The sequence below is a fragment of the Aromatoleum evansii genome, from assembly GCF_045689615.1.
In the GTDB taxonomy this organism is placed as follows: domain Bacteria; phylum Pseudomonadota; class Gammaproteobacteria; order Burkholderiales; family Rhodocyclaceae; genus Aromatoleum; species Aromatoleum evansii.
The window spans coordinates 2,551,464-2,609,134 of sequence record NZ_CP141259.1 but is presented as its reverse complement, the minus strand read 5'-3'; the positions used below and the strand labels follow the sequence as shown (position 1 = coordinate 2,609,134).

Genomic DNA, 57,671 nt, shown 5'->3' with positions numbered 1-57,671 from the left:
GCGCCTGGTTGTTGAGGTTTGAGACGACGAAGCCGTATGAGCGCACCGCGCTCTTATCTTCGCTCGCGAGCTGCTCGAAGAGCTCCGTGATCGCACAAGACATCCAGGGACAACAGTGAGGAGTGGGGGCGGCAAGGCACGCATCTGCACTCGCGCCATTGCGACCATCAAGATGTCATCAGGGGGTTAATGTCAACTGATGCAGAGTAGGGGAGCCGTCCCTACTTCCGGTCGTCGGCCCTTTGCGGAACGACGGCTCGTGAGTTCGTCGATGCGTACTGGCTCAAGGGTCACGCCGTGACCTGCCGCGCAGCGCTAGCCGTGTGGATCGAAATCATGGCGTGCGCAGGCGGGGGACGGCAGGCGCGGTAGGATGATGCGTCCGCCGTATTTCATCGACACTGATCGCCATGCCGCCTGCCCGTTCCGCCTCCGCTGCCGAGCCTGTTGACCTTCGCACGCTGACCGGCCGCTTCGCCCACGCCGGCCGGCTCGAGGCGATTCTGTTGCGCCCGGCGCGACGGGCCGCAGCGCAGCCGGTGGGCGAGGCGCACGCGCTGGCCGGCCGCGGGCTTGTCGGGGATCACTGCGCCGCCTCCGGCCGTGGCGGCGGCAAGCGCCAGCTGAGCCTGATCCAGGCTGAGCATCTGGCGGCGATCGCGGCGCTGGCTCGCCGCGACGAGGTCGATCCGGCGCTGCTGCGGCGCAATCTGGTGGTTTCCGGCCTGAACCTGCTCGCCGCGCGGACGCTGTTCCGCGACCAGCCGATGGTGCTACGCATTGGCGCCGAGGTCGTGCTTGAACTCACCGGCGTCTGCGAGCCCTGCTCGCGTATGGAGGACGTGCTCGGCCCCGGCGGCTACAACGCGATGCGTGGCCATGGCGGCGTCGTCGCGCGCGTCCTTATTGGCGGCGTGCTGCGCATCGGCGACGCAGTCGTCTGCGAAGCGGCGCCGCCTGCGGCCGCGACGCCCGGCGCCCACGCGCTCCTTACAACCCGCACGGAGAATCCCGCATGACCGCCCTGATCCTCGGACTGCTGCTGTTCTTTAGCACCCATTCGGCGCGCATCTTCGCCGAGGACAACCGCGCCCAGTACATCACCCACTTTGGCTTGGCGAAGTGGAAGCTGGCCTACTCGCTCGCCTCCGCGATCGGCCTCGGCCTGATTGTGTGGGGCTACGGCGCGGTGCGGCTCGACCCGATCGTGTTGTGGGCACCGCCGCTGTGGACGCGGCACCTGGCCGCGGTGCTGACGCTGCCCGCCTTCGTCCTGATCGCCGCCGCCTACGTGCCCGGCACGCGGCTGCGCGCGAAGCTCGGCCACCCGATGGTGCTCGGCGTGCAGCTGTGGGCGCTCGCGCACCTGCTCGCCAACGGCACGCTCGCCGACCTGCTGCTGTTCGGCTGCTTCCTGGTGTGGGCGATCGCGAGCTTCGCCGCCGCGCACCGGCGCGATCGGGCGCAGCGGGTGGTGCGGGGGGAAGGGGCGCTGGATTGGGATGCGGTGGCGGCTGGGGTCGGGGTGGGAGCATGGTTCGTGTTTGCGCGCCACCTGCACGGGGTGTTGTTCGGGGTCGTGCCATTCGGGTGAGGGGGCGGGTTTCGGCTGACTGTAGTCGCGGCACTGTCGCGACGCAGGTCCGCCGATGAGGAGGCCGTCCCGATGGGCGAGCAGGCCGCGCGAGATGGCCGACCTCCTGGACGCCAGGGATCGTCCTGATCTGCGGCCACTAGTGCGCAATCCGCCTCGGCTCACGTTGATGGCCAGTTACACGCACTGCGAAAGGAACGTCGAAAGCTGCCGCTCGTCGTCGCGGCGGCCCTAGCAACGTCGGCTTTGGGGCGGCACGGTCGGACTGGCACTATCGGCCACAAGCGGCCAGTCAGAGCTCGCAGCCGTAAGGAGACATTCGCCATCCGGATGCGGTACGCTGGGCGCGTTTCATGGCCGCTGGATTTGCCGCTCTGTTATTTAGAGCAGACGAGACTCCACATGGCGATAAATCGCTAATTTAGTTAATCTCTGCAGGCGTTTGAGGTCCGGTGTTCCGGAGCACCCCGATGTTACGCAGCAGTGCAGTCGCCCGAAAACAAAGTTAGGCAAAATCAGAGCGAGCACCAATGAACGAACACGATGACATGCGACGTATTCATCAACATATGCCGGCCGGTCAAGACTTGACCCTAATTACGTTGAAAGCACATTTACTGGCAGAAGAGCTACTAGATGACATCATTGAGGCGCACTGCAAAAGCAAATCAGTTCTTGAGGATGTCCAGATCAGTTTCTCAATAAAACTGAAATTGGCTGCAGCTTTGTCAGGTCGCGACGATTTGTCGTACGGATGGACTATGGGCGAGAAGCTGAATTCCCTACGCAATTCTCTCGCGCACAGGTTAGAACATCCAACTGCACAACAACGTCTCAATAGCTTTCTCGCTCTTTATTACGACCACCCTGGCAAAACATCGAGGGTTAACAAGGCTGAGGATCTCAGATCAGCAATTTACCTAATGTTTACTTACATTCTCGGCGTCCGCAGTTCATCATTACAGTCAGATGAGGGCAGCCAAATTGCCTAACAAACACTTCGAGTGGGACGCTCCGCCAGCAAGCTTTGCTTGCTATCTCCGCGCCCCTCAAGCGCAACGTTAGCCTTTTCAAACATGGACTCCTCGGATCGAAAAAAGGTCGCCGTAATCACGAAGTACGCTGCGGATACTTTTTCCGAGAGCGACTGGGTAGCGCTCGGTCAGATTACGGGGAGCCTGAAGAAGATTACGGGCCACCCTCGGTTGCTGCGTTCACTCAGTTTCGGAGACGACGACTATCCGTACTGTGTCGCCGAGGTCCTAGCATCCATCTTCGACTCGGATAACAGCTTGATCGCTGAAGTTGTTGATCACTTCGACATAGACCTCTGGTATCAGCAACAGGAGCCTGCGAAGTACTTGCGGATTTTCACTCCAGCCACGCTGAAGTCTGCCGATTTTTGGAAGCATGACTATTTGAGGGCATTCGTCAGCCATCTTTCCTCGAATCGCGGGCGCATGTCTGCCCTGAAGGCTAACTTGGCCAACTGGGGAATTTCGGCATTTATCGCTCATGAAGACATAAAGGCATCGCGTGAGTGGCGAGACGAGGTCGAGGCTGGATTGGAAACGATGGATGTTCTTGTTGCTGTCGTCGAGCCTGGGTTCAAGGAGTCTGACTGGTGTGTCCAAGAGGTCGGTTATGCCTTGGGGCGCAAAGTGGACATACTTCCGCTCCGTGCTGGGGTTGACCCCTTCGGGTTCTTCGGAAAGTATCAAGGCATACAAGTCAAGGGGAAGCTGCCTGACCGAGTTGCGAATGAAGTTGTACAGGCGCTGCTAAACAAACCCCATCTTCGGGCGCGGCTACTTCAGTGCATCGCCAAGGCCTTTGCGACGCTCCCATCGAAAAAGAAAATTGACCTAATAGGCATTCTCGATTCTTGGTCCATTGCTACAGACCAACAACTCCAAGTCCTTCTCGAACAGGCATCCCTTTCCGATTTTGAACGAAAGCATTTGGAAGGGGTGATTGTCCGCGTTGGCGCATTTAAGCATCCGGAGCCCGCAACACAGACTGTTGATTTTGACGATGAAATTCCGTTTTAAGTGGCTAACCTTTCATATATGGACTCCCCCGGAAGGCAAGGAAACTGAGCGATTTTTCTGGCCGTAGGGAAACGCATGCAGTCGTATATCCGGCATCTGGTGTGGACTCTGAGTGGTCCGTGCCGACATGGAATCTGCCCACGGTGCGCCAATCGATGCAAGCGGCACGCGTGAAGCTGCCGGCAGAGTTATCGGCGTCAATCCGTGTGGGTGCGACCCAGTTTGCCATGATGGGCGATCAGTCTCGGTGCAAGCGTGGGACGGGAACAGCGGGAACAACAACGGCAGCAGACTTATCCACGGTGGCGCGCGCGTGGCGCCTCTCACGCAGGCGCGCGTGCCGCGGTGGATAAGTCGTGTTCATGGCGCGGTCCTCAGGCCGCCACGGCGAACGCGGTGCGTTCGAGTTTCTTCATCGGGCGCGGTTGCGGCTCGCCGAATGGCGTGCCGTCGCGCAGGCAGGCGTAGCAGATGCGCGCGAGTTTGTTGGCCAGCGCGCAGGCGGCCTTGTTGTGATTGCTGCGCGCTTCGACGTTCGTGATCCAGGCACGCAGGCCGTCGAGTTGGCGGCCGGCCTGGCGCGCCAGTGTCGCGCTTCGGAGTACTGCCCGTGCCCCGTGCGTGAGCAGCATCCGCAGATAGCGGTCGCCACGCTTCGAGATGCGCCCAAGCCGGCGCGTGCTGCCCGACGAGTATTCCTTCGGCGTCAGCCCGAACCAGCTCGCGAAATGCCGCGCGTCCTTAAAGTGCGTGACCTTGCCGCTGGTGGCCGCGACCATCGCCGTCGCGGTCAAGAGGCCGATCCCGGGAATCGACAACAGCAGCTTGCAGGCGGCGCTTTCGCGTGCGAGCGCCGTCAATTCTTTCTCCAGATCGGCGATGCGCTGCTCGAGCAGGCGGATCTCCTCGACGAGCAAGCGCATCGCGCCGCGCACGAGCATCGGGACCGGCGAGTGCGGATCGGCGAGCACGCGGCTGATCGCCTCGATGCCCGTGCGCGCGCCCTGCGGAATCATCAGCCCGAACTCGCGGCAGAAGCCCCGCAGCGCGTTGATACGCGAGGTCCGTGTGGCCATCCACAACGAACGGATGCGGTGCAAGCCCTGCAGCGCCTGTTGTTCGACGGATTTGATGCGCACCGGTTCGATGTCGGCGCAGCGCGCCGCTTCGAGCAACGCGCAGGCGTCGGCGGCATCGGTCTTATTGCGCTTCACATAGGCCCGGATGTAGCCCGCCGGCAACAGGCGCGCCTCGATGCCGAGCCCCGCCAGCCAGCGTGCCCAGTGGTGCGCCGAGCCGCAAGCTTCCATGATCACCAGATCCACCTGGCGGTTCTGGAACCAGCGTTCAAACTGCAATCGGGTCAGCCGATGCTGCTCGACGACTTTCCACTTGTCATCGGCAACGGCAATCTGGAATACACTCTTGGCCAGATCAACGGCAACGGTAGTAGCATGCATTTCGGACTCCTCTCGTCGATGACCGATCCCCATCCCCATGAGCACCGGTGGCGCCTATTCGGCGCCGAAAAGACGGGGGAGTCCATCCCATCAGTCGAGCGGACAGTCAAAAGCTACGCTTTTGGTTCCCTCTGCGCTACGCGCTCCGGCTGCCCCTCACTTTGAACGTTGAGCGGCAGCTTTCCTTGCGTTCCAGTGACTGCTGTGGGTCGCTATGTAAACCTCTACATAGCGACCCCTATGCACAGTTTGAAACTATGCACGGTGCTGGCGGGATTCCCTGCACCGGCCGCTGTTGAGGCCGACGCAGGTGCACATAGTTACAGCGCTTCGAGGAATTGCATCAGCGAGTCCGTCGCCTTGAATCGATGCAAAGTGGTGTCGGGTGCCTCCAACCGCGCGAGCGCTTTTTCCTTCATGGCAAGGTCGGCTTCGACATAGCGATGGGTCGTTGTCGGGCTCTCGTGCCCGAGCCAGAGCGCAATCACGTTGAACGGAACGCCCGATTGCAGCAAGTGCATGGCGGTCGTGTGCCTCAATGTGTGAGGAGAAACCCGCTTGTTGAGGATGCCAGGCACATGAGCCGCTGCCCGAGCAACGGCAAGCGCAAGGCGCTGAACGACATTGGATCGCGACATTGGCTGTTGTCCATCGCGGTTGGGCAGCAAGGGCGCCTCGCCCCGCAACGTCGGATTCAGTCGAAGCCAGGCACGGACCTCTGCGACCGTGGTGTGCCAGAGAGGAACGGATCGCTGCTTGCGTCCCTTGCCGTGCAAATGCACGCAAGCACCACCGTCGAGAACGACATCGGCAACATGGACGCCGATGATCTCGGAGACCCGCGCACCGGTGTTGTAGAGCATGGCCAAGAGCAAGTGATCGCGCTGCGAGGTCCATGTATCACCGGGTTGGCCGAGGACCGCAAGCATTTCCTCCCGTGTGAGGAATCCAAGCATGGGTCGCTCGAACCGCTTCATCGGTACCGCCAGTGCGCGTTCGACGACGTGGAGGGAGGCGACGTCGCGCCGACCGGCGAATTTCAGAAACGCCCGCAATGCGGTGAGTCGAAGATTCCGGCTGCGTACCGCATTGTGTCGCTCGCGTTCGAGATGATCCAGAAACGCCAAGATGAGATCAGGCTGAATGTCATTGAGTTGCAGACTCGTTGGCGCCTTCTTCAGCCGCCGGCTGGAGAAGTCCAGGAACAACATCAGTGCGTCGCGATAGCAGGCTACCGTGCGCGGGCTGACGGCGCGTTGCGCAACCAGATACTCGGTGAAGAATTGCTGGACCAAGGAAGCGAAGGAGGGAGGTTTCGGTGCGATCGCTTCACGCATCGTGCACCTCCGGTTGCTCCATGTAGGACTCGAAACGCCGGCCAGCCAGCGACATTAATTCCGGCACGGCCGAGAGATACCAGTAGGTATTGGTCACCATCGCGTGGCCGACATACGTCGACAGCGACAGCATCGCCTGGTCAACATCGACCCCCTGCGATTGCCACAACAGGATGCGTCGCACGACAAATGTATGGCGCAGGTCGTGGATGCGAGGGGCATGATGCGCCCCGCGGTTGTGCCAGCCCAACTCCTCACGCAACGAGGTAAAGACGCGATGGACCTGATGGCTATCCATGGGGAGACCGCGTCGTCGCCCGCGAGTGCCGATGAAGAGCGGACCATCGTCCTGTGCGAAGTCGCCAGCGAGATCGCGAATCCATAGGTACCGGCGCAATGCTTCAACTGCGCTGGGATGCAAGGGGACCTGGCGCGACTTGCCGAACTTGGTTTGATGGATGGTGAGCAAGCTGTACTTCAGATCGACATCTTCGTTGCGTAGTGCCAGGGCCTCGGAGATCCGCATACCGGTACTCGCGATCAGACCGAACAGCGTTTCATAAACGGCGCCTCGCAGACCGGGCGTTGGCCCGAGCCGCCGGGCGGCAGCCAACAGATCGATGATTTCCTGCTCGCTGTAGATGTGAGGGGACAGCCGCTCGGGGAGGCGGCCGAAGATGGAATCGTCAGGAATCTCAGTGCGTGGCTCGAATTGCTGTAACCATCGCAGGAAAGTGCGCAGCTTCTTGAGTCGACGACCCCAGGTGAGCGGGTTATTGCTGCCGTGACTGTCGCGCCGTGCCCATTCGGCCATGACCTCGATCGTCAGCGCTCCATGATGGCCGATCGTCTGAACATGCTTTGCGAAACTACGTAACGGATACCGCTCCGAGCGGCCGGAGAAACCAAGCCGGCGTCGCTCAACCGAATATTGCTCGACCCGGCCTTCCAGTGAGATCGTGCTCATGGCTTGCTCCCTGGCCATGGCAGGGCAACTTCGACGAGGTTGCGACTGTCGAGTTTGGCGTAAATCATGGTGGTGTTCAGGGAGCGATGGCGCAGAACGTCAGCCACTTCCTTGAGGGACGATCCTCCGGCGAGCAGGCGGTTGGCCATCGTATGGCGCAGCAGGTGCGAGCGTGTATAGGGCAGTCCTGCGCGGGCAAAGGCTTGGCGAATCGTTTTACGCACGAGGTCGGGACCAACGGGCACATCCCGAGGGGCTACGTGCCGAACGAAGACTGCGCGGTTGGTGGTCTTCGGGCGTTCGTGTCGTAGGTACGCCGCTATCGCCTTGCCGGTCGTGACCGGCAGTGGCAGCACATCCTCGCGACGGCCCTTGGTGTGACGTAGCGTGATCGTGCCAGCGCGCCAGTTGATGTCATCGAGGCCGATGCGGGCAACCTCGCCGCTGCGAAGACCAAGATCGAGCGCACAACGCACAATCGCATCGGCACGTCGCATGGATCGACCGGACTGGCCAAGCGCCCCAATCAGCTGCCCTACTTCTTCCGTCGTCAATGTCTTGGGGAGCGAGGACAGCTGCCAGTTGGCAGGATAGGACAGCGCGCCAATCAATCCGTGCACCGCGTCGCCAAGAGAAGCGCGATAGCGGAAATATCCGCGGAGTGTCGCGACCACCGATCCGGCATTGGCTGGCTTGCTGTAAAGCTCGGCCTGTTTCGCGAAGAACCGCCGAACATGGTCGGGCTTGATGGTGTTGAAAGCGAGGGGGCCGTCGCCAAAGCGCGAGGCCAGAAGTCGCCTCACGATCCGCAGAGCGGTGCTTCTGGTCTTGGGCGCCAGACCTCGCACGTGATCCATGTACTCGTCGTAGCGGAGCAACTCCTCGTCCACCGGCGCCGTCGTCACCGCCGGCGAGGGAACGACTCCACGATCACGAAGCACCACCAGAAGATGGCCGAGTGCAGCACTCAGATTGCCACGATCATGACGCGGTTGGCCGGTGCAGCCGCCTTCCGGAAGAGAGCCATCAAGGAATTCGGAAACAACGGTTTCGTCAATGCATCGCAAGCACCGACGCCGATCGTGAATCCATTGCGCGAAATGGGCTATGCCGCGCATGCAGTTCTTGAACGTCGATGCAGCGTAGCCGCGGTCGGTCAGGTACTGCTTGTAGGCCTCAACGAAAGGCGCCAACGGACCCTTGGCGAGCCAGTCGATGCGGTTGGGTCGAGATGTTCGTTTCTGTGCCATGGCGGTCTCCTTGGATGGGACCACCACTGCATCTGCCGGCGAAAACTATGTCGAGATCTACCTCGCCCTACTTCGTCAAATCCCCCGTCGCACCAGCGTCGCTGGAATTCTCGTCGAACCAACTGTGCATAGTTTCAAACTGTGCATAGGGGTCGATACCACCCCGTCGATGAACCGGAGACCTGCCGTTCGACTGCACTAGGTACGGTGCGGCAGCTTTCCGCAACATTGTTGCCGCTCAGTCCGCGCAAGCTCGTCGACGAGCGGAAGGGTTGGAAGCCAGCCGCTTGCCCGTCGGCCGAGACGTTGCGCGGTAATGTCACCTCTTGTTATGCGCTGAGCGGCGTTTTTAGCGCTGCAGACTCAAGGCGTTCGCGCCAGCCGAACCCGCGGGAGTTGTCGACGAAATACAAGACGCTCGTTCGGAGCCGATACCACGCGATCTTACTCATCGCCATCGAAATCACCTCTTCAGCGCGGCGCTCGGCGGTAAAGGGGAATTTGCGCATGAAGAGGCCAGCCGCCCTCACGCTATCTGCAATGTTCAGCCGCGTCACCTCACCTTCTAATTGAATCCCCTTGATTTGTCGCCAATCGGAATAGTCTTCCTGCACGGTAGCCGCAACGCGTCCGTCCGCTGCCAGGTTGCGGGCATGCCGCGTTGAGGGCGCGGACAGAAAATACACGTCGGGACCTTCGTTCACGTAGAACACCGCCGCCGCCCAAGGGCCGTCCGGCCCCTGCGTTGCGAGGGTCATGACGTGGTGCTCCTGAAGATAGAGGAGGAGTTCTTCGCGCGGGTTAGCTGGCATGACGGTTCACATTGCTTGCGGCGGTCGGGGGACTTCGGCGTTCTGGGCGCGGTCGCGCAGTGCGTGATCGAGGAGTACGAGGGCCACCATGGCCTCCGCGATCGGTACCGCCCGAATGCCGACGCAGGGGTCATGTCGTCCGTACGTCTCGATCGTGGCCGGCTTTCCATCGACGTCGATGGTTTTGCCGGGAATACGGATGCTCGATGTGGGCTTGAGGGCGATGCTGGCAAGAATGTCCTGGCCGGAGGAGATGCCGCCGAGGGTTCCACCGGCGCGGTTGCTTCGAAAGCTCGTCTGCTCGATCTCGTCCCGGTGCTGGCTGCCTGTTTGTTCGACGCAGGCAAAGCCGTCCCCGAGCTCGACGCCTCTGACGGCATTGATACTCATCAGCGCATGCGCGATGTCGGCGTCCAGCCGGTCGAACACCGGTTCACCGAGTCCCGCGGGCACGCCGCGGGCGACGACGTTTACGCGCGCCCCGACCGAATCGCCCGCTATGCGCAAGGAATCGAGATAACGCTCGAGCTCCGGAATCTTGCTCGCGTCGGGAAAGAAGAACGGGTTCCGGCCGATCTCGTCCCAATCGATGTGATCGGCGGAAATCGGCCCCAGTTTCGCTACATATCCGGCGATTTGCACCCCGAAACGTTGCTTCAGGTATTTCCTGGCGATGGCGCCGGCGGCCACGCGTGCCGCGGTTTCGCGCGACGAAGAACGTCCGCCTCCCCGATAGTCCCGGATCCCGTACTTGCGCTGATACGTGAAATCGGCGTGACCCGGGCGAAACAAGTTCTTGATGCGCGAGTAGTCCCTGGAGCGCTGGTCGGTGTTGCGGATCAGTAGTGCAATCGGGGTTCCAGTGGTGCGACCTTCGAATACCCCGGAAAGTATCTCGACCTTGTCGTCCTCGGACCGCGCGGTCGTGAAGCGCGACTGCCCTGGTCTGCGACGATCGAGGTCCGGCTGTATGTCGGCTTTGTCCAACTGGAGGCCGGGGGGGCAGCCATCGACGACGCAGCCAATTGCCATGCCGTGGCTTTCGCCGAAAGTCGTCACCACGAAGAGCTTGCCGATCGAGTTGCCTGACATAAAAGGTCCTCCGTCCGCTTTCCGGTATCGAGCTCGCCAGCTGATGACGCGATAAAGAGTCCAACGTATGGACTTTTATGCAGGAGTGTATTGCCCGTTTGATAAAAACATAATGCGGGGGCGAGCACATTGGCAAGGCTGTATCTGAGAATGCAATTCCATCTAATGGAACACTATTGGAGTCCACCTCCGGACGGGGTGTATCGATCGCACCGCGCGCCAGCCCCATTGCCAGTCGCGTCCTGCAATCGCGGCTGAAGGTGAAGGTGTATCCAGAATGTGGAACTTAAAGTCCACAAAATGGATTGTTTGTGCGGGTGAACATCACTAAAGTCGTATTCAAGCCGCAGACGTTGCGGTTTATCGACATAAGCAGGTTCGTAACATAGTCCGCATCGTGGACTCACGGCGGCGGTCGGCGGTCCGCGATCATTCCTGGAGTGGGGGACGTATGAAAAGACTGATAGTCGGCATTACTGGCGCAACAGGCGTGATCTACGGCATTCGCTTGCTCGAGGCGCTGAAGGACACGGACGTCGAAACCCATCTCGTGCTGAGCAAATGGGCGATCCAGACGATCGAACACGAGACGCCCTATACCGCGAAGCAGGTTCGCGCGCTCGCCGCTGTCGATCACGTCGAGGGGAACATGGGCGCGTCGATCTCGTCGGGCTCCTTCATGACCGAAGGTATGGTCATCGCGCCGTGCTCGATGCGCAGCCTAGCGGCGATCGCTCATGGCACCGGCGACCACCTGGTGCACCGCGCGGCAGACGTGATCCTGAAGGAGCGCCGCAAGCTAGTGCTGGTCACGCGCGAGATGCCGCTGAGCGACATCCATCTAGAGAACATGCTGAAGTTGTCGAAGACGGGCGTGACGATCATGCCGCCGATGCCGGCGTTCTACAACCATCCGGAGACCGTCGATGACATCGTCGATCACGTCGTGGCCCGGATTCTCGATCAGTTCGGCCTGCCGGCCGAATTCGCGCGGCGCTGGGAAGGGGAGATGCGCAATCGCAAGGTGGCGAATCTGCAGCCGCAGAAGTGAACAACCTGAACCCCGAATGAACGAAACCCTGGAGACGAACGAGATGAACGATCTGGCGAAGAAGGAAATCGATGCGGTGAGCGGGCGCGTGGGCGTGAAGGACCTGCGCGAGGCGGTGGAGTGGTTCCGCGGCAAGGGGTACCTGGTCGAGAGCGACAAGGAAGTGAATCCGGATCTCGAGATCACCGGGCTGCAGAAGATCTTCGACGGCAGCCTGCCGATGCTCTTCAACAACGTCAAAGGCATGCCGCACGCGCGCGCCATCACGAACCTCTTCGGCGACATCCGCGTCGTCGAGGAGCTCTTCGGCTGGCAGGACTCGCTCGACCGCGTCAAGAAAGTCGCCCGCGCGATCGACCATCCGCTCAAGCCGATCATCATCTCGCAGGACGAAGCGCCGGTGCAGGAAGAGGTCCTCACCGACGACCTCGACGTCAACAAGTGGCTCACCGCGATCCGCCACACGCCGCTCGAGACCGAGATGACGATCGGCTCGGGGATCTCGTGCGTGGTCGGTCCGTATTTCGACGGCGGCAGCCATATCGGCTACAACCGCATGAACTTCCGCTGGGGCAACGTCGGCACGTTCCAGATTTCGCCGGGCTCGCACATGTGGCAGGTCATGACCGAGCACTACAAGGACGACGAGCCGATCCCGCTGACGATGTGCTTCGGGGTGCCGCCGTCGTGCACCTACGTCGCCGGCGCCGGCTTCGACTATGCGATCCTGCCGAAGGGCTGCGACGAGATCGGCATCGCCGGCGCGATCCAGGGCGCGCCGGTGCGGCTGGTCAAATGCCGCACGATCGACGCCTACACCCTGGCGGACGCCGAATACGTGCTCGAAGGCTATCTGCACCCGCGCGACAAGCGCTACGAGACGGCCGAATCCGAGGCCGCCGACATCCAGGGCCGCTTCCACTTCCACCCCGAGTGGGCCGGCTACATGGGCAAGGCCTACAAGGCGCCGACCTTCCACGTGACCGCGATCACGATGCGAAAGCGCGAGACCAAGCCCATCATCTTCCCGCTCGGCGTGCACACCGCCGACGACTCGAACATCGACACCTCGGTGCGCGAGTCGGCGATCTTCGCACTGTGCGAGCGGCTGCAGCCGGGCATCGTGCAGAACGTGCATATCCCGTACTGCATGACCGACTGGGGCGGCTGCATCATCCAGGTGAAGAAGCGCAACCAGATCGAGGAAGGCTGGCAGCGCAATTTCCTCTCCGCGATCCTGTCGTGCTCGCAGGGCATGCGGCTCGCGATCGCGGTCAGCGAGGACGTCGACATCTACTCGATGGACGACATCATGTGGTGCCTCACCACGCGCGTGAATCCGCAGACCGACATCCTCAACCCCATCCCCGGCGGGCGTGGCCAGACCTTCATGCCGGCCGAACGCATGACTTCGGGCGACAAGCAATGGACCGCCTCCAACACCCAGTTTGAGGGCGGGATGGGGATCGACGCGACGGTGCCGTACGGCTACGAGAGCGACTTCCACCGGCCGGTGTACGGGGTCGATCTGGTCAAGCCCGAAGACTTCTTCAGCAACGGCGACATCGAGAAGATGAAGTCGCGCATGGCCGGCTGGGTGCTGTCCCTCGCGCGCACCGGGCGCTGAACGCTATCGCCGCCACCACTATTAAACCGGCAATCAAGTACAACCGTTCGCCCTGAGCTTGTCGAAGGGCGCTGCCAGGGCTTCGACAGGCTCAGCCCGAACGGATTTTAGCTGCCGGGTCAATAGGCATTTGCGCGGCGTGTCGCCGCCCGCCGGCCGGGTGACCGGATCGACGGAGCGGGCGCGCCGAAAGGGGCCAGCAAGAAGGAACAACGACAAGAAGAAATTTCGGCATTTCACGCGGTGACGCTGAAACGCAGATACGAATCGGGCGACTGCCGGACGAGTCCGCGCCGATTCGGTTTGCCCCGCGTGCGGAGACGCAGAAAAAAGACGTCGCGACCGCGACGCCGCGCACGCGGCCGTCGCAGCGTCAGCGGCACAAAGGAGGAGCAATCGATGAAATCGGCATGCTTCAGGCTTTTCTCGGCAACCTGTCTCACGCTCGCGGCGATCGGAAGTGCCGCGGCCGGCTCGACCGCGGTACGGGTCGGCCTCGTCAATTCCAGTAGCGACGTCGGTTTTCTGATCGCGGACAAGAAGGGCTATTTCCGCGAAGAAGGACTCGACGTCGCGTTCACGCCGTTCGATTCGGCGGCGAAGATGGTCGCGCCGCTCGGGGCGGGGCATCTCGACGTCGGCGGCGGCTCGCCGTCGGCGGGGTTGTACAACGCGATCGCACGCGGCATCAGCATCAAGATCGTCGCGGACAAGGGCTCGACGCCGACCGGATACGGCTACCAGCCGCTGCTCGTGCGCAAGGACCTCGTCGAGGGCGGCCGGTTCAAGACGCTGAAGGACCTGAAGGGCATGAAGATCGCCGGCAGCGCGCCCGGCAGTGCCTCAACCTCGACGCTGAACGAGATGCTGAAGAAGGCGGGGCTGAAGACCGCCGACGTCGAGCGCGTCTATATGGGCTTTCCGCAGCACGTGCTCGCGCTGCAGAACGGCGCGGTCGACGCCGCCTTGACGACCGAACCGTCCGCCACGCGCGCGATCCAGAGCGGCGTCGCGGTGAAGGTGCTCGGCGACGACGAGGCCTATCCGGACCATCAGCTCGCGGTCGTGCTGTATTCCGGGCCGTTCGCGCGCGAAAAGTCCGAGGCGGCGAGGAAGTTCATGCGTGCATACCTCCGCGGCGTGCGCGACTACAACGACGCGCTGAAGGACGGCCGGCTCGTCGGGCCGGGCAGCGACGAGATCATCGGCATCCTGACGGCCGCCACGCCGTTGAAGGATGCGGCGACCTACCGCGTCATCAGCGCGAACGGCTGCAATCCGAACGGCAAGGTGCATGAGGCGAGCCTGAAGAACGATCTGCAGTTCTTCAAGGACGAGGGCTTGATCCAGGGCGAGGTCAGCGTCGAGCAGGCGGTCGACAACGGTTTCGTCGAGGCGGCGGTGAAGGAGCTCGGCCCGTACGCGAGAAGGAACGGGCAATGAGCGACTACTCGATCCAGCACAAGCTCGCGCAGGCGGCTGCGGCGGGTGAGGCGGGCGCGGCAGCGGCGCCGAAGATCCGTATCCGCAACCTCGCGAAGATCTTCGAGACGCGGCGCGGACGCTTTGCCGCGCTCGACGACGTGTCGCTCGACATTCCGGCGGGATCCTTCTTCATGATCGTCGGCCCGAGCGGCTGCGGCAAGACGACGCTGCTGCGGATTCTCGGCGGGCTCGAGACCGAGACGCACGGCAGCGTCGAGATCGCGCATTCGGGCAGCGAGCGGCCGCTGAACTCGATGGTGTTCCAGGGCGATTCGCTGTTTCCGTGGATGACGGTGTGGCAGAACGCCGCGTACGGGCTGACGATGCGCGGCCGGCCGCGCGCCGAGATCGAGGAGGTCGTCGGGCATTATCTGTCGCGGATCGGCCTGACGCGCTTCAAGGACGCCTATCCGCACCAGCTCTCCGGCGGCATGCGCCAGCGCGTGTCGATCGCCCGCGCGTTCGCGAACGACCCGGAGATCCTGCTGATGGACGAGCCGTTCTCGGCGCTCGACGAGCAGAACAAGCTGCTGCTGCAGGGCGAGCTGCTGCGCATCTGGGACGAGACGCGCAAGACGGTGCTGTTCATCACGCACAGCGTCGACGAGGCGGTCACGCTCGGCGACCGCATCCTCGTCATGAGCGCGCATCCGGGCAAGGTCAAGACGGTCATCGACGTGCCGTTCGGGCGTCCGCGACAGGTGCTCGAGCTGCGCGCGCGGCCCGAATACGGCGCGCTCGTCTACAACATCTGGGAAGAGCTGCGCGACGAGGTGCGCCGGGCGCGCGCCCAGGACGAGGAGGGCGTACGGTCATGAGCGTCGCGAAGAAGGCCCGTGCCGCCGAATCGCGCACGAAGATGCGCGCGGCGAAGAACCGCGATCTCGTGATCGGTATCGCATCGCCGCTCGCGCTGATCCTCGTCTGGGAGCTGTGTGCGCGCCTCGGTGCGATCGACACGCGCTTCTTCCCGGCGCCGTCGCAGGTCGGCGTGAAGCTCGCTGCGCTCGCCGCATCCGGCGCGCTGTGGAGCGACACCGCGGCGAGCCTGACGCGCCTCTTCTGGGGGACGCTGCTCGGCGGCATTCCGGCGCTCGCGCTCGGCATCGTCATGGGCTTGTCCCGGCCGATCCGCGCGGTGTTCGACCCGCTCGTCGCCGCGACCTATCCGATCCCGAAGAGCGCGATCCTGCCGCTGATCCTGCTGATCTTCGGGCTGGGCGAAGCGTCGAAGATCGTCATGGTCGCCACCGGCGTGTTCTATCCGGTGCTGATCAACGCGATGGCGGGCGTCATGGAGATCAACAAGATCTACCTCGACGTCGGCCACAACTTCAGGGCGAGCCGCTGGCAGGTCTTCACGACGATCGCGCTGCCCGGCGCGATGCCGCTGATCATGACCGGCGTGAAGCTCGGTGTCGGCATGGGGCTGATCCTGATCACGATCGCCGAGATGGTCGGCGCCGATAGCGGCCTCGGCCACATGATCTGGAACGCCTGGGAAATCCTCTCGGTGGAAACCATGTACGTCGGCCTGATCGTCGTCGCGCTGCTCGGTTTCCTGTTCTCGCTCGCGCTGACCGAGCTCGAACGCTGGCTCGTGCCGTGGAAGGCGGCCCGCTAGTGAATCCTTTCGAACGGCCGGGCCGGCCTTCGGCCCGGCTTCCACGCAGGAGAAGACCAAGTGAATGACAATGTGTTGAACAAGGTGGTCGGCGGCAACCAGGCGGGGCGCGAGCAGGACTGCCGGATCGATTACGAGGATCTACGCGGATGGATCGCCGAGGCGGAGAAGCTCGGCGAAATGCATGTGATCAAGGGCGCGACCTGGCAGAAGGAGATCGGCATGGCCGCCGACCTCGCGATGCATTCGGACGCCGCGCCGTGCGTGATCTTCGACGACGTGCCCGGCTGCGAGAAGGGCCATCGCGTGCTCGTGAATTTCTTTGGCGGACTCCGCAAGAACATGACGCTGGGGTTCCCGACGGACCTGTCCCGGCTTGAGCTGTCGCAGGCCTTCCTCGAGAACAGCCTGCGCGGCATGGAGCCGATCCCGCACGAGATCGTCGAGGACGGCCCGATCTTCGAGAACGTGCTGATGGGCGACGACATCGACATCACGAAGTTCCCGACGCCGCAATGGCACGAGCACGACGGCGGCCGCTACATCGGCACCGGCAGCTACAACATCACGATGGACCCGGACGAGAAGTGGCTCAACGCCGGCACCTACCGCGTGATGATCCAGGACAAGAAGACCGTCGGCTTCTACATCTCGCCGGGCAAGCACGGGCGCATCCATCGCGACAAGTACGAGGCGCGCGGCGAGCCGATGCCGACCGCGATCGTCGTCGGCGGCGATCCGCTGACCTTCCTGATGGCGTGCAGCGAGGTGCCGTACGGCGTATGCGAGTTCGACATGGTCGGCGCGCTGCGCGGCAAGGCGACGAAGATGGTGCGCGGCAAGGTCACCGGCATCCCGATCCCGGCCAACGCCGAGCTCGTCATCGAAGGTTACGTGCATCCGACGAAGCGCAAGAAGGAGGGGCCGTTCGGCGAGTGGACCGGCTATTACGCGAGCGACGTGCGCGAGGAGCCGGTGCTCGAGATCAAGGCGATCTACCATCGCAACAACCCGATCATCCTCGGCTGCCCGCCGCTGTGCCCGCCCGACGAGATGGCGCGCTACCGCGCGGTCACGCGCTCGGCGCTGCTCAAGCAGGAGATCGAGAAGGCCGGCGTGCCCGACATCACCGCGGCGTGGGCGCACGAATGCGGCGGCGCGCGCATGCTCCTCGCGGTGTCGATCAAGCAGCGCTATCCGGGCCACGTGAAGCAGGTCGGACACATCGCGAGCCAGTGCCACGTCGGCGCCTACGCGGGCAAGTATGTCGTCGTCGTCGATGACGACATCGATGCGTCGAACCTCGAGGAGGTGATGTGGGCGATGGTCACGCGCTCGGACCCGGCGACGTCGATCGACATCATCACGAACTCGTGGAGCACGCCACTCGACCCGCGCCTGACGCCCGAGGACCGCGAGAAAGGCAACTACACGAACTCGCGCGCGATCATCGACGCGTGCCGACCGTTCCACTGGCGCGACCGCTTCCCGCTGGTCAACAAGCTGAGCCCCGACGACCTGCGCGTCGCGCGCGAGAAGTTCGGCTACCTGCTCGGCTAAGCCGGGCCCGCAGTGCCGGGCGCTCGCCCGGCCGTTCCGCCCGCGCCGCCGTCTCCCCCGGCAGTGCGCGGGCGGACGCGGTCTACCGATCGAATCACTCCGGACGGATTTCGTATCGCATATGAAATCGCAGACGACGTTGATCGTGAGCGCAGCGCAGCGGGCCGAACTGGAGGCCTGGATCCGGTGCGGCGGCACGCCGCAGAAGCAGGCGTTGCGTGCGCGGATGATCCTGATGAGCGCCGACGGCGTGCCGACCGGCGAGATCGTGCGGCGGCTCGGCACGACGGTGCCGACGCTGAGCCGCTGGCGACGGCGCTATTGCGAGGCCGGGATCGAGGGCTTGAAGAAGGACAAGCCGCGCAAGCCGGGCCGTCCGCCGGTGCCGAAGGCGAAAGTCCGGCAGGTGCTTTCGCTGACGACGCAGCCACCACCGGACGGCGCCGCTCACTGGACCTGCCGCGGCATGGCGCGCGAGACCGGGCTGTCGACGTCGACGATCCACCACATCTGGAAAGCGGCCGGGATCGCGCCGCATCGTCCGGTGCGCGTGGCGCCGCCCGGCGCGTCGGCCGATGACAACACGTTTCTCGAATTCCTGGAATGGCTGGACCGGGAGAACGCGCGCGGCGATCTGCATCTGATCGTCGGTGACAAGGATGCTTGCGGCCACCCGACGGTCGGCGACTGGCTCGAACGGCATCCGCGTATCCACGTCCACGTCGTGGCCGACGCAGGCGGGACGCCGCTCAAGCCGTCGGAGTGAACGAGGCGGGCGCGACGAGTGCCGGCGACCCGGCGGCCCTGGCGGCGAAAGCCAACGGCAAGGAGGCACATGGGAATCCGCGTCGTCGTTGCGTTTGCGCTGCTGAACCAGATCGCTTTCAAGGGCAGCAAGATGCTCGTCGCGCTCCATGCGATCGAGCTCGGCGCGCGCCCGTTTTCGCTCGGACTGCTGATTTCTGCGTATGCGTGCGTGCCGTTGCTGCTGTCGATCCACGCGGGGCGCGTGTCGGACCGGTTCGGCGTGCGTCGGCCGATGATCGCCGGCTCGTTCGGCATCGCCGCGGGCCTGCTGCTGCCGGTTGCGATGCCCGCGCTGCCGGCGCTGTATGCGTCGGCGACGCTGATCGGCATCGCGAACGTGTACTTCCACGTGGCAGCGCACAAGCTCGTCGGCTCGCTCGGAGACGGCATGACGCGCACGCACAACTTCGGCCTGTTCAGCCTCGGCGCCGCGGTGTCGGGGTGCGTCGCGCCGCTCGTCGTCGGCGGCGCGATCGATGCGCGCGGCCACGTCGCGGCCTATCTGCTGCTAGGCGCAGTGTGCGTGCTGCCCGGCTTTCTTCTTCTCGGTCGCGAATGGGGGGGCGCGACGCCGCACGCGGCGCGCGACGCCGAGGGCACGGGCGGCGTATTCGCACTGCTATCCGACGCGGATCTGCGCCGCACCTACGTCGTCAGCGGCCTGGTCCTTACCGGCGTCGAGCTCTTCGGCTTCTATGCGCCCGTCTATGGCAAATCGCTCGGCTTTTCCGCATCCGCGATCGGCGTGCTGCTCGCGACGCAGGCGGCCGCGGCTTTCGTCGTCAGGCTGTGGATGCCGCGGTTCGCCGGGCGCTTCGGCGAGGAGCCCGTGCTCGCGGCGTCGCTGCTCGTCGCTGCCGCCACTTACCTGCTGTTTCCGCTGTTCGATGATCTCGTGGTGCTCATGGCGATCGCGTTCGTGCTCGGTCTGGGACTCGGCTGCGGGCAGCCGCTGTCGGTCGTGCTGACCTACAACCGCTCGCCCGCAGGCCGGGCCGGCGAAGCGCTCGGTCTGCGCGTGACCGTCAACAAGGCCACGCAGATCCTCATCCCGGCGGTGTTCGGTTCGCTCGGCGCCGCGACCGGCGTGCTGCCGGTGTTCTGGGGCAGCGCCGCGCTGCTGGTGATCGGCGGATGGCTGTGCGCGCGCGGCGGCGGACGTCGCGCGAACGAACACAGAAAGAGTTCCGGTATATGAAACATCGGTCCATTTTATTGAATCGGCCGATTTTGCGATGTTAAAGTCGTCCGGGATATCCGATCACAGATGCTGCACACCGGAGAACGACATGCCGCATGACAAGAGCCTCGCCCACTGGCACGAACCCGCCGGCAACCGCAAGGCCGGCTTCGGCAAATTCAGGAAGCAGCCGACGCCGTACGACTCCTTCATGGAGTCGGAGGGGATTCCGGTGTTTCGCGACATCGGCATCAGCAAGGTGCAGAACCTGCCGCTCATGCCGTGGAAACGTACCGGCGGCCGCGGCCATTTCATCCAGCTGTATGGCACGGAGACGAAGTGGGGCTGCTACGTCGTCGAGGTGCCGCCAGGCGGCGCGCTGAACCCCGAAAAGCACATGTACGAGGAAATCTTTCTCGTCGTCGAAGGGCGTGGCACGACCGAGGTCTGGCTCGAAGGCGACGGCCGCAAGCACGTCTTCGAATGGCAGCAGGGCTCGATGTTCTCGATCCCGATGAACGCCTGGCATCGCATCGTCAACGCGACCTCGGGCGGCGCGCTGCTGCTCGCCGGCACGACGGCGCCGAACGTGCTGAACCAGCTCAACAACGTCGCGGCGGTGTTCGACAACCCGTTCGTGTTCCGCGACCGCTTCAGCGGCGCCGACGACTTCTACAAGCCGAACGACGACATCGAGACGGATCCGGTCCGCGGGCTCGCGATGCGCCGCACGAACTTCATTCCCGACATCGCGCGGTGCGATCTGCCGCTCGACAACCGTCGCTCGCCGGGCTATCGGCGGGTCGAGCCGTTCATGACGAACAACTGTTTCTACTACTGGATCGGCGAGCATGAGAACGGGCGCTACTCGAAAGCGCATGCGCACACGTCGGCCGCGGTGCTGATCTGCGTGAAGGGCAAGGGCTACACCTACACCTGGCCCGAGCGGCTCGGCGTCAATCCGTGGCAGGACGGCAAGGCCGACGAAGTGCGCCGCGTCGACTACGAGCCGGTCGGCCTGGTCACCGCGGCGCCGGGCGGCGCGCGCTGGTACCACCAGCACTTCGGCGTCGGCGAGGAGGGGTTCCGGCTGACCGCGTGGTTTGGTCCGCACAACCCGGGGCGCGACCCGGGCGCGCCCGGCGCGGAGCACACCGACTACACCGCGATCGACGTCGATGAGGGCGGCACCGCGATTCCGTACTGGCTCGAGGACCCGTATATCCGCGACGAGTACGAGCGCACGCTGAAGAACGCCGGCATCGCGAGCCGCATGGACCCGGCGTGGTACGTGCGCCCGGCCGGGGCGGCGGCGAAATAGGGCGAGCGCTCGTAGACGGCACGGAGGTTTTCGGCATGCGCGATCCGGCGGGCGGCAGGGTGTTCTTCAGCAGCGTCAGGCGCAGCCTCGAAGTCGAGGACGAGATCCGGCTGCTCAGCGTCGGCGTCGACATCGGCTCGTCGACGTCGCACCTGACGTTCTCGCGCCTCGTGCTCGAACGGCTCGACAACCGCTACGTCGTCGCCGAGCGCTCGATCGACTACGAGTCCGCGGTGCTGCTGACGCCCTACGCCGACGACATGACGATCGACGCGACGGAACTCGGCTGCTTCATCCGGCGCCAATATGCGCTCGCCGGCATCGAGTCGTCGGCGATCGACACCGGCGCGCTGATCCTGACCGGCGTCGCGGTGCGGCGGCACAACGCGCGAGCGATCGGCGAGCTCTTCGCCGCGCAGGCGGGGAAGTTCGTATCGGTCAGCGCCGGCGACGCGCTCGAGACGACGCTCGCGGCATACGGCTCCGGCGCGGTCGCGCGCTCGATCCGCGACGGCGTGCGCGTCATGAACGTCGATATCGGCGGCGGGACGTCGAAGATCGCGGTCTGCGACGGCGGTGCGGTCGTCGACCTGACGGCGATCGACGTCGGCGCGCGCATCGTCGCGTTCGATGAGCAAGGGCGCGTGCGGCGCATCGAGGAGGCCGGCCGGCGCTTCGCGAGCGAGGCGGGGCTCGCGCTCGAGCTCGGCGAGCGGGTCGATCCGGCGGGGCTGCAGCGGATGGCCGAGATCATGGCCGACCGGCTCTTCGAGGCGATCGACGGCGCCGCGGCGAGCGCCGGGACCGCACGCCTGCTGCGCCTCGCGCCGCTCGCGCCGGGGCGCAAACCGGACGTCGTGACGTTTTCCGGCGGCGTGTCCGAATACGTCTACCGGCGCGAGAGCGGCTCGTACGGCGATCTCGGCGCAGCGCTCGCGGATGCCGTGCTGCGGCGGGTCGGCGCGTGGGGGCCGTGCGTCGCGCGCCCCGACGAAGGCATCCGCGCGACCGTCGTCGGCGCGTCGCAATACACCGTCCAGGTCAGCGGCGGCACGATCTTCGTCGCGCCCGCCGACACGCTGCCGGTGAGGAACGTCCCGGTCGTCGTTCCCGACCTGCCGCTCGACGACGAGCGCCTCGATGCGGAGGCGATCGCCGACGCGACGCGGCACTCGCTGCGCCGGCTCGATCTCGACGACGGCAGCCGCGCCGTCGCGATCTGCTATCGCTGGCGCGGCTCGGCGACCTTCGGCCGGCTCGACGCGTTCTGTCGCGGTCTGCTCGCCGGGCTCGCACCGCTCATCGACGGCGGCCTGCCGCTGATCCTCGTCGGTGATGGCGACGTCGGCGGCCTGGTCGGCATTCATTGCCGTGAGGAGCTGCGCGTGCCGAACCCGGTCGTCTCGATCGACGGGATCACCGTCGCCGAGTTCGACTTCATCGACATCGGCGCGCTGCTCGAGACTTCCGGCGCGGTGCCGGTGGTCGTCAAGTCGCTGGTGTTTCCGGCGTCGAGCGCTGTCGGCCGGCCGTCGAGCGGGGCCGGCGCGGCGGCGGCCGAGCCGCAGCGGCCGTGGGTGTCGGCATGAGCTGGGATTCCGTGCCCGCATCGGCGGCCGTCGCGCTTTATCCGCCGGTCGCGGCCCACGATGCGGGCTTCCTCGACGTCGGCGACGGCCATCGGATCTACTGGGAGGTCGGCGGCAACCCGCTCGGGCGGCCGGCCCTGTATCTGCACGGCGGACCGGGGGGCGCGGCGACGGCCGACGCGCGGCGCTTCTTCGACGCGGCGCGCTATCGCATCGTACTGTTCGATCAGCGCGGCTGTGGGCGCTCCGAGCCGCGCGACCGGCTCGAGGCGAACACGACCGCGCACCTGATCGGCGACATCGAAAAGCTGCGCGAGGCGCTGGCGATCGACCGGTGGCTGGTGTTCGGCGGCTCGTGGGGCGCGACGCTCGCGCTCGCGTACGCGCAGCGATATCCGACGCGGGTCGCCGCGCTGGTGCTGCGCGCGGTCTTCCTCGGCCGGCAGCGCGAGCTCGACTGGCTGTATGCGCTCGGCGCGTCGCAGCGCTTTCCCGACGCCTGGGAACGATTCGTCGCGCCGATTCCCGCGCGCGAACGCGACGACTTCGTCGGCGCCTACCACCGCCGCGTCGCGAGCGCCGATCCCGCGGTCGCACTGCCGGCGGCGCGCGCATGGTGCGCCTGGGAGGATGCGTTGATCGCCGGCGGGCAGCGGCCTGCCGCGACGACGGACGCCGACGACGCGGCGCTGCTGACGCTCGCGCGGATCGAGACCCATTATTTCGTTCATCGCGCCTTCATCGAAGAAGGCGAGCTGCTCGCGGGCGTGCACCGCCTCGCCGGCATTCCCGGCGTCGTCGTGCAGGGGAGCGCCGATGCGGTGACGCCACCGGCCGCCGCGTGGGAGCTGTGCCGCGCGTGGCTGGGCGCGACGCTCGTCGTCGTCCCCTGCGAAGGTCATTCGTCGAGCGAGCCCGGCATTCAGCGTTCGCTCGTCGCCGCGACCGATCGGTTTTGCGGTGCTGACGTCGGAGTCCATCGAGCATACGGCCGCGACCTGGACACGGGCGCCGGCAGCCATTACCGGAGGAGAAAAAAATGAGCTGGCTTGGAGAATTCAGAATCTGGTCGCGCGTTGCAGTGACCGCCGCGCTCGCATGGGCGACGGTCGCCGGCGCGCAGTCGGGCGCGGCGAACGAACCGATCTATATGTACCGCGGCGACGATCGTGCGGCGCGCCTCGTCGACAAGGCGAAGGCGGAAGGCAAGCTCGTGCTGTATACGTCGCTAGCGACAACCGAGTCGCTTCCGCTGACGCAGGCGTTCGAGAAGAAGTACGGCATCAAGGTCGAAATGTGGCGCGCGGTCAGCGAGAAAGTCGTGCAAAGGACCGTCGCCGAGGCGCAAGGCAAGCGCTTCGCCGTCGACGTCGTCGAAACGAACGGCCCCGAGCTCGAGATGCTGACGCGCGAAAAGCTGCTGTCGGAGTTCTACAGCCCGTATCTCGCCGATTTGCCTGCATCCGCATTGCCGGCTCATCGGCAGTGGGTGTCGGATCGCGTGAATTTCTTCGTCGTCGCGTACAACACGACGAAAGTGCGACGCGACGAGTTGCCGCGCAGCTACGAAGGTTTCGCCGACCCGAAATGGAAGGGGCGGATCGGCATCGAAGCCACCGACCACGAGTGGCTCGCGACCCTCGTCAAGCATTGGGGCAAGGACAAAGGCATGGCGTTCTTCCGCCGCCTGGCGGACCTGAAGCCGGACGTGCGCAAGGGGCACACGCTGCTGTCCGAGCTCGTCGCGGCGGGCGAGGTGCCGGTCGGGCTGACCGTCTACAACACCTATGCGGAATCGATGAAGCGGCGCGGCGGGCCGGTCGACTGGGTGCCGGTCGAGCCGGTCGTCGGGCGCCCGCAAGGGGTCGCGGTCGCACGCAACGCGCCGCATCCGTATGCGGCGCTGCTGTTCGCCGACTTCCTGCTGTCGCCCGAAGGGCAGGAGCTGTTCAACTCGATGGGGCGCGTGCCGGTGAGCCGCAAGGTCAAGACCGAGCTCAACGACTTCACCTACACGATGGTCGATCCCGCGACCGTGCTCGACGAGGCGCAGGTGTGGGAAAAAACGTGGAACGAGCTGTTCCTGGGGCAATGAAACCGGTGCGCCGGCCGCTTCGGCGCGCGCAGCAATTCTGAAAAAGGGGCATGCACATGGACACGTTGCCGCACGAAATGTTCGGGCTGACCGTCGTGGTATTTCTGCTCGGGTTGAAGCACGGCATGGACCCCGACCATCTGGCGACGATCGATGGGCTGACGCGATTCAACCTGCGAACGAAGCCGCGCCTGTCGCGCTGGTCGGGTTTCCTGTTTTCGCTCGGTCACGGCGTCGTCGTGACCGCGGTCGCGGCCGCCGTCGCGGTCGCGGCGCAGCAGTGGTCGGCGCCCGACTGGCTCGAGGACGTCGGCGCGTGGATCTCGATCCTGTTCCTGCTCGGTCTCGGCGGCGCGAACCTGTGGGCGGTGTTCCAGGCGCCGTGCGGCGAAGTCGTGCACCCGGTCGGGTTCAAGGGGCGTCTGCTCGGGCGCCTCGGCGAGGCGAGCCACCCGGTCGTCATCGCCTTCGTCGGCGCCGCGTTCGCGCTGTCGTTCGACACGCTGAGCCAGGCGGCGCTGTTTTCGCTGACGGCGTCGTCCCTCGCCGGCTGGCTCTATTCGGCGGCGCTGGGCATCGTGTTCATGCTCGGCATGATGGTCACCGACGGCGTCAACGGCCTGTGGATCGCGCGGCTGCTGCGGGCCGCGGACCGGCGCGCGCTGATCGTGTCGCGCGTCATGGGACTCGTCATCGCGTTCCTGAGCCTCGGCATCGCGTTGCTGGGCATCGCCAGATATTTCGTGCCGACGGTGGCTACCCTCGTCGAGGGCGCCGGCATTGCGATCACCGCGGCCTTGCTCGCGATGCTGTTCGTGAGCTTCAAGCTCGCGATCCGGCTGTCGAAGCCGGCCTAGCCGGCAGCTATCGAAGACATCCGTTCGCCCTGAGCCCGTCGAAGGGCTCAGCCCGAACGGTAGCGAATTGGCGGGTTGATAACGCAATCCGGCTCGGCGACTGATACGATGTGTTCCGTATATAAGCATGGAGTTCTGATACATGGAACACAACACGAAACGCGCGCGCAAGGAAGGTTCCGACAAGCGGCTGTCCTCGGTCGCCAATGCGATACGCCTGCTGAAGGCGTTTTCGGACGACGACTACGAGATCGGCGTCACGCAGCTCGCGCGGCAGTTGCTGCTGGCGAAGAGCACGGTGCACCGGCTCGCATCGACGCTGATCGAGGCGGGCATGCTCGAACAGAACGTCGAGAGCGGCAAGTACCGGCTGGGGCTCGCCGTCTTCGAGCTCGGCGCGCTCGTGCGGCGCCGGATGGACTATTCGACGGAGGCGCGGCCGTATCTGATGAAGCTGCGCGAGCAGAGCGGCGAGACGGTGCATCTGGCGATCCGCGACGAGGCGGCGATCGTCTACATCAACTATCTGGAAAGCCGCCAGGCGATCCGAATGAGTACCGAGCTCGGGATGCGCAAGCCGGCGCACTGTACCGCGGAGGGCAAGGCGTTGCTGGCGTTCCAGCCGGACGAGGTCGTCGGGCGGCTGATCGACGGGGGGCTCGTCGCGCGCACGCCGAAGACGACGACCACGCCCGCCGCGCTGCGCAAGGAGCTCGCCGCGGTGCGTTCGCGCGGCTACGCGACCGACGACGAGGAATGCGAGCTCGGCATGCGCTGCATCGCGGCGCCAGTGCGCGACCACGGCGGGGCGGTCATCGCGGCCGTCGGCGTCGCCGGCCCGACGCAGCGGCTGACGAAGAAGAAACTCGCCGCGCTCGCGCCCGACGTGATGGCTGCTGCGGCGGCGGTTTCGCTGCGGCTCGGCTACGGGCCGCGCTGAGGAAGTCGTATCGATTGTGTCGTAGCTGGCCCGCGAGCAGTTTCGACGGAATCGGGAGGTGATATGCGCCCTACGCTCTGCACAGTGTTCAACGAACGGAGGGTTAGTCCAGTGAGCGACGAAGAGCGCGACGCGCGATGGATCCATCGCATCGAGGATCACCGCTACGGCGAGGACCTCGATCACCATCACGACGAAGGCGGGGACCACGACCACGATCACGACCACCTCGGCGCGGACGGGCTCGACGCGCACGACGCGATGTGGCAGCAGGATCACGTCGCGCTCGTCAGCGTCGGCATCGACATCGGCTCGTCGGGCACGCAGGTGATCTTTTCGCGGATCGCGCTGCGCCGGCTTGCCGAGGAGCTGTCGAGCCGCTACGTCGTCGTGGCGCGCGACGCGCTCTATCAGTCGCCGATCACGCTGACGCCGTACCAGAGCGCCGAGCGCATCGACGAGGCGGCGCTCGGCGCGATCATCGACGAAGCCTATGCGGCGGCGCGGCTGCATCCCGACGACGTCGATACCGGCGTCGTGATCCTGACCGGCGAGGCGCTGCGGCGCGACAACGCCGAGGCGATCGCCGGCGTGCTCGCCGAAACCGGCGGCGAATTCGTCTGCGCGACCGCCGGCCATCACATGGAGGCGAAGCTCGCCGCGTACGGTTCGGGCGCGGTCGGCGCGTCGCGCGACGGCGCAAGGCGCATCCTCAACGTTGACATCGGTGGCGGCACGACGAAGCTGGCGCTCGTCGAGAACGGGCGGATTCTCGCGACGGCGGCGCTGCACGTTGGCGGGCGGCTGCAGGTGGTCGACGACGACGACCAACGCATCGTCCGGCTCGATCCGGGCGGCGAGCGGCTCGCCGCGGAGGCCGGCTACGCGTGGCGGGTCGGGGTGCGCGCGGAGCGCTCCGACATGTCGCGGGTCGCCGAAACGATGGCGCGCATCGTCCTCGAGTCCGTCGTCGGGCGGCCGTCGCGCGACTGCGTCGAGCGCTTCTATCTGACCGAGCCGCTGCCCGATCTCGGCGTGCTCGACGGCGTGATGTTCTCCGGCGGCGTCGGCGAGTACGTGTACCAGCGCGAGCAGTGCGACTTCGGCGACCTGGCGCTGCTGCTCGGCGCTGCGCTGCGGCACCGGCTCGACACCGGCGCGATGCCGTGGCCGCTGCTGCCGCCGGGCGAATGCATCCGCGCGACCGCCCTGGGGGCCTCCGAATACACCGTGCAGCTGAGCGGCAACACCGTCTACATCTCCGATCCGCGCGAGCTGCTGCCGCGCCGGAACCTGCAGGTGCTGCAGCCCGCGTGCGATTTCGGCGACGCGATCGATCCGGAGCGCGTCGCGCGTGAAATCCGCGCGCATTTCGCGGCCTTCGATCTCGCCGAGGGCGAACGCGAGGTCGCGCTCGCGCTGCGCTGGCGCGGCGCGCCGTCGTATTCGCGCGTGGCGGCGCTCGCCGCGGGGATCGTGCGCGGCCTCGCGAACACCGTCGCGCGCGGGTTACCGATCTACCTGATCCTCGACGGCGACGTTGCGCAGACGCTCGGGGGCTTGCTGCGCGACGAGCTCGGCGTCGCGAGCGAGGTGCTCGTGATCGACGGCGTGGTGTTGTGGGATTTCGATTACATCGATCTGGGCCGTATCCGGATGCCCTCGCAGACGGTGCCGGTGACGATCAAGTCGCTGGTGTTCAACGAGGCTCCGCCCGCGGCGGCGACGCAGCGGCACCGCCACCCGCATCGTCACGCGTATCGACCGCGGAGGCGGTGAGCCGGGCAGAGCAATCGCACGGACGTAGGGCGGGAAAGCCGAAGGCGCATCCTGCCAACCCACGGTGGAGCGGAGCCCGGCCGCCGCGTGGCGGGAGGCGCTTCGCTTTCCAGCCCTACGAATGCCGGTCCAGCCCCTGGAGTGCTACAAGAACGCCGACATCCGCACCGTGACGCCCGCTTTGCGTGTCGCTTCCTCGTACATCTGTTGGACGCGCGGATTCTGGTCGGCATATTCGATCTGGTCGCCGCCGTTCTTGAGGCTCGTCGACACGCCGCCGAACAGCGACTTGCGTTTGCTTTCGGTGAAGGGGTAGCGCAGGCTGCCGTACGCGGTTGCGAGGTAGCGCGCCGGCTCCGGGCACGCGTTGAAATGCTGGTGGAACATCTGGTCCGGCGGCGCGAAGACCGTGCCGTGCTGCCAGTCGACGCGGTGGAAGTCGGGCTCGCCGTCGTACCACAGCAGCGAGTAGCCGGTGCCGGTCACGCACATCACGTGGAAGTCGGCGCCGTGGCGGTGCGCCTTCTTGTAGGTGCCGACCGGCATCTCGGAGATGTGCGCGTGCATCGTGCCGTCGGCGAGGATGAACATGATGTTCGTGCCGCCGGCGCCGCGGTCGCCCCAGGGCTTGAGCTCGATCGACGCGAGGTCGGGCACGAAGTTCGTTTCCCACATGTGGTTGCCGGGACGCACCGGAATGAAGTCGCCTTCGCCGTCGAAATACTTCGCGCTGCCGATGCGCTCGTCGAAGTTGAAGTTGTTCTCGAAGATGAACGCCTCGTTGTGGAACATGTTCATGACGGCCGGCAGGCTCGTCGTCGACACCAGCCGCGCGGGCTCCGAGCCGCTGCCGTTGAAGTGGCGGTATTTCGCGTTCAGCGGGATCGCGAACATGCTGCGCGGCCCCCATTCGAACATGTGCTTGCGGCCGTCGGGCGTCTCGATCGTCGTGCTGCCGCGCCCCGACAGCACATAGACGACTTCCTCGTACAGGTGGCGCTGCGGCGCGGTCGCTTTCGACGGCGCGATCTCGAGCACGAACATGCTGATGAAGTCGCCGCGCCCCTTCAGGTGCACCGCAGCGCCCTGCGCGTCGAAGCGTGCCCAGGGCCGAGTCTCGACCTGGAAGAGATCGACCCCGAAATCCTCGGTGATCGGCAGACCCTCCTTCTTCACCCAATCGAGGTAAGAGTCGACCATAACCTTCGGTGTAGCGGTGCTGTCCATGTTGTCTTCCTTTTCGCTCAGTGAAATCAGTGAATCGAATAACGGGCGCCGGTGTTCGGGCGATCCGCGGGATGCGCGCCGTTGCCGCCCGCGAACAGCAACGACTTGATCATGATCGGCACGACGTGGCTCGGCTCGATCACTTCGCCGATGTCGACGAAGTCGAGCTCGCGCAGCTGGATGCCGTCGATCGATACGATCGGCCGCGCGACGGCGAGCTCGTGCTCGAGGATGTGGCCGAGCGTCTTGCCGATGTCGCCGTCGCTGATCAGGATCAGCGGCGCCCGGCATCCGGACGTGCCGCCGATCGCCGTGGCGATGCCTTCGGCGAGATGGCGCAGTCGCGCATAGAGCGGATCGCCGCGCCACCGCAGCGCGATCGCGACCGGCGCGCCGGGCTCCGCGTGCGCGCGGGCGAGCGCGGCAGCCACAGCGCTCGCGACCGCCCGGGCGGGCAGCGCGCCGTCGGCCGGCAGCGCCGGGAACAGCACCGGCACGTTGTGGACCGGCAGCGCCGCCGCCCCCGACAGATGGATCGTCTTGCCGCTGACCTGCATCGAGAACTGCGACGCGCCGATCACGGTCGCGCGGATGCCGTGCCCGGTGTCGCGTAGCGGCGGCAGGATGCGGTCGGCGCCGAACGCATCGCCGATCCGGTCGGCGAGCGGCCGGGCGATGTCGCCGAACTGCGCGGTCTCGCGGCCGTAGAGGTATTCCGACACGCCGCCCGAAAACGTGATCATGTCGGGCGCGCCGGCGCCGGGCAGCGCTTCGGTCAGCAGCAGCTCGCGGGCGAGCCCCGCGGGCGGGCGCTGCCGCAGCATCGAGACCGCGACGTCGGCGAGCGCGGCGACCACGCGTTCGAGCTCATCCGGCGCCGGACGCCGTCCGAGACGCAGCTCGATGCCGAGTGCCTGGGCGACGACGCGCGCGGCCTCGTCGATGCGCGTGAGCCGGCCCTGCGGGTCGAACGCGATCAGCCGGCCGCCGACCGCGAACGCGCAGGTGTGCAGGATCTCGCCGTTGCGGATCAGCGCCAGCTTCGTCGTGCCGCCGCCGATGTCGACGTTCAGCACCGTCGCGCCGGCTTCGCGCGACAGCGCGACAGCGCCGGAGCCGTGGGCGGCGAGCACGCATTCGAGATGGTGCCCGGCCGACGCGCAGACGAACTTGCCGGCATCGGCGGCGAAGAGCTCGGCGATTGCCTGCGCGTTGCGCTTCTTGATCGCCTCGCCGGTGAGCATCACCGCGCCGCTGTCGATGTCCCGGCGCGAGACGCCCGCCTGCTCGTAGCAGTCGTCGATGAAGGCGCCGAGCGCGGCGGCGTCGATCGTGTCGTCGGCGAGAAACGGCGTCAGCAGGATCGGCGAGCGCCACAGCATCTTGCGGTCGACGACGACGAACTGGCTCGACAACAGCTGCGTCTTCCGCTGCAGCCGCACGCGCGAGAACATCAGGTGCGACGTCGAGCTGCCGATGTCGATGCCGACCGTCGTCAGCTCGACGTTGTCGACTTTCCAGATGAACTCGGTGATCGCGCCGCGCTCGCCGATCGACAGCTCGTGGATGTGCTCCCCGTCGCCGTCGTGCAGCCTCAGCGCCGGAGCCCCGGCGCTGTCGTGAAGGCGATCCAGGTTGAATGCCCCCGTCACGGCGCGGCCCGCTTCGTGACGACGTCTTCGTAGGTCTTCAGCCATTTCTCGTTCATGTCGAGCGCGAGCGCCGGATCGATGAACTTCAGCGGCTGGCGCGCGAGCGGCGCGTCGATCTTGCGGCTCGTCGGCACGTAGTTGCGGCTGAACGAGATCTGCTGCGCTTCGCCCAGCATGTAGTCGTAGAAGAGCAGCGCCGCGTGCGGGTGCGGCGAGGTCTTCAGCACGCCGACGCTGCGCAGCTGCGCGACGATCGGCTGCATGACGAACCAGTCGATCGCCGCCCCTTTCTGCTTCAGCTGCTCGGGCTTGTTGTTGTAGATCGTCAGGCCCAGCGGCACTTCGCCGGCCGCGACGAGGTTCGTCAGCAGCGTGTGGCCCTTGCGCACCGACAGGCCGTTGGTCGCGACGAGCTCCTTGAACAGCTTGTGCGTGGCCTCCTCGCCGAGCTCCTGCGCGAGCGCCGCGAACCACGCCTGGTCGTCGGACTCGATGCCGAGCCGGCCCTTCCATTTCGGGTCGAGCAGGTCGTGGAACGTCTTCGGCAGATCCTCCTTGCGGATCTTCTCGGTGTTGTAGGCCTGCACGAAGACGTCGAGCGTGTGGCCGGCCCACTCGCCGTGCGCCGGCACCGCCTGCGGCATCAGGTCGGCGAACTGGGGCGAGCGCACGCGCTGCAGCAGTTTTTCGCGGTGCAGCGCTTCCATCTCGGGCGCATTGTTCTCGACGACGTCGGCTTCGAAGCGCCCGGCGCGGGTTTCGCTGACGACGCGCCGCAGCACGTTCTCGGAGCTCGAACGCCACAGCTTCACCTTGATGCCGTACTTCCTGCTGAACGCATCGACGATCGGCGCGATGTCCTCGCCGGTCATCGATTCGTAGACGACGAGCTCGCCTTCCTTCTTCGCGCCGTCGACGAGCCGCTGCTGCCGGCTCGGACCTTCGAGCTGCGCGATTTCGGCGATCGCGCCGTCGGACGGCGCCGGCTGCGCGAACGCGGCTTGCGACATGGGTAACGCGAGCAGCGACCAAACGAGATACGAGCTGCGGAATAGGCGGTTCATGCGTACTCCTCGATCATCAGACAGGGCGGTTGAAATCGGCGGAAAGCCGTAGCGCGAAAGGGTGCTGCGCACGACGCTTCGCTAGCGGACAATAGGTCCATAAAGCGGACTATAGTCAGCCGGCGTGAATTGAGTATAGGCGTGTGTGTTACGTGTAGAGCGTAATGCATGAAAAAACACGGCCATAATATGGACTTGCATGGGTCTTGTCGCGGACGCGGACGCTGCAAGGCGAGAGCGCAGCGCACTCCGCTGAATCCGTGGCGGGCGCATTCGGGTGGTGTCGATGCGCGTGACGCGTTCGGCTCATCCTCCGCGGTCGGTTCGCGAACAGGCGTTCGCCGGGCGCAAACGCGTTCGGAAGAGTCATTACCACGAATGGCATCGACGGTGCGTTGTGCGGCTGCTGCTGCGGGGCGTGCGTTTGCGGTGCCGTGCCGGACCGGGCGTCGGGATTCGCCGCAATGGCGCGGTTTCTCCGGTCCCTGCGGCGCGTTGCGTCAAAGTGCGAATTAAAAGTCCAACAGATGGACTATTGATAGATCGCTAAAGATTCGTCAAAAACGCCCGGATTATGCGCTAATTAACGGATTAAAAAGCAAAAAAATTGACATGTTATCTATTGACACTGTATTGGCCGCTGGAATAGTTTTCGGTCCAGACGCAGAGAATATAAGAAGTCCATAAACTGGAATAGTTACAGGGCGCGCGAAGGGCGCGGTGGCCGGGAGACCGGTCCCGTTGCTCTCAACAAGGAGGAGTCGTGATGGAGATCGTCGATCAACGGTCCGTTGTGCTCAGCGAGAAGCCGCCGCCGCTGCTGTGGCAGCGGATCGACCTGAAATGGATCATCATCGGCCTGTCGGTCGTGGTGGTCGCGTACCTCGGGCTGGTTCCGCTCGGCTTTCTGATCTGGCAAAGCTTCTTCACGCCGCAGACCGCGGCGAAGGCGGCGCAATTCACGCTCGGCAATTTCGGCACCGCCTACACCAGCGTCGAGACGCTGCGGCTGTTCCTGACGTCGCTGAAATTCGCGCTCGGCACGTCGATCTTCGCGTTCGTCACCGGCACGACGCTCGCATGGATGAACGAGCGCACGAACACGCCGTTCAAGAATCTGTTCTTCGCGCTGTCAATCATTCCGCTGATCATTCCCGGCATCCTGTTCACGGTCGCGTGGATCCTGCTCGCGAGCCCGAAGATCGGCCTGCTGAATCTCGCGCTGCAGGGCTGGTTCCAGACCGATTACGTGTTCTTCAATGTCTATTCGATCTGGGGAATGGTCTGGGTCGAAGGCCTGCATTACTCGCCGATGGCATTCCTGATAATGACAGCGGCGTTTCGGTCGATGGATCCGTCGCTGGAAGAGTCAGCTCTGATGAGCGGCGCGAGCGTGTTCCGAGTCGCCTGGCACGTGACCCTGAAGCTCGCCTGGCCGGCGATCTTCGCGACGTTGCTGATCCTGTTCGTCCGCGCGATCGAGTCGTTCGAGGTGCCGGCGCTGATCGGGCTGCCCGTAGGCATTCACGTCTTCACGTCGTCGATCTATCAGGCGATCCATCAGTATCCGAGCAACGTCGGCCTCGCGTCGGCCTATGCGGTGACGCTGCTCTTGATCACGACGGTCGCGGTGTATTTCCAGTCGCGCCTGTCGGGCAAGGGCAGCAAGTATTCGACGATGACCGGCAAGGGTTTCCGGCCGCGGCCAATGGATCTCGGCAAGTGGCGGTATCTGACCGCCGGCATGTTCATGCTGTATTTCACGATGATCGTCGCGCTGCCGTTCCTGGTGCTGCTGTGGTCGTCGTTCCAGAAGTTCTACAGCGTGCCATCGCTCGGCGCGCTGAAAGTGCTGACGCTCGACGCCTATCGCTTCGTGCTCGGCTATCCGACGCTCGTGGAGTCGGTGAGGAACAGCGTCGTGCTGGCGCTCGCGTCGGCGACCGTGATCATGCTGCTGACCTCGGTGATCTGCTGGATCGTCGTCAAGACGAAGATCCCCGGGCGCTGGCTGCTTGACAACCTCGCGTCGCTGCCGATGGTCTTCCCGGGCTTGGTGCTGGGCCTCGCCGTGATGGTTTTCTACCTCAATGCCGACATCGGCATCTACGGCACGCTGTGGATCATGCTGCTCGCGTACGTCACGCGCTTCATGCCATACGGCCTGCGCTACTGCACGACCTCGATGATGCAGATCCACAAGGAGCTCGAGGAGTCGGCGTCGATGAGCGGCGCGTCGTGGGCGACGACCTTCCGCCGGATCATCCTGCCGCTGTTGAAGCCCGGCCTCCTCGCCGGCTGGATCTACATCGTCATCGTGTCGATCCGCGAGCTGTCGACGTCGATCCTGTTGTACAGCCCGGGCACCGAGGTCGTGTCGATCGTCGTCTGGGAGCTGTGGGAGAACGGGCAGTACGTCGAGCTCTCGGCGCTCGGGGTGATGTTCATCGTCGCGCTGTTCGCGCTGGTGCTGTTCGCGCAGTGGCTGGGCAGGCGATTCGGCGTCAAGGAGATGTGACAGGGCGGAAGTCCCGCAAAAAAAACGGTCAGGAGAAAAGGATGCTGAGCGTCAATGCATTGAACACGTCGTATCCGAACGAGCGCGGCGAGATCGTGAAAGCCGTGCAGAACGTGAGTTTCGAGGTGCCCGACGGCAAGCTCTTCACGTTGCTCGGTCCGAGCGGCTGCGGCAAGACGACGACGCTGCGCTCGATCGCCGGGCTCGAAAAGCCGACGTCCGGGCAGATCACGGTCAATTCGCGCGTCGTGTATGCGTCGGCGACGAACACCTTCGTCGCACCGAACAAGCGCGGTTTCGGCATGGTGTTCCAGTCGTACGCGATCTGGCCGCACATGAACGTCTTCCAGAACGCGGCGTTCCCGCTGGAAGTCGGCGGCAAGCGCCCGCCGCGCAAGGAGATTCAGGACAAAGTCATGCGGGTGCTGGCCGCGGTGCGGCTCGACCACCTCGCCGACCGCGAAGCGACGAAGCTCTCCGGCGGGCAGCAGCAGCGGCTCGCGCTCGCCCGTGCGCTCGTCATGGAGCCGGAGCTGCTGCTGCTCGACGAGCCGCTGTCGAACCTCGACGCGAAGCTGCGCGACCGCATGCGTTTCGAAGTGAAGCGCATGCAGCGCGAGCTCGGGCTGACGACGATCTACGTGACGCACGACCAGAGCGAGGCGCTCGCGCTGTCGCACGAGATCGCGGTCATGAGCGAAGGGCAGATCATGCAGATCGGCACGCCGCAGGACATCTACGAGCGGCCGGCGAACAAGTTCGTCGCCGATTTCGTCGGCGTGACGAACTTCATCGAAGGCAGCGTGCTCGGCGCCCACGAGGACGGCGGTTACGTTGTCGAGACGCCGATCGGCCCTCTCGGCGTCGTCTCGGCCGACCTGCTGCGCGTCGGCGACGACGTCCTCGTGTCCGTCCGGCCCGAGGACGTCGTGCTGTCGGATCAGCGCCCGGAAGGACGCAACGTTTTCGAGAGCGTCGTCGACGTGCGCGTGTTTCTCGGCGAATACCGCGACTTCCAGGTCAAGGTCGGCGAACGGCTGCTGCTCGCCCGCGCGCATCCGTCGATCGGGACCGCGGTCGGCGAGAAGACGTACATCCAGCTGAACCCCGAAAAATGCGTGGCGATTTTCGGCGAACGAAAGAAGAAGGCTGCGTAAGCGCCCCCCGACCCCTGCAGCGCTAGAGGAGGAACCATGAACGAACCGAGAATGAGCGGTGACGTCGCGGCGTCGTCCGACGCCACCGAGTCCCATTACCACAGCAAGAAGGACCGGGTGTTCGTGCGCGCGATCGCCGGCCCGTACAACCTCAACGACGAGCTCGCGCGGCTACGCGCGCTGCCGCGCGTGCGCAAGGGCTCCGAGATCAAGTTCCGCGACGGCCCGCAGACCTTCAGCCGCCACTACATGGAGCCGAAGGACGGCCTCACCCAGACCTTCCACATCCATCTCGAGGAATACGCGCCGGGCGGCAAGTCGCAGAAGCACGGGCATGTGAACGAGGCGGCGTTCTACATCCTCGACGGCCGCGGCTACGAGATCCACGACGGCGTGCGCTACGACTGGCAGGCGGGCGACATCGCGATCGTGCACAACAACTGCGTGCATCAGCACTTCAACGCCGATCCCGAGAAGCCGGCGCGCGCGCTCGTGATCAAGACCAAGCCGATGTACATGTTCATGAACATGCTGTTCCAGAAGATGGTCGAGCCGCGGCCGACGACGCCGGCGCCCGGGGCCGAGGGCTACCGCGTGCGCGAGCGGGAAGAGGACTGAAGCCCCGACGCGGGGTGTGCGGATCGAAACCGGGAGGAGGCGGGAATCGTGGCTTGGGGTGAATCGAAAGTGTGGTTGAAGGGCGGCGCCAACGAGGCGCTGTATCAGAACTTGCTCGACGACGCGGCGCAGGCGCCCGAGCGCAACCGGCAGCGCCGCAAAGTGATCCGGCCGGAAGACATGCCGTGGGAGCTCGCGCGCCAGGGCGTGCTCAAGCATCTGCTCAACTCGCAGATGAACACGCGCATGGAGACCGTCGACGCATACATGCAGATCATTCCGCCGGGCAGCCGCTCGGGCAGGCACCGGCACCTCGCCGAGGAATGCCTGTACGTGCTCGAAGGGCGCGGTTACGACCTGCACCAGGACTGCGACGTCGAAATCACCGACACGTACCACTGGAAGGTGCAGGACGAGGTCAAGCGCTTCGAATGGGAGGCGGGCGACGTGATCTACGTGCCGCCCAACACCGTGCATCAGCACGTCAATGCGAGTCCCGACCAGCCGGTGCGGCTGATCTCGGCGGTGAACCGCATCTACAAGCAGTGCGGGTTGAACGACCTAGAGCAGCTCGAGGATGCGCCGGAATACCAGCCCGGCATGCAGCTCACGGAAGCACTCGTGCGGCAGTACCTCGCGCGGAAGTGAGCAGGGAAAGCAACCGGCCGGACCGCGCCGACGCGGTCCGGAAGACTTGTCATTGAGGAGCGATCGGGGATGGCCAAGGACGCAATCGTCTCGGACGAGCTCGCGAAGAAATTCGCGACCGAGAAGGACTCGCCCTACACGCGCTGGGTGCGCGATGAAGGGCTCTACATCATCAGCGCGCACTACGTGCCGAGCCTGAACACGGTGGAGCTGCGACCGTGGCCGCGGCGCGGCGGGCGCGGCGTGTATATCAATCACGAGGCCTCGCGCACGTCGAACGACTGCTACGTCTGCGAGATTCCGGCGGGCAAGGAGCTCGCGCCGCAGCGGCAGTTGTTCGAGGAGATGATCTACGTGCTCGACGGCCAGGGCTCGACGACGGTGTGGAACGATGCCGGCCGGCGCGCGAGCTTCGAGTGGAAGGCGGGGGCGCTGTTCGCGATCCCGCTCAACGCCTGGCATCAGCATTTCAACGGCTCGGGCAGCCGTCCCGCGCGCTTCGTTTCGGTGACCAACGCGCCGGTCGTCATCAACCTCTACGAGGACGCCGACTTCGTCTTCAACACGCAATACGACTTCCGCAACCGTTTCTCCGGCGAGCCGGATTTCTTCGCCGGCAAGGGGGAGCAGAAAGGGCTGCTGCTCGACGTGAACTTCGTCGCCGATGCGGTGAACCTGCCGCTGATCAGCGCGGCCGAGCGCGGCGCCGGCGGCGGGCACATCCGCTTCAACATGGCGAAAGGCTCGATGAACAGCCACATCTCGCAGTTTCCGGTCGGCACGTACAAGAAGGCGCACTGCCACGGCCCAGGCGCGCACGTGATCATCCTCGGCGGCGAGGGTTACAGCCTGATGTGGCCCGAAGGCGAGGCGCCGCGCCGCTACGACTGGCAGGTCGGCACGATGATCGTGCCGCCGAACCGCTGGTTCCACCAGCATTTCAACACCGGCACGACACCGGCGCGCTACCTCGCGTTCAAGCACGAGGTCGTGTCGATGCGCAACGCGCAGGGTGTGCCGAAGGCCTGGATCAGCCGCCGCGTGGGCGGCGACCAGATCGACTACGCCGACGAGGCGCCGGTCGTGCGCACGATGTTCGCCGACGCGCTCGCGAGGTCCGGGCTCGTGCCGCACATGGACCGCGCGTACGAGGCCGAGCTCGCCGATCTGCCGCCGAAGGCGGGCGAGCTGTCCGCCGCGCAGCCGGGCTGAGCGCATGAGCTGACGCGGGCGCGCCATCCGCGCGCCCAACCGTTCGAATCGATCTCCAACCGACACTGACAGGCCAGCCTGTTCCGGTGGGGGGAATATTCGTCCGAATTATAGAAGAACTGCGTTCCGTATGTGGGAACGTTTGTGTAGTCGGAGGAGTGGTGTCTCAAATCAAGGGAGGAATCACCGTGGGCAACAGAGCAATCCATGCAGCGCTTGCGGCCGTCGGAATCGTGGCTCCGCTCGTCGCACAGGCCGAGTCGGCGAACGTCGTGATCTACGGCAAGCTCTATCCGGAGATCGTGTACGTTCGCGCGAACGGTGCGACCGAAGCGGGGGGGCGCGTTAGCACGCTCAGCAGCGCCGCGAAAGCCGAGGAAATCGACAGCCATTCGGAGGTCAATGCGTCGAATTCGCGCCTCGGCTTTCGCGGCACCGAGGATCTCGGCAACGGGTACAAGGCGGAATTCCAGATCGAGCAGGTGGTGCCGGTCGACACCGGGGGAGGCGAGCTCGCGACGCGCGACAGCTTCGTCGGTCTGTCGGGCGGATTCGGCAGAGTGAGGCTCGGTAACATCGACACCGTCTACAAGTCGCTCGGCGATACCCTCAGCTTCCTCGGCGTCAGCAGCGGCAACTTCGTTTCGAACAGCAGCATCCTGTCGAAATCCGCGCTCGGCAGCGGCAAGACCGGAAGCTTCCACCTGCGCGCGCCCAATTCCGTGTTGTACGAATCGCCGGAATTCGGCGGGCTGCAGCTTCACGCGCAGTACGCGACCGATGAAGCGAAGACCGACGAGCGCAATCCCTACCTGCAGTCCTATGGCATCGAATACCGGAACGGGCCGTTGTATCTCGCGCTTGCGCACGAAATCCATACCGACTATTTCGGCGGCTCGCGCAACGCGCGCTCGTCGGTGTCGAACGTCACCGCGGCGCCGGGCGCGAACTCGCGCGACACCGGCACGCGCGCGACCGTCCGCTACAAGTTCGGCAGCAGCCGCGTCGAGGTCGACTACGCAGTGCTGAAGTACAAGGAATCGGACGGCGTGGCGAACGGTTTCAAGGAGTACGAGCAGCGGGCTTATGCGATCTCCGCGGAACACAGTATCGGCAACTGGACGATTGCGGCCAGCTACGCGCGTGCGTCGCCCGAGGACTGCTCACTCGTCGGTGGCCGCGCCTGTTCGACCAGCGGGCTCGACGGCGCACAGCTGAACCTCGGCGCGGGCTACAGCCTGTCGAAGCGGACTTCGCTGTTCGCATTGGTCTCGCGGCTCAACAACGGCCGGTCGGCGCGCTACAGCAACCTCGCGATCGGCAAGCCCGATGCCGGCGCGGACATCACGCAGGCTGCGCTCGGCATCAGCCACAGCTTCTGAGGAAGGTCGCCGCGACAGCGCGGATTCGGGCAGGCGTGACCGCGGCGAGCACCGCGCGGCCGTTCTGCCCCGGTTCGAACCCTATCGAAAAAGGTCGTCATCATGATGAGCATTCATCCGAAGCGGTCGTGTCTGGCGCGGTGCTTCGCCGCGGTCGCGAGCGTCGCACTGTCGGCGCTGCTTGCGCAGCCCACGTTCGCGTCGGCGGCCACCGTGGCCGAAATCGCCGCTTACACGGGCCCCGACCGCACTCAGCGGCTGATCGAGAGCGCGAAGAAGGAAGGCGAGCTGACGCTGTACACGTCGATGCCGGTCGACGACATGACCGTGCTGACGACCGCCTTCGAGAGCAAGTACGGCATCAAGGTGAAGATGTGGCGCGCCGGCTCGGAGAAGGTGCTGCAGCGCGCCGTCACCGAAGCGCGCGGCAGCCGCTTCGACATGGACGTCGTCGAGACGAACGGCCCCGAGCTCGAGGCGCTGCATCGCGAGAAGCTGCTGCAGGAAGTGAAGTCCCCGTTCATCGCCGACCTGATTCCGCAGGCGGTGCCGCCGCACCGCGAGTGGATCGCGACGCGGCTGAACATCTTTACACAGGCCTACAACACGCAGCTCGTGAAGAAGGAGGACCTGCCGAAGACCTACCAAGACCTGACGAGCCCGAAGTGGAAAGGCAAGCTCGGCATCGAGGCCGACGACCTCGACTGGTTCGCGATGATCGTCGGCGAGCTCGGCGAACAGACGGGGCTGAAGCTCTTCCGCGACGTCGTCGCGAAGAACGACCTGTCGGTGCGCAAGGGCCACACGCTGCTGACGAACCTCGTCGCGGCCGGCGAAGTGCCGCTCGCGCTGACCGTATACAACTACAAGGCCGAGCAGCTGAAGAACAAGGGCGCGCCGGTCGAATGGTTCGTCATCCCGCCGGCGGTCGCGCGGCCGAACGGCGTCGGCGTCGCGAAGGGCGCGCCGCATCCGCATGCGGCGGTGCTGTTCTACGACTTCATGCTGAACGAAGCGCAGTCGCTGATCCTGACGCGCGACTATGCGCCGACGAGCACGAAGGTCGAGACCTCATTGAACAAGATGCCGCTGAAGTTCGTCGATCCGCGCGTGATCCTCGACGAAGGCGGGAAATGGGAAAAGCTCTACGCCGAGATCGTCACGAGGCAGGCGCAGTAGCCGAAAAACGAAGCCGGACCGATGCGAAAGGAGGAAGACCGATGCGCTGGTTGAACATGATCGGAGCGGCGACAGTCGGCGCCGCGATACTGCTGGCCCCGCCGCACGCCGCGGCGCAGGACATGTCGCTGCTGACTTACGACGGCCCCGACCGCCAGCCGAAGATCGAGGCGGCGGCTCGCAAGGAAGGCACGCTGACGCTCTACACGAGCATCAGCGAGCAGGATCTGGCGACGCTGGTCGCGCCGTTCGAGAAGAAGTACGGCATCAAGGTCAAGACCTGGCGGGCCGGCACCGACAAGGTGCTGCAGCGCACGCTGACCGAGGCGGCGGCGCGGCGGCACGAGGCCGACATCGTCCATATCTCGGCGCCCGAGATGGAGGCGCTGCACCGCGAGAAGGTGCTGCAGCCGGTGAATTCGCCGCACTTCGTCGAGCTCATCGACGGCGCGCTGCCGGCGCACCGCGAATGGGTCGCGACGCTGCTGTCGGTGTGGGTGCAGGCCTACAACACGAATCTCGTGAAGAAGGACGATCTGCCGAAGACCTATCGGGATCTGCTCGACCCGAAGTGGAACGGCAAGCTCGGTATCGAGTTCAAGAACCAGGAATGGTTTTCGACGGTGGTGCGCGGGATGGGCGAGGAGGCCGGTCTGAAGTTCTTCCGCGAGCTGGTCGGCCGCAACGGCATCACGGTACGGCAGGGGCACTCGCTGCTGACGAACATGGTCGTATCGGGCGACGTGCCGCTCGCGCTGACGGTGTACAGCTACATGCCCGAGCGCGAGAAGATCAAGAACGCGCCGATCGACTGGTTCGCGATCGAGCCGGCAGTCGCGCGCGCCAACGGCATCGGCATCACGCGGGCGGCACCGCACCCGGCCGCGGCGCTGCTGTTCTACGACTACATGCTGACCGAGGCACAGAAGCACCTGATCGGCATCGACTACGTTCCGACGAACAAGGCGGTACCGTCGCCGCTGAAGGGCCTGCGCACGACGATGGTGGACCCCGCGGTGACGCTCGACGAGATGGAGAAATGGACCCGGCTGTACCAGGACATCGTCGTCAAGCGCGGCATGCACTGACGATGTCGCCAATCGATGCCGTTCCCGGCTGCAGAGCCGTTTTCGGCGCCGGGCGCGAAACAGGAGGAGCGTACGCATGAAGGATTCGGAAGCGACGGCCCCGGAGCGGCCCTGGCGGGAGGTCTGGCTGATCACGATCGGCCACGCCTTCACGCACTGGTACCCCGCGACCTTCTATCTGCTGCTGCCGCTGATCGGCCGCGAGCTCGGGCTGACGTACGGCGAGGTCGGGCTGATCATGACGTGCCAGTACGCGGCCGGCGCGGCCGCGAACGTTCCCGGCGGCATGCTCGTCGACGCGGTCGGCCGGCGCGGACTGCTGATGGCGGTGTCGCTCGCGTGGGTCGGCTTGCCGTACCTCTTGATGGGCTTCGTCGCGGACTACCGGCTGCTGCTCGCCTGCGTCGTGCTCGTCGGCATCGGCAACAACCTGTGGCACCCGAGCGCGATCCCGACGCTCGCCGAGCGCTTTCCGCAGCGCAAGGGTCTCGTGCTGTCGCTGCACGGCATGGGTGGCAACGCCGGCGAAGCGCTCGCGCCGCTGGTCGTCGGCAGCCTGCTCGCGACGTTCACCTGGCGCGATATCGTCGTCATGAACGTCGTGCCGGGGCTCGCGCTCGCGGTCGCGATGGTGGCGATGCTCGGAACGCTGCGCGGCGGCCGGACGACCGCGACGCCGGCCGGCGCGGCGGGCCGTGGGCAGCCGCCCGGCGAGTTCCGGCGCGGGCTGCGCGCACTCCTCGGCAACCGCAGCCTGGTGCTGCTGTCGGCGAGCTCGGCGTTCCGCTCGATGACGCAGAACGCGCTGCTGACCTTCCTGCCGCTGTTCCTCGCCGATCGCATGGGCTATTCGCCGATGCAGACCGGCGTGTGCCTGTTCGTGCTGCAGGCAGCGGGCTTCGCCGCGGCGCCGGTCGCGGGCCACCTGTCGGACCGGATGGGGCGGCGCCAGGTCGTCACGGCCAGCATGGCGGCGACGGCCGCGGTGCTGCTGTCGACGGCCGTCGCGGGCAGCAGCGCGATCTTCGTCGCCTTCGTCGCCGTGCTCGGGTTCTTCCTGTACGCGGTCCGTCCCGTGATGCAGGCGTGGCTGCTCGAAGTGACGCCGAAGACGGTCGGCGGCACGACGATCGGCATCCTGTTCGCGACGCAGGCGGCCGGATCCGCGCTCGGTCCGATGATCGGCGGCCTGCTCGCGGACCGCTACGGGCTCGACGCGGCATTCTACTTCCTCGCCGCGACGATCATGTGCGCGAACCTGTTCGTCTTCGGCACGCCGACGCAGGTCGTCGAGCCGCAGCCGGCGGCCGCGCCGCGATGACGACGGGGCGGGGAGCCGATCGCCATGGGTGAATGGCTCGCGATGCTGTCGATGAGCTTGTTCGCATCGTCGAACCTCGCGATCGCCCGCGCGGTCGGCCGCGGCTCACAGGACAACGGTGCGTTCCTGTCGATCCTGATCACGAGCGCGATGGCGCTCGTCGCTTGGCTCTACCTGAATGCCGGCGCGCGGCTGCCGACGGTCGGCGGCGCGGCGCTCGCGTGGTTTGCCGGCGCCGGCCTGCTGACGATGTTCATCGGCCGGGTGTTCGTGTTCGCGTCGGTGCAGCATCTCGGCGCCGTGCGCGGCTCGGCCGTCAAGCGCCTGAACCCGATGTTCTCGGTGATGCTCGGCGTGCTCGTGCTCGGCGAGCCGATGGACGCGGCCATGATCACCGGCATGCTGCTGATCTTCTCGAGCTTCGGCGTGCTCGTGCGGCAGTCGCTGCGCAACGCGGGCGCGGGCGCGGGCGCGGGCGCGGGCGACGGCGCTGAGGCCGATGCCTCCGTGCGCGACTGCTTTGGCCTGCTGATCAACGTCGGCTACGTCTACGGGCCGATCTCGGCGCTCGCGTATGCGATCGGCTACGTCGCGCGCAAGCAGGGCCTCGTGCTCGTCCCCGACCCGGCGCTCGGCACGCTCGTCGGCGCGCTCGTCGGTGCGCTGGTGTTCGCACTCGCCGCCGTCTTCGTCGACAGCTACCGCGAGTCGATCCGCAGCACCTTCACGCGCTTCGACCCGTGGCTCGTCGCCGCGGGCGTGCTGAGCTCGCTCGGACAGCTCTCCTTCTTCGCGGCGATCAGCCATACGACGATCTCGCGCGTCGCGCTGATCACGTCGATGGAGACCTTCATGACGATCCTGCTGTCGCTGGCGCTGTTCCGGTCGCGCGACGGGCTGACTGCGCCGGTGCTGTTCGCCGCGGGGCTCGGCGCGGCCGGGACCGGATTCATCGTCTGGCACTGACCACGCGTCGAGCGCAAGCCCCGGCATTCAAGCCGGGGTGAGTTTCGCTCCCGCAGCGATCGCCGTTTCGAGTTCTTCGCGGTTCTCCACTTCGATCTGGACCGGGAGATCCCCCGGCGCAAGCGCCTCGGCGACGCCGAGTTCAGTTCCCCCATTGGGACCGACAATGGCTTGAGTGAGCGTCCATCATACGGATCTAATTTATACAGCGGCCAATGCTTACTGCTTGTTAAAGTCTGAGATGGCCGACAAAATGCGAAATTAACAATCCATGATCCTGAAATACTTTATCCATAAGATGGATGTCGTGACAAAAGCATTCGTGATGCGATCCAATCCTCTTACCTGACTCGTCAACCCATGGAATCAATCATCGACTATGGCCACGGCATTGTGGCAATCGACAGCGGGTTTGTCCGGCCGAGGCTGGCGGCGGTCCACTGCATCGTCGAGGACGGCCGTGCGGCCCTAGTGGACACCGCAACCAATTCCAATACGACGACCGTCCTGGCAGCGCTCGCTGCACGCGGCATCCAGCCGGAGCAGGTCGACTGGATCCTGCTCACCCACATACATCTCGACCATGCCGGCGCCGCGGGCGCACTGGCGCGCCTGCTGCCCAACGCGCGCCTGTCGGTACATCCACGGGGAGCGCGCCACATGACCGATCCGTCGCGACTGGTGGTTGGCACAGTCGCCGTGTACGGCGCAGAAGAGACGCGCGAAAAGTATGGCGACATCCTGCCGATCGCACCCGATCGCATTGTCGAGGTGAACGAAGACAGCGTGCTGAGGCTAGGCACGCGCACGATCCGCGTGCTCGACACCCCCGGTCATGCCCGGCACCACGTCTGTTACGTCGACGAGGCGACCGGGCATATCTTCACCGGTGATACCTTCGGCCTGTCCTATCGCGAACTCGACAACGCCGGGCGTGCCTTTGTACTACCCGTAACCACGCCGAATCAGTTCGAGCCCGAGGCCATGCACGAATCGGTCGAGCGCATCGCGGCGTTGCGGCCCGAGGCCGTGTATGTCACGCACTTCGGACAGGTACGCGACGTGTCGCGGCTCGCGGCCGACCTGCATCGTTTGATCGACGCTTTCGTCGCCGCCGCGCGCTCCGCGAGCGGCGCCGGCACGATACGCCATGAGCGGCTCAAGGCCGCACTCTCCACGCTGCTGGAAGACGAAGCGCAGCGGCAGAACTGGCGGCTCAGTGGTGACGCGATGCGGGAACTTCTCGCGGCCGATATCGAACTCAACGCCCAGGGGCTTGCCGACTGGCTGGACAAGCAGAATCCGTAGCGACCGTTCGCGGGCGGACCGAGTCGGCCGGACCCCGCGAAAGAGGGTCAATTTTCAATGCGTAGCAACAGCTATGTCATAGAAAACCGCCGCATCACCCTTTCGGGCCCCGCCGCCGATCTGCTCGCATCACCGGAAATCGCCGAGCGCTACCTCGGCGTCGGCACCGCCGTACGGTTCTCGCGCGACGAAAGCTCCCGTTTGGCCAAACGATTGCTCTCCGCCATCGATCTCCTGTCATGTTGAGCGCGACACCGCGCCCCGCGCGACCACCCGGCGCATGTCGACCGGCAGGAACGGCCTCTCGATCATAGTTGCCGGGTTAATGGGAGACTGCGGAGCGGACTACGGGGACGGGGACGGGGCCGCGGCGCCGCGCCGATCGACCGTCCGGCGGCGTTTCCGCTCAGGGATGCGCCCGGTCGTCGAGCGAGTTTTCGAGCAGTTCGATCTCGGAACGGATCAGCGAAACGAGCTCGCGCTGGCGCTCCCGGGTCATGCGGATCGAGATCGCGCCGATGCTGATCGCGAGCAGCGGCTCGCCGGAGCGCGAACGGATCGGAAGCCCCACCGACGTCGCCCCCGGCGTGACGTTCTCGTTCAGCGCGAAGCCGAACTCGCGGCACCGCTGCAGCAGCCCCTTGAGCTCGGGCATGTTGAGGTTGTTGTAGGCGCTCAGGCGCAGCGCGTTCGCCGTGATGATCTCCTCCTGGGTGTGCTCGGGCAATGTCATCAAGAGCGCGAGGCCCCCTGCGCCGACGCCGAGCGGGCGACGCGTGCCGACGTCGAGCGTCAGCGTCTTGATCGGGAACGACCCCTCGACGCGATCGATGCACACCGAGTCGGCACCGCTGCGGATCGCGAGAAAGATCGTGTCGCCGGTCCTTTCCGCGAGGCGCACCAATGCCGGGTGGCAGATGTCGCGGAGGTTGAAATTCGACGATGCGGCCAGTCCCAGCTCGAAGATCAGCCGCCCGAGGAAATACCGCCGCGTCTCCGGGCTCTGCGTGATCAGCCCTTCGGCCATCAGGCACTTCAGGATGCGGTGCGCGGTCGGCCGCTCGAGCTTCGTCTGTTTCGAGATATCGACGAGGCGTAGCCCGGTGCTGTTGCGCGACGCGATGACCCGCATGATGTGCGTCGCCCGCTCGATGCTCTGGGTGCCGCCCGCGGATCGTTCGGTCATCGTGTCCGTCGTCATGGTGCCTCCATTGTGTCCAATATACGGAAGAATACTGTCGGCGAGTGCGTTGTCAATGGCTTTTGCTGGCTATAGATTGAGCCATAACGGGCGATTCGACGGAAATAGGGTTTGGAAAAATGGTCCGAAGTGTGGATCGCAGAAGTGTGGATCGTACTGGCGGCGCCGGGCGACGAGCGGGTGTGCGCCGGTCTTTCGGGTGGGGTATGTGCGAGGAGGTTCGACATGGAAGAGTACGTGGTACTGGTCGACGAGAACGACAATCCGGTCGGCGTCGCGGAAAAACTCGCGGCGCACCGTAGTGGCAGCCTGCACCGTGCGATCTCGGTTTTCGTGTTCGATTCGCGCGGTCGCTTATTGCTGCAGCGCCGGGCGGCGGCGAAATATCACTCGGGCGGCCTGTGGAGCAACACCTGCTGCAGTCATCCGCGACCGTCCGAAGGCGTCGTCGCCGCGGCTCGCCGCCGCTTGCGCGAGGAGATGGGGTTCGAATGCGAGCTGGCGAAGGAGTTCGGCTTTGTCTATCGCGTCGCCTTTCCGAACGACCTCGTCGAGCACGAATACGACCACGTGCTGTTCGGGCGCTACGACGGCGATCCGGTGCCTTGTCCCGACGAGGCCGATGACTGGAAGTGGGTCGAGGTCGCCGAGCTTGCGGCCGACGTGAAGGCGAATCCGGGTCGCTACACCTTCTGGTTTGCCGCCTGTCTCGACCGGGTCGTGGCTTGTTTCGCGGCGCAGTCGCGAACCGCCGAGCTCGTTTGCGCCTGACGGTTGGAATTAGATTTTTTCATAGTCCATAAAGTGGATTCTAAACTCATGCTGTACGGTTGCCGCAATGCCGCGGCATCGCTAGATTGTATCCCGTAAGCTGATGAATCACGGCAGTGAGCGCAGCGACAGAGTGTTATCGATAGTCCGGAATATGGAATATGTCGATGGCCGAATGAACGAAACCCTGGAGACGAACGAGATGAACGATCTGGCGAAGAAGGAAATCGATGCGGTGAGCGGGCGCGTGGGCGTGAAGGACCTGCGCGAGGCGGTGGAGTGGTTCCGCGGCAAGGGGTACCTGGTCGAGAGCGACAAGGAAGTGAATCCGGATCTCGAGATCACCGGGCTGCAGAAGATCTTCGACGGCAGCCTGCCGATGCTCTTCAACAACGTCAAAGGCATGCCGCACGCGCGCGCCATCACGAACCTCTTCGGCGACATCCGCGTCGTCGAGGAGCTCTTCGGCTGGCAGGACTCGCTCGACCGCGTCAAGAAAGTCGCCCGCGCGATCGACCATCCGCTCAAGCCGATCATCATCTCGCAGGACGAAGCGCCGGTGCAGGAAGAGGTCCTCACCGACGACCTCGACGTCAACAAGTGGCTCACCGCGATCCGCCACACGCCGCTCGAGACCGAGATGACGATCGGCTCGGGGATCTCGTGCGTGGTCGGTCCGTATTTCGACGGCGGCAGCCATATCGGCTACAACCGCATGAACTTCCGCTGGGGCAACGTCGGCACGTTCCAGATTTCGCCGGGCTCGCACATGTGGCAGGTCATGACCGAGCACTACAAGGACGACGAGCCGATCCCGCTGACGATGTGCTTCGGGGTGCCGCCGTCGTGCACCTACGTCGCCGGCGCCGGCTTCGACTATGCGATCCTGCCGAAGGGCTGCGACGAGATCGGCATCGCCGGCGCGATCCAGGGCGCGCCGGTGCGGCTGGTCAAATGCCGCACGATCGACGCCTACACCCTGGCGGACGCCGAATACGTGCTCGAAGGCTATCTGCACCCGCGCGACAAGCGCTACGAGACGGCCGAATCCGAGGCCGCCGACATCCAGGGCCGCTTCCACTTCCACCCCGAGTGGGCCGGCTACATGGGCAAGGCCTACAAGGCGCCGACCTTCCACGTGACCGCGATCACGATGCGAAAGCGCGAGACCAAGCCCATCATCTTCCCGCTCGGCGTGCACACCGCCGACGACTCGAACATCGACACCTCGGTGCGCGAGTCGGCGATCTTCGCACTGTGCGAGCGGCTGCAGCCGGGCATCGTGCAGAACGTGCATATCCCGTACTGCATGACCGACTGGGGCGGCTGCATCATCCAGGTGAAGAAGCGCAACCAGATCGAGGAAGGCTGGCAGCGCAATTTCCTCTCCGCGATCCTGTCGTGCTCGCAGGGCATGCGGCTCGCGATCGCGGTCAGCGAGGACGTCGACATCTACTCGATGGACGACATCATGTGGTGCCTCACCACGCGCGTGAATCCGCAGACCGACATCCTCAACCCCATCCCCGGCGGGCGTGGCCAGACCTTCATGCCGGCCGAACGCATGACTTCGGGCGACAAGCAATGGACCGCCTCCAACACCCAGTTTGAGGGCGGGATGGGGATCGACGCGACGGTGCCGTACGGCTACGAGAGCGACTTCCACCGGCCGGTGTACGGGGTCGATCTGGTCAAGCCCGAAGACTTCTTCAGCAACGGCGACATCGAGAAGATGAAGTCGCGCATGGCCGGCTGGGTGCTGTCGCTCGCACGCACCGGGCGCTGAGCGCCGCCACCCCCAACACCAGGAGGAAGCCGCGATGCTTGAAGCATACCGGGTTCTGGATCTGAGCGACCGGACCGGCTGGCTTGCCGGGCGGTTGCTCGCCGATCTCGGGGCCGACGTCATCAAGGTGGAAGGGCCCGGGGCCGACATCGACGGTCCCGACTGGCAGGCGTACAACGTCAACAAGCGGCTGCTGCGTCTCGACCTCGCGGCGCCCGGTGGCCACGCGGATTTCGAGCGGCTCGTCGCCGGCGTCGACTTCCTGGTCGAATCGGCCTCGCCGGAGGAGCGGGCGCGGATCTTCGACCCGGCGCGCCTGCGCGAGCTCAATCCGGGGCTGATCCATGTATCGGTGACGCCCTTCGGCACGAGCGGGCCGCGTGCCGATTGGCTCGCGTCCGATCTCGAGATGATGGCGGCCGGCGGCGCGATGTCGCTCGCCGGCGAGCCCGACGACGTGCCCAAGCGCGTGACCGTTCCCCAGTCCCACTGCTGGGCCGGCGCGCAGGCCGCGGTCGGCGCGCTGACGGCGCTGCTGTATCGCACCGCGACCGGCGAGGGGCAGCACGTCGACGTGTCCGGGCAGGCGGCGGTGATCCTCGCGCTGTCGCATGCACCCGCGTTCTGGGACCTCGAAGGCATCGTGCCGACGCGCGCCGGCGCGTTCGTGACCGGGCGCTCGATCAAGGGCGCGCGCTACCGCGCCTTCTGGCCGTGCGCCGACGGCTATCTGAACTTCGTCCTCTACGGCGGGCCCGCCGGACGACGGACCAATGCACAGCTCGTCGCGTGGATGCGCGAACGCGGTGCCGAGCTCGGCGCGCTCGCCGACATCGACTGGAAGCGCTTCGATCCGCGGCTCGCCACGCAGCAGGACGTCGATGCGCTCGAGGGGCCGATCGCACAGTTTTTTCTCGGCCTGAAGAAAAGCGAATTCCTCGAGCAGGCGAGCCGCCGCGAGATGCTCGGCTATCCAGTTTCGACGATGCGCGACATCGCCGAGGATCCGCAGCTCGAAGCGCGCGAGTTCTGGCACGACCTGACCACTCCCGGCGGCGAGCCGCAGCGCCATTGCGGCAGCTTCGCGATCATCGACGGCAACCGGCAGCCACTCGCGCACCCGCCTGGCACTGCCGTCGACGTCCGCACGCTGCTCGCCGAATTCGGCGCGGACCGCATCCGCTCCGCGCCCGAAACCGCACACGAGAGGCAAACCGTATGAGCGCGATCTCCCAAGCCCTGGCGGGCGTGAAAGTCGTCGAGTTCGGCGCGTACGCCGCCGGCCCGCATATCGGCAAGATGCTCGCGACCTTCGGCGCGACCGTCGTGCACATCGAATCGCACCAGCGGCCCGACGGATTCCGCACCGAATATCCGCCGTACAAGGACGGCCGGCCGGGCAAGGACCGCAGCGGCTGTTTCGCGATCTTCAACGACTCGAAATACGACGTCACGCTGGACCTGAAGACGCCCGCCGGTATCGAGGTCGCGCGACGCCTGACCGCTTGGGCCGATATCGTGATCGAGAACATGCGTCCGGACGTGATGTCCCGCCTCGGCCTCGGTTACGAGGCTGCGAAGGAGCTGAACGCGGGGGTTGTGATGATCTCGAGCTGCAACATGGGCCAGACGGGGCCGCGCGCGCAAACGCCCGGCTTCGGCTCGCAACTGTCGGCGCTCGCGGGCTTCTGCGGATTGACGGGCGATCCGGACGGCCCGCCGATGCTGCTGTACGGTCCGTATATCGACTTCATCGCGTCGACGCTGGGCGCGACCGCGGTGCTCGCGGCGCTCGACCGGCAGCGGCGCACCGGGAACGGGGCGTGGATCGATCTCGCGCAATACGAGAGCGGACTGCTGTTCGTCGCCGGTGCCTTGCTCGACTACCACACGAGCGGACGCATCGCCGAGCGGGCGAACAATGCCGACCCGGGCGCGGCTCCCCACGACGCCTATCAGTGCGGCGGCGGAACGTGGCTGGCGCTGTCGTGCTGGTCCGACGACGAATTCGCGCGCCTCGCGCAGACGCTGCGGCGGCCCGAGCTCGCCGACGACCCGCGCTTCTCGACCATTGCCGCGCGCAAGGCCAACGGCGTCGAGCTTGACGCGATCATCGCGTCGTGTCTCGTCACGCAGGACGCCGGGGATGTCGCCGCGAGGCTTCAAGCCGCGCGGGTCCACGCGTATCCGGTCAATACGATCGCGGACCTCTTCCGCGACCCGCAGCTCGCCTACCGACGGATCTGGCGACGACGCCTGCACGGCGAGATCGGCGACGTGGCCTGCTATTTCTCGGCCTTCGATCTGTCGGCCACGCCCGGCGATGTGACGGGCGCAGCCCCCCGCCTCGGGGAAGACAACGCGCTGGTGTCTCGTGATTTCCTGGGGATCTCCGAACAGGAATACGCGGCGCTCGAGGAGCAGGGGGCGTTCGCGTGACCAGGAATTGCGCGCCCGCGGCGCGAAGCGAGCGAGCGTCCGGATCGTGGATGTTTTCTTCGGGCGCGCCGCCCCATACGTTCTTGCTGGATGGAAAACCCCAATGCTAGCCTGACAATACGCTGTGCAATAACAATAAGTCCGTGATCCGGACATCACTCCGACGCTGCTTGGGCATCAGGTAAAACGATAAGGAGGAGACAGATGTTGCGCACCATTATTTTTGGGGTCGTGTTTGCGTTGTCCAGTCTTGGCGCGAATGCGGAACCTTACAAGATGACGCTATCGGGCGCGAGCCCGAGCGGGCTGTGGACCATGATCGGCATCGGCATCGACGGCGCCGTCAAGGAAAGTTTTCCCGGCTCGTCGATCACGTATCAAACGTCGGGCGGCGGACTCGCGAACATCGCGCTGCTCGACCAGGGCAAGGTCGAGCTCGGCATCGCGCATGACGCCGAGCTGCGCATCGCGAGCTCCGGCGCGAAACCGTTCTCCAAGCCGATCACGAGCCTGCGCGCGCTTGCGCTGTTGTACAACTGGGCGCCGATGCAGATGGTGATGTCGAAGGCGTTCGCGGAGAAGTACCAGATCCACAGCTTCGACGACATCGCAGCCAAGAAACCGCCGCTGCGGCTCGCGCTGAACAAGCGCGGCAACATCACCGAGCACGTCGCCGTCGAGATGTTCAAGGCGATCGGCGTCAATCTCGACGACATCAAGAAATGGGGCGGCGACGTCATCTACGCGGCTTCCGACGAGCAGGGCGATCTGATGAAGGACAAGCGGATCGACATGTTCGCCAACGGCGTGTTCGTCCGCACGAGCTTCATCGTGCAGGCGGGCGATGCGGTCGAACTCGTCCTGCTGCCCGTCTCCGATCGCGCCGTCGAGAAAGTGTCGCAGGAGCTGAGCGTCGCGCCCTTCACCGTGAAAGCCGGCAGCTACGCGTGGCAGCCGACGGACGTGCCGACGGTGGCCTTGAGCGCGGTGCTGGTCGTCAATAGCCACATGGACGACAAGGTCGCGCACGATCTCGCGGGCGCGCTGCACAAGCACATCGACAAGCTGCAGGGCGCGCACGGCAGCCTGAAGGTGATCACGCCCGAGTTCCTCGCGAGCCAGAAGATCGTGCCCTATCACAAGGGCGCCGAAGACTATTACCGGGAAGCCGGGCTGCTGAAGTAGGGACGGCGAACCGCGCACGCCGCATTCCGGCCGCGCCGCGCTGCCAAGCCATTCCGTCGTCGTCGCCGACTGGTGGCGTCGCCATCCGCCCCGGTCCGGGGCGCGGCGACGCGGCCGTCTCGCGATTCGCGCCGCCCGCACCCGCGCCGCCGCAAGCGGGGAGTCGTCGGACGCGGACCTCTGAGGAGATTCGAACGTGTCCAGTATGAGCCTTTCATTTCTGAGCAGATTCCTGACGTCCGGCGCGCGCCGCGACCCGACCCACTGTGCCGGCTGGGTGCTCAAACCGCTGGCGGCGCTGATCGCGGTCGGCATCGTCTGGGTCACGACGATCCAGATCGTCCAGATCTACGCGATGACGATCGTGTTTCTCGGACTGATGCTTGCGCTGGTGTTCCTGTCGACCGGCGCGACCGCGAGCTCGAACCGCGACCGCGTGCCGGTCTGGGACGGCCTGCTCGCCGCGGCGAGCCTCGCCATTTCGGCCTATTTCTGGTTCAACAACGAGCGGATCATCACGCGCATCACGCTGCTCGACGAGCTCACGACCGGCGACCTCGTCTGCGGCAGCGGCCTGCTGCTGATCACGCTCGAGGCGACGCGGCGCACCGTCGGCCCGGGGCTCACGTCGATCGTGCTCATGTTCCTCGCCTACAACCTGTGGGGCGATCTGCTGCCCGGCGTGCTCGGCCACGGTCCCATCGACTATCCGCACTTTCTCGACGTGCTCGCGTTTACCACCGACGGCATTTTCGGCGCGCCGATCCGGGTCGCATTGACTTACGTCTTCCTGTTCGGTCTTTTCGGCACTTTTCTCTCGCGCGCCGGAGGAGGCGACTTCTTCTTCGATGCCGCGGCCGCCGTCAGCGGCAGGAGCCCCGGCGGTCCGGCGAAGATCGCCGTGGCGTCGTCGGGGCTGTACGGCACGATTTCCGGCAGTCCGACCGCCGACGTCGTGACGACCGGCTCGATCACGATTCCGATGATGAAGAAGCTCGGCTATTCGGGCGCAGTCGCCGGGGGCATCGAAGTCGCAGCCTCGACCGGCGGTAGCATCCTGCCGCCGGTCATGGGCTCGGCCGCCTTCATCATGGCCGAATTCACCGGCATCCGTTACACCGACATCGCCGTCGCCGCGATCGTGCCGGCCTTGCTCTACTACTTCTGTCTTTACCTGCAGGTGCATCTGCGCTCGCTCAAGGACGGGATCACCGGCCTCGACGACGTGCCGGCGCTCGCGGACACGATGCGCCGCGGCGGTATGTTCCTGGTTCCGCTGCTCGCGCTGGTCGCCGCGCTGCTGATCGGCTACTCGCCCAATTTCGTCGCCGCGTTCGGTACCCTCGCCGTCGTCGCGGTCGCGATGTCCCGGCGCGAGACGCGTTTCGGCCTGAAAGGGCTTTACGACATCCTCGCCGAAGCGACGCTACGCATCGTCCCGGTCGTCGCCGCCTGCGCCGCGGCAGGGCTGGTTGTGGGGGGGCTGTCGATGACCGGCCTCGGCGTGAAAGTCGCCGATCTGATCTTCCTCATTGCCGGATCCAACCTGTTCGTCTCGCTGCTGGTCGCCGCGGTCATCACGCTGGTCCTCGGGATGGGCATGCCGACGCCGAGCGTCTACATCCTGGCCGCCGTACTGGTCGCGCCGGCGCTGACGAAGCTCGGCGTGTCGCTGATGGCGGCGCACCTCTTTCTCGTCTATTACGCGAGCCTGTCCGCGATGACGCCGCCGATCGCGGTCGCCGCGTTCGCCGCCGCGCCGATCGCGCTCGCCAATCCGCTCGCGGTCGGTCTTGCCGCCGTGCGCATCTCGATCACCGCGTTCGTCGTTCCATTCGCGTTCGTCTACAACGAGGGCGTCCTGCTGTCCGGATCGACGGGCCAGATCGTGCTCGCGTGCGTCGCGACGGCGGCCGCGGCCGGCTGTCTTTGCCTCGCGACCGAGGGCTACTGGAAGCGGCAGCTCGGCGTGGTGCACCGTCTGTGCTTTCTCGGTGCCGGTGTCGGCCTGATGGTTCCTTCGTATCAGGTCCAGATGGCCTCGGCGCTCGCTGCCGCCATAGGCGGTTGGCTTGTATGGCATGGAATGGCGGCCGATCGCAGTGCCTGAAAATCGTTTTGACCACGTGAGGAAAACGTCATGCGCTTGACCAGCAGCTGTTTCGAGGACGACGGAAGAATTCCGCAAGAATGCGCGTTTGCCGCGCCTCACCCGGAGACGCGGATCGGCCTGTCACGCAATCTCAATCCCGCGCTCGCGTGGAGCGGTCTTCCAGCGGGCACGAAGTCGCTGGTCGTCATCTGCCACGATCCCGACGTGCCGTCGGTGCTCGACGACTTCAATCGGGAAGGGCGGGTCGTGTCGGCGGCGGTTCCGCGGATCGACCTGTATCACTGGGCCCTGGTCGATCTGCCGCCCGAGTTGCCGGGCATCGGGAAAGGGGAGTTCTCGGACGCCGTCGTTCCCCGCGGCAAACCCGGGCCCGACGCGCCGCATAGCACCCGGCAGGCGCTCAACGATTACACCCAATGGTTTGTCGGCGACGAGCACATGGCGGGGCAGTATTTCGGCTACGACGGGCCGTGCCCGCCGTGGAACGACGAGATTCCGCACCGTTACGTGTTTACGCTGTACGCGCTCGACATTGCGAAATGTCCCGTGTCGGGGACCTTCGGCGCACGCGATGTCGTCGAGGCGATTCGTCCGCATGTGCTGGCCGAGGCGACGCTGACCGGACGTTACACGCTCAATCCCGATGTCGCCCTCTGCGGGGCCGAGGCAGGAGCATAGGACTGCGATGAACGACTCGACTCTCGAACTCGACGTCGCGTCCGCGGTGCGCGCGGCGCTCGAGGAAGACATCGGCGAAGGCGATTACACGGCGAATCTGCTTCCTGCCGACCGCCAGGCATACGCGACGGTGATCAGCCGCCAAGCGGCGGTGGTGTGCGGCGCCCCATGGTTCGAACAATGTTTTCGCGAGCTGGACCCCGGCGTCGAGATCCGCTGGCGCGCAGCGGACGGCGTCGAAGTCTCGCCCGGGGACGTCGTGTGCGAAATCGCCGGCAACGCGCGTGCGCTCTTGAGTGCCGAGCGCGCGGCGCTGAATTTCCTGCAGACGCTTTCAGCCACCGCGACGGCGACGCGGCGCTACGTCGAGGCGATTCCCGGCACCCCCGCGCGAATCTACGACACCCGCAAGACCTTGCCCGGTCTGCGCATGGCGCAAAAATACGCGGTGCGGGTCGGGGGCGGCCACAATCACCGCATGGGTCTTTATGCGGGCGTGCTGATCAAGGAAAACCACATCGCCGTGGCGGGCGGCATCCCGCAGGCGCTGCGATCCGCGGAAGCCTTCACGCCGGCCGGCATTCCGCTGCAGATCGAGGTGGAGAACCATGCCGAGCTCGAGGCTGCGCTCGCAGCCGGGGCGAAGCTGATCCTGCTCGACAACTTCAGCGTCGAGCAAATGCGCGAGGCAGTCGCGATCACCGCGGGGCGGGCCGAGCTCGAAGCCTCGGGCGGCATCACGCTCGACAATCTGCGCGAAGTGGCGGAAACGGGTGTCGATCGCATCTCGATCGGAAGCCTTACCAAGGACGTCAAGGCGATCGACCTGTCGATGCGTATCAGTTGCTAGGGGAGAAGCGAGGATGTCTCGATACCACGCAGTTCACGAACCGGAAGAGAAGCTCGAAGCGACAGGAGATGCCACCTCGTGCGTCGCCCGTGGTCGCCCGCCTCTGAGTGTGCGTTTCATCGCATCGAGTCAGCTGCCGACGCGGTGGGGCCTTTTCGTCGCCCACAGTTTCGTCGATGCGGTTCACAAGGAACATCTGGTTCTGACGCTGGGCGACGTCGCCGGGGACGAGCCGGTGCTTACGCGAATCCATTCGGAATGTCTCACCGGTGACGCGCTTTTCAGCCAGCGCTGCGACTGTGGCCATCAATTGCGCAGTGCGCTGCAACAGATCGGCAGCGAAGGCAGGGGAGTGCTGATCTACCTGCGCCAGGAGGGGCGGGGTATCGGGCTGCACAACAAGATTAGGGCATATGGTCTGCAGGATTGCGGTGCGGACACCGTGGATGCCAATCTGCGCCTGGGATTTTCGGTCGACGCCCGGGAATATGCGGTTTGCGGCCCGATGCTCGCGCATATCGGCGTGCGGCGACTACGCTTGATGACGCACAATCCGGCGAAGACCAATGCCTTGACGGCGATGGGATTCGAAGTCGTCGAGCGCGTGGCGTTGCCGAGCGGACGAAACGCCCACAACGCGGCCTATCTCGACACGAAAGCAGGTCGCATGGGACATGTCTTCGACCTCGTGGGCGAGAATGCTGGCGCCGAGCAATAGGGGTCGCGCTTGATCTTCATTCCTTGTTGGAGTGCCCTTCGGCGAGGCAATAAACCGGTTTCGTCCAGCGGAGTCTCCTCTCCCGCCGTTGGCGACTTACCCATCCAGCACA

51 protein-coding genes and 1 pseudogene (1 of these 52 only partly in view) are annotated in these 57,671 nt (G+C 65.4%); 42 read left to right on the top strand and 10 right to left on the bottom strand.

Annotated elements, in window-relative coordinates; genetic code table 11:
- The 6 genes and pseudogenes from U5817_RS12215 to U5817_RS12190 all read left to right on the top strand — a co-directional run.
- A protein-coding gene (locus tag U5817_RS12215; RefSeq protein WP_018992640.1) for a metallophosphoesterase crosses the window boundary here: on the top strand, positions 1-22 show its end. It extends 749 nt beyond the left edge of the window; only the last 22 of its 771 coding nucleotides appear in the window; its start codon lies off the left edge, out of view; the stop codon is at positions 20-22.
- Between the two features lie 388 nt (positions 23-410).
- Positions 411-1,019 carry an MOSC domain-containing protein gene (locus U5817_RS12210; RefSeq protein ID WP_407280932.1) on the top strand — a complete coding sequence of 203 codons (609 nt, stop codon included), beginning with the start codon at positions 411-413 and terminating at the stop codon, positions 1,017-1,019.
- Positions 1,016-1,594 (top strand): NnrU family protein, encoded by a 579-nt coding sequence (locus U5817_RS12205; protein WP_407280931.1) that lies wholly within the window; start codon positions 1,016-1,018, stop codon positions 1,592-1,594. The genes U5817_RS12210 and U5817_RS12205 overlap by 4 nt, the downstream gene beginning before the upstream one ends.
- A gap of 530 nt (positions 1,595-2,124) precedes the next feature.
- Entirely contained in the window at positions 2,125-2,586 is a 462-nt protein-coding gene (locus tag U5817_RS12200; protein ID WP_407280929.1) for a hypothetical protein, read from the top strand.
- A gap of 84 nt (positions 2,587-2,670) precedes the next feature.
- Positions 2,671-2,886 (top strand): annotated as a pseudogene (locus U5817_RS12195) (hypothetical protein); the annotation flags it as partial.
- Positions 2,887-3,645, top strand: a complete 759-nt coding sequence (locus U5817_RS12190; protein WP_407281065.1) for a toll/interleukin-1 receptor domain-containing protein — start codon at positions 2,887-2,889, stop codon at positions 3,643-3,645.
- A 374-nt stretch (positions 3,646-4,019) separates the two neighbouring features.
- Here U5817_RS12190 and U5817_RS12185 read toward each other — a convergent pair whose 3' ends face one another.
- From U5817_RS12185 to aroC, 6 genes are all read right to left on the bottom strand, one after another.
- The gene (locus U5817_RS12185) at positions 4,020-5,138 is read right to left on the bottom strand and encodes an IS110 family transposase (RefSeq protein WP_407280928.1); all 1,119 of its coding nucleotides are present in this window, start codon (positions 5,136-5,138) and stop codon (positions 4,020-4,022) included.
- A gap of 287 nt (positions 5,139-5,425) precedes the next feature.
- Entirely contained in the window at positions 5,426-6,442 is a 1,017-nt protein-coding gene (locus tag U5817_RS12180) for a tyrosine-type recombinase/integrase (protein ID WP_407280926.1), read from the bottom strand.
- Positions 6,435-7,409, bottom strand: coding sequence for a tyrosine-type recombinase/integrase (locus U5817_RS12175; protein WP_407280925.1), 975 nt, complete (start codon positions 7,407-7,409; stop codon positions 6,435-6,437). The genes U5817_RS12180 and U5817_RS12175 overlap by 8 nt, the downstream gene beginning before the upstream one ends.
- Complete coding sequence (locus tag U5817_RS12170; RefSeq protein WP_407280923.1) at positions 7,406-8,659, bottom strand: site-specific integrase; 1,254 nt, start codon at positions 8,657-8,659, stop codon at positions 7,406-7,408. Before U5817_RS12170 ends, U5817_RS12175 begins: the two co-directional genes overlap by 4 nt.
- A 329-nt stretch (positions 8,660-8,988) precedes the next feature.
- The gene (locus U5817_RS12165; protein ID WP_407280922.1) at positions 8,989-9,417 is read right to left on the bottom strand and encodes a pyridoxamine 5'-phosphate oxidase family protein; all 429 of its coding nucleotides are present in this window, start codon (positions 9,415-9,417) and stop codon (positions 8,989-8,991) included.
- 60 nt (positions 9,418-9,477) lie between these two features.
- Positions 9,478-10,563 carry a chorismate synthase gene (gene aroC / locus U5817_RS12160; RefSeq protein ID WP_407280920.1) on the bottom strand — a complete coding sequence of 362 codons (1,086 nt, stop codon included), beginning with the start codon at positions 10,561-10,563 and terminating at the stop codon, positions 9,478-9,480.
- A gap of 451 nt (positions 10,564-11,014) precedes the next feature.
- On the opposite strand from aroC, the gene U5817_RS12155 reads away from it, so the two are divergent.
- From U5817_RS12155 to U5817_RS12085, 15 genes are all read left to right on the top strand, one after another.
- On the top strand, positions 11,015-11,614 hold the full coding sequence (locus U5817_RS12155) for a UbiX family flavin prenyltransferase (RefSeq protein ID WP_040395783.1): 600 nt from the start codon (positions 11,015-11,017) through the stop codon (positions 11,612-11,614).
- A gap of 16 nt (positions 11,615-11,630) precedes the next feature.
- A complete protein-coding gene (locus U5817_RS12150; RefSeq protein WP_407280888.1) occupies positions 11,631-13,241 on the top strand; it encodes a UbiD family decarboxylase in 1,611 nt (536 codons plus the stop codon).
- 399 nt (positions 13,242-13,640) lie between these two features.
- Positions 13,641-14,684, top strand: a complete 1,044-nt coding sequence (locus U5817_RS12145; RefSeq protein ID WP_407280919.1) for an ABC transporter substrate-binding protein — start codon at positions 13,641-13,643, stop codon at positions 14,682-14,684.
- On the top strand, positions 14,681-15,544 hold the full coding sequence (locus U5817_RS12140; protein ID WP_407280917.1) for an ABC transporter ATP-binding protein: 864 nt from the start codon (positions 14,681-14,683) through the stop codon (positions 15,542-15,544). The genes U5817_RS12145 and U5817_RS12140 overlap by 4 nt, the downstream gene beginning before the upstream one ends.
- Positions 15,541-16,350, top strand: coding sequence for an ABC transporter permease (locus tag U5817_RS12135; protein WP_407280915.1), 810 nt, complete (start codon positions 15,541-15,543; stop codon positions 16,348-16,350). Before U5817_RS12140 ends, U5817_RS12135 begins: the two co-directional genes overlap by 4 nt.
- A 60-nt stretch (positions 16,351-16,410) precedes the next feature.
- Entirely contained in the window at positions 16,411-17,910 is a 1,500-nt protein-coding gene (locus U5817_RS12130; protein WP_407280914.1) for a UbiD family decarboxylase, read from the top strand.
- A 121-nt stretch (positions 17,911-18,031) separates the two neighbouring features.
- Positions 18,032-18,676: a helix-turn-helix domain-containing protein gene (locus tag U5817_RS12125; protein ID WP_407280913.1), complete on the top strand. Its 645-nt coding sequence runs from the start codon at positions 18,032-18,034 to the stop codon at positions 18,674-18,676.
- A 69-nt stretch (positions 18,677-18,745) separates the two neighbouring features.
- Positions 18,746-19,915, top strand: a complete 1,170-nt coding sequence (locus tag U5817_RS12120; RefSeq protein WP_407280912.1) for an MFS transporter — start codon at positions 18,746-18,748, stop codon at positions 19,913-19,915.
- Between the two features lie 91 nt (positions 19,916-20,006).
- Positions 20,007-21,218 carry a cupin domain-containing protein gene (locus tag U5817_RS12115; RefSeq protein ID WP_407280911.1) on the top strand — a complete coding sequence of 404 codons (1,212 nt, stop codon included), beginning with the start codon at positions 20,007-20,009 and terminating at the stop codon, positions 21,216-21,218.
- 35 nt (positions 21,219-21,253) lie between these two features.
- Positions 21,254-22,807, top strand: coding sequence for an ethanolamine ammonia-lyase reactivating factor EutA (locus tag U5817_RS12110; protein ID WP_407280909.1), 1,554 nt, complete (start codon positions 21,254-21,256; stop codon positions 22,805-22,807).
- Entirely contained in the window at positions 22,804-23,850 is a 1,047-nt protein-coding gene (pip, locus tag U5817_RS12105) for a prolyl aminopeptidase (RefSeq protein ID WP_407280908.1), read from the top strand. The genes U5817_RS12110 and pip overlap by 4 nt, the downstream gene beginning before the upstream one ends.
- Entirely contained in the window at positions 23,847-24,902 is a 1,056-nt protein-coding gene (locus U5817_RS12100) for an ABC transporter substrate-binding protein (RefSeq protein ID WP_407280906.1), read from the top strand. The genes pip and U5817_RS12100 overlap by 4 nt, the downstream gene beginning before the upstream one ends.
- 56 nt (positions 24,903-24,958) lie before the next feature.
- Positions 24,959-25,759 (top strand): nickel transporter, encoded by an 801-nt coding sequence (locus tag U5817_RS12095; RefSeq protein ID WP_407280905.1) that lies wholly within the window; start codon positions 24,959-24,961, stop codon positions 25,757-25,759.
- A gap of 142 nt (positions 25,760-25,901) precedes the next feature.
- Positions 25,902-26,699, top strand: a complete 798-nt coding sequence (locus tag U5817_RS12090) for an IclR family transcriptional regulator (RefSeq protein ID WP_407280904.1) — start codon at positions 25,902-25,904, stop codon at positions 26,697-26,699.
- 111 nt (positions 26,700-26,810) lie between these two features.
- Positions 26,811-28,478: an ethanolamine ammonia-lyase reactivating factor EutA gene (locus U5817_RS12085; RefSeq protein ID WP_407280903.1), complete on the top strand. Its 1,668-nt coding sequence runs from the start codon at positions 26,811-26,813 to the stop codon at positions 28,476-28,478.
- Between the two features lie 144 nt (positions 28,479-28,622).
- Here the strand turns inward: U5817_RS12085 and U5817_RS12080 are convergent, their stop codons facing one another.
- Genes U5817_RS12080 through U5817_RS12070 form a run of 3 tightly spaced genes read right to left on the bottom strand, consistent with a single transcriptional unit; the run spans position 28,623 to position 32,421 of the window.
- The gene (locus U5817_RS12080; protein ID WP_040395822.1) at positions 28,623-29,705 is read right to left on the bottom strand and encodes a hypothetical protein; all 1,083 of its coding nucleotides are present in this window, start codon (positions 29,703-29,705) and stop codon (positions 28,623-28,625) included.
- A 26-nt stretch (positions 29,706-29,731) separates the two neighbouring features.
- Positions 29,732-31,402, bottom strand: coding sequence for an ethanolamine ammonia-lyase reactivating factor EutA (locus tag U5817_RS12075; protein ID WP_407280902.1), 1,671 nt, complete (start codon positions 31,400-31,402; stop codon positions 29,732-29,734).
- On the bottom strand, positions 31,354-32,421 hold the full coding sequence (locus U5817_RS12070) for an ABC transporter substrate-binding protein (protein ID WP_018992945.1): 1,068 nt from the start codon (positions 32,419-32,421) through the stop codon (positions 31,354-31,356). Before U5817_RS12070 ends, U5817_RS12075 begins: the two co-directional genes overlap by 49 nt.
- Before the next feature lie 766 nt (positions 32,422-33,187).
- Between U5817_RS12070 and U5817_RS12065 the strand changes: the two genes are divergently transcribed.
- From U5817_RS12065 to U5817_RS12010, 12 genes are all read left to right on the top strand, one after another.
- A complete protein-coding gene (locus U5817_RS12065; RefSeq protein ID WP_407280899.1) occupies positions 33,188-34,939 on the top strand; it encodes an ABC transporter permease in 1,752 nt (583 codons plus the stop codon).
- Positions 34,940-34,980: 41 nt separating this feature from the next.
- Positions 34,981-36,096 carry an ABC transporter ATP-binding protein gene (locus U5817_RS12060; RefSeq protein WP_407280898.1) on the top strand — a complete coding sequence of 372 codons (1,116 nt, stop codon included), beginning with the start codon at positions 34,981-34,983 and terminating at the stop codon, positions 36,094-36,096.
- A 36-nt stretch (positions 36,097-36,132) separates the two neighbouring features.
- Positions 36,133-36,714, top strand: coding sequence for a cupin domain-containing protein (locus tag U5817_RS12055; protein WP_407280896.1), 582 nt, complete (start codon positions 36,133-36,135; stop codon positions 36,712-36,714).
- A 48-nt stretch (positions 36,715-36,762) separates the two neighbouring features.
- The gene (locus U5817_RS12050) at positions 36,763-37,362 is read left to right on the top strand and encodes a cupin domain-containing protein (RefSeq protein ID WP_407280895.1); all 600 of its coding nucleotides are present in this window, start codon (positions 36,763-36,765) and stop codon (positions 37,360-37,362) included.
- 69 nt (positions 37,363-37,431) lie between these two features.
- Positions 37,432-38,574 (top strand): cupin domain-containing protein, encoded by a 1,143-nt coding sequence (locus tag U5817_RS12045; protein WP_407280894.1) that lies wholly within the window; start codon positions 37,432-37,434, stop codon positions 38,572-38,574.
- A gap of 188 nt (positions 38,575-38,762) precedes the next feature.
- A complete protein-coding gene (locus tag U5817_RS12040; RefSeq protein WP_407280893.1) occupies positions 38,763-39,956 on the top strand; it encodes a porin in 1,194 nt (397 codons plus the stop codon).
- A 102-nt stretch (positions 39,957-40,058) separates the two neighbouring features.
- Positions 40,059-41,135, top strand: coding sequence for an ABC transporter substrate-binding protein (locus tag U5817_RS12035; protein ID WP_407280891.1), 1,077 nt, complete (start codon positions 40,059-40,061; stop codon positions 41,133-41,135).
- Positions 41,136-41,176: 41 nt separating this feature from the next.
- A complete protein-coding gene (locus U5817_RS12030; RefSeq protein ID WP_407280889.1) occupies positions 41,177-42,223 on the top strand; it encodes an ABC transporter substrate-binding protein in 1,047 nt (348 codons plus the stop codon).
- Between the two features lie 76 nt (positions 42,224-42,299).
- Positions 42,300-43,544, top strand: a complete 1,245-nt coding sequence (locus U5817_RS12025; protein ID WP_018992955.1) for an MFS transporter — start codon at positions 42,300-42,302, stop codon at positions 43,542-43,544.
- 24 nt (positions 43,545-43,568) lie between these two features.
- Positions 43,569-44,510 carry an EamA family transporter gene (locus U5817_RS12020; RefSeq protein WP_018992956.1) on the top strand — a complete coding sequence of 314 codons (942 nt, stop codon included), beginning with the start codon at positions 43,569-43,571 and terminating at the stop codon, positions 44,508-44,510.
- A 360-nt stretch (positions 44,511-44,870) separates the two neighbouring features.
- Entirely contained in the window at positions 44,871-45,818 is a 948-nt protein-coding gene (locus U5817_RS12015) for an MBL fold metallo-hydrolase (RefSeq protein WP_018992957.1), read from the top strand.
- Positions 45,819-45,875: 57 nt separating this feature from the next.
- A complete protein-coding gene (locus U5817_RS12010) occupies positions 45,876-46,064 on the top strand; it encodes a hypothetical protein (RefSeq protein ID WP_018992958.1) in 189 nt (62 codons plus the stop codon).
- Between the two features lie 160 nt (positions 46,065-46,224).
- Here the strand turns inward: U5817_RS12010 and U5817_RS12005 are convergent, their stop codons facing one another.
- Positions 46,225-47,019, bottom strand: coding sequence for an IclR family transcriptional regulator (locus U5817_RS12005; RefSeq protein ID WP_018992959.1), 795 nt, complete (start codon positions 47,017-47,019; stop codon positions 46,225-46,227).
- Between the two features lie 111 nt (positions 47,020-47,130).
- On the opposite strand from U5817_RS12005, the gene idi reads away from it, so the two are divergent.
- The 9 genes from idi to ribA all read left to right on the top strand — a co-directional run bounded on the left by idi (position 47,131) and on the right by ribA (position 57,559).
- Positions 47,131-47,790 carry an isopentenyl-diphosphate Delta-isomerase gene (idi, locus tag U5817_RS12000; protein ID WP_232429044.1) on the top strand — a complete coding sequence of 220 codons (660 nt, stop codon included), beginning with the start codon at positions 47,131-47,133 and terminating at the stop codon, positions 47,788-47,790.
- A gap of 175 nt (positions 47,791-47,965) precedes the next feature.
- Entirely contained in the window at positions 47,966-49,576 is a 1,611-nt protein-coding gene (locus U5817_RS11995) for a UbiD family decarboxylase (RefSeq protein ID WP_407280888.1), read from the top strand.
- Between the two features lie 34 nt (positions 49,577-49,610).
- Positions 49,611-50,798, top strand: a complete 1,188-nt coding sequence (locus U5817_RS11990; protein ID WP_018991467.1) for a CaiB/BaiF CoA-transferase family protein — start codon at positions 49,611-49,613, stop codon at positions 50,796-50,798.
- The gene (locus tag U5817_RS11985) at positions 50,795-52,015 is read left to right on the top strand and encodes a CaiB/BaiF CoA-transferase family protein (protein WP_018991468.1); all 1,221 of its coding nucleotides are present in this window, start codon (positions 50,795-50,797) and stop codon (positions 52,013-52,015) included. Before U5817_RS11990 ends, U5817_RS11985 begins: the two co-directional genes overlap by 4 nt.
- A gap of 204 nt (positions 52,016-52,219) precedes the next feature.
- Positions 52,220-53,200, top strand: coding sequence for a TAXI family TRAP transporter solute-binding subunit (locus U5817_RS11980; RefSeq protein ID WP_018991469.1), 981 nt, complete (start codon positions 52,220-52,222; stop codon positions 53,198-53,200).
- A 205-nt stretch (positions 53,201-53,405) separates the two neighbouring features.
- Positions 53,406-55,310 carry a TRAP transporter fused permease subunit gene (locus tag U5817_RS11975; RefSeq protein WP_018991470.1) on the top strand — a complete coding sequence of 635 codons (1,905 nt, stop codon included), beginning with the start codon at positions 53,406-53,408 and terminating at the stop codon, positions 55,308-55,310.
- A gap of 30 nt (positions 55,311-55,340) precedes the next feature.
- A complete protein-coding gene (locus tag U5817_RS11970; RefSeq protein WP_018991471.1) occupies positions 55,341-55,991 on the top strand; it encodes a YbhB/YbcL family Raf kinase inhibitor-like protein in 651 nt (216 codons plus the stop codon).
- Positions 55,992-55,998: 7 nt separating this feature from the next.
- Positions 55,999-56,841, top strand: a complete 843-nt coding sequence (nadC, locus tag U5817_RS11965) for a carboxylating nicotinate-nucleotide diphosphorylase (protein WP_018991472.1) — start codon at positions 55,999-56,001, stop codon at positions 56,839-56,841.
- Between the two features lie 103 nt (positions 56,842-56,944).
- Positions 56,945-57,559 carry a GTP cyclohydrolase II gene (ribA, locus tag U5817_RS11960; protein ID WP_026296151.1) on the top strand — a complete coding sequence of 205 codons (615 nt, stop codon included), beginning with the start codon at positions 56,945-56,947 and terminating at the stop codon, positions 57,557-57,559.
- Positions 57,560-57,671: the final 112 nt, after the last annotated feature.

Excerpts from the sequence above, each read along its gene's own strand:
- U5817_RS12210 (WP_407280932.1), top strand. The coding sequence starts at position 411 with ATGCCGCCTGCCCGTTCCGCCTCCGCTGCCGAGCCTGTTGACCTTCGC.
- U5817_RS12205 (WP_407280931.1), top strand. The coding sequence starts at position 1,016 with ATGACCGCCCTGATCCTCGGACTGCTGCTGTTCTTTAGCACCCATTCG.
- U5817_RS12200 (WP_407280929.1), top strand. The coding sequence starts at position 2,125 with ATGAACGAACACGATGACATGCGACGTATTCATCAACATATGCCGGCC.
- U5817_RS12185 (WP_407280928.1), bottom strand. The coding sequence starts at position 5,138 with ATGGGGATCGGTCATCGACGAGAGGAGTCCGAAATGCATGCTACTACC.
- U5817_RS12180 (WP_407280926.1), bottom strand. The coding sequence starts at position 6,442 with ATGCGTGAAGCGATCGCACCGAAACCTCCCTCCTTCGCTTCCTTGGTC.
- U5817_RS12175 (WP_407280925.1), bottom strand. The coding sequence starts at position 7,409 with ATGAGCACGATCTCACTGGAAGGCCGGGTCGAGCAATATTCGGTTGAG.
- U5817_RS12170 (WP_407280923.1), bottom strand. The coding sequence starts at position 8,659 with ATGGCACAGAAACGAACATCTCGACCCAACCGCATCGACTGGCTCGCC.
- U5817_RS12165 (WP_407280922.1), bottom strand. The coding sequence starts at position 9,417 with ATGACCCTCGCAACGCAGGGGCCGGACGGCCCTTGGGCGGCGGCGGTG.
- aroC (WP_407280920.1), bottom strand. The coding sequence starts at position 10,563 with ATGTCAGGCAACTCGATCGGCAAGCTCTTCGTGGTGACGACTTTCGGC.
- U5817_RS12155 (WP_040395783.1), top strand. The coding sequence starts at position 11,015 with ATGAAAAGACTGATAGTCGGCATTACTGGCGCAACAGGCGTGATCTAC.
- U5817_RS12150 (WP_407280888.1), top strand. The coding sequence starts at position 11,631 with ATGAACGAAACCCTGGAGACGAACGAGATGAACGATCTGGCGAAGAAG.
- U5817_RS12145 (WP_407280919.1), top strand. The coding sequence starts at position 13,641 with ATGAAATCGGCATGCTTCAGGCTTTTCTCGGCAACCTGTCTCACGCTC.
- U5817_RS12140 (WP_407280917.1), top strand. The coding sequence starts at position 14,681 with ATGAGCGACTACTCGATCCAGCACAAGCTCGCGCAGGCGGCTGCGGCG.
- U5817_RS12135 (WP_407280915.1), top strand. The coding sequence starts at position 15,541 with ATGAGCGTCGCGAAGAAGGCCCGTGCCGCCGAATCGCGCACGAAGATG.
- U5817_RS12125 (WP_407280913.1), top strand. The coding sequence starts at position 18,032 with ATGAAATCGCAGACGACGTTGATCGTGAGCGCAGCGCAGCGGGCCGAA.
- U5817_RS12120 (WP_407280912.1), top strand. The coding sequence starts at position 18,746 with ATGGGAATCCGCGTCGTCGTTGCGTTTGCGCTGCTGAACCAGATCGCT.
- U5817_RS12115 (WP_407280911.1), top strand. The coding sequence starts at position 20,007 with ATGCCGCATGACAAGAGCCTCGCCCACTGGCACGAACCCGCCGGCAAC.
- U5817_RS12110 (WP_407280909.1), top strand. The coding sequence starts at position 21,254 with ATGCGCGATCCGGCGGGCGGCAGGGTGTTCTTCAGCAGCGTCAGGCGC.
- pip (WP_407280908.1), top strand. The coding sequence starts at position 22,804 with ATGAGCTGGGATTCCGTGCCCGCATCGGCGGCCGTCGCGCTTTATCCG.
- U5817_RS12100 (WP_407280906.1), top strand. The coding sequence starts at position 23,847 with ATGAGCTGGCTTGGAGAATTCAGAATCTGGTCGCGCGTTGCAGTGACC.
- U5817_RS12095 (WP_407280905.1), top strand. The coding sequence starts at position 24,959 with ATGGACACGTTGCCGCACGAAATGTTCGGGCTGACCGTCGTGGTATTT.
- U5817_RS12090 (WP_407280904.1), top strand. The coding sequence starts at position 25,902 with ATGGAACACAACACGAAACGCGCGCGCAAGGAAGGTTCCGACAAGCGG.
- U5817_RS12080 (WP_040395822.1), bottom strand. The coding sequence starts at position 29,705 with ATGGACAGCACCGCTACACCGAAGGTTATGGTCGACTCTTACCTCGAT.
- U5817_RS12075 (WP_407280902.1), bottom strand. The coding sequence starts at position 31,402 with ATGGCTGAAGACCTACGAAGACGTCGTCACGAAGCGGGCCGCGCCGTG.
- U5817_RS12070 (WP_018992945.1), bottom strand. The coding sequence starts at position 32,421 with ATGAACCGCCTATTCCGCAGCTCGTATCTCGTTTGGTCGCTGCTCGCG.
- U5817_RS12065 (WP_407280899.1), top strand. The coding sequence starts at position 33,188 with ATGGAGATCGTCGATCAACGGTCCGTTGTGCTCAGCGAGAAGCCGCCG.
- U5817_RS12060 (WP_407280898.1), top strand. The coding sequence starts at position 34,981 with ATGCTGAGCGTCAATGCATTGAACACGTCGTATCCGAACGAGCGCGGC.
- U5817_RS12055 (WP_407280896.1), top strand. The coding sequence starts at position 36,133 with ATGAACGAACCGAGAATGAGCGGTGACGTCGCGGCGTCGTCCGACGCC.
- U5817_RS12045 (WP_407280894.1), top strand. The coding sequence starts at position 37,432 with ATGGCCAAGGACGCAATCGTCTCGGACGAGCTCGCGAAGAAATTCGCG.
- U5817_RS12035 (WP_407280891.1), top strand. The coding sequence starts at position 40,059 with ATGATGAGCATTCATCCGAAGCGGTCGTGTCTGGCGCGGTGCTTCGCC.
- U5817_RS12030 (WP_407280889.1), top strand. The coding sequence starts at position 41,177 with ATGCGCTGGTTGAACATGATCGGAGCGGCGACAGTCGGCGCCGCGATA.
- U5817_RS12025 (WP_018992955.1), top strand. The coding sequence starts at position 42,300 with ATGAAGGATTCGGAAGCGACGGCCCCGGAGCGGCCCTGGCGGGAGGTC.
- U5817_RS12020 (WP_018992956.1), top strand. The coding sequence starts at position 43,569 with ATGGGTGAATGGCTCGCGATGCTGTCGATGAGCTTGTTCGCATCGTCG.
- U5817_RS12015 (WP_018992957.1), top strand. The coding sequence starts at position 44,871 with ATGGAATCAATCATCGACTATGGCCACGGCATTGTGGCAATCGACAGC.
- U5817_RS12010 (WP_018992958.1), top strand. The coding sequence starts at position 45,876 with ATGCGTAGCAACAGCTATGTCATAGAAAACCGCCGCATCACCCTTTCG.
- U5817_RS12005 (WP_018992959.1), bottom strand. The coding sequence starts at position 47,019 with ATGACGACGGACACGATGACCGAACGATCCGCGGGCGGCACCCAGAGC.
- U5817_RS11995 (WP_407280888.1), top strand. The coding sequence starts at position 47,966 with ATGAACGAAACCCTGGAGACGAACGAGATGAACGATCTGGCGAAGAAG.
- U5817_RS11990 (WP_018991467.1), top strand. The coding sequence starts at position 49,611 with ATGCTTGAAGCATACCGGGTTCTGGATCTGAGCGACCGGACCGGCTGG.
- U5817_RS11985 (WP_018991468.1), top strand. The coding sequence starts at position 50,795 with ATGAGCGCGATCTCCCAAGCCCTGGCGGGCGTGAAAGTCGTCGAGTTC.
- U5817_RS11980 (WP_018991469.1), top strand. The coding sequence starts at position 52,220 with ATGTTGCGCACCATTATTTTTGGGGTCGTGTTTGCGTTGTCCAGTCTT.
- U5817_RS11975 (WP_018991470.1), top strand. The coding sequence starts at position 53,406 with ATGAGCCTTTCATTTCTGAGCAGATTCCTGACGTCCGGCGCGCGCCGC.
- U5817_RS11970 (WP_018991471.1), top strand. The coding sequence starts at position 55,341 with ATGCGCTTGACCAGCAGCTGTTTCGAGGACGACGGAAGAATTCCGCAA.
- nadC (WP_018991472.1), top strand. The coding sequence starts at position 55,999 with ATGAACGACTCGACTCTCGAACTCGACGTCGCGTCCGCGGTGCGCGCG.